This is a genomic window from Methylotenera sp. (assembly GCF_036401095.1).
Classification (GTDB): Bacteria; Pseudomonadota; Gammaproteobacteria; order Burkholderiales; family Methylophilaceae; genus Methylotenera.
In genome coordinates, this window is sequence record NZ_DASWWA010000024.1 from 1 (window position 1) to 57,671 (window position 57,671).

The 57,671-nt window shown below is 44.6% G+C and carries 57 protein-coding genes (1 of these 57 running past the window's edge); 35 read left to right on the plus strand and 22 right to left on the minus strand.

What is annotated here, in order from left to right; genetic code table 11:
- Positions 1 to 427: 427 nt before the first annotated feature.
- Complete coding sequence (locus tag VGD82_RS11800; RefSeq protein WP_331020583.1) at positions 428 to 1,129, plus strand: hypothetical protein; 702 nt, start codon at positions 428 to 430, stop codon at positions 1,127 to 1,129.
- Between the two features lie 393 nt (positions 1,130 to 1,522).
- Here VGD82_RS11800 and VGD82_RS11805 read toward each other — a convergent pair whose 3' ends face one another.
- Together VGD82_RS11805 and VGD82_RS11810 are read right to left on the minus strand one after the other, a co-directional pair.
- Positions 1,523 to 2,713 (minus strand): ammonium transporter, encoded by a 1,191-nt coding sequence (locus tag VGD82_RS11805; RefSeq protein WP_331020584.1) that lies wholly within the window; start codon positions 2,711 to 2,713, stop codon positions 1,523 to 1,525.
- A 179-nt stretch (positions 2,714 to 2,892) separates the two neighbouring features.
- Positions 2,893 to 3,567 (minus strand): hypothetical protein, encoded by a 675-nt coding sequence (locus VGD82_RS11810; protein ID WP_331020585.1) that lies wholly within the window; start codon positions 3,565 to 3,567, stop codon positions 2,893 to 2,895.
- A gap of 170 nt (positions 3,568 to 3,737) precedes the next feature.
- Here VGD82_RS11810 and VGD82_RS11815 point away from each other — a divergent pair, with 170 nt between their 5' ends.
- The 4 genes from VGD82_RS11815 (at position 3,738) to hslO (ending at position 7,153) form a co-directional block, all read left to right on the plus strand.
- Positions 3,738 to 4,907, plus strand: coding sequence for a PilT/PilU family type 4a pilus ATPase (locus tag VGD82_RS11815; RefSeq protein ID WP_331020586.1), 1,170 nt, complete (start codon positions 3,738 to 3,740; stop codon positions 4,905 to 4,907).
- A gap of 16 nt (positions 4,908 to 4,923) precedes the next feature.
- Positions 4,924 to 5,235, plus strand: a complete 312-nt coding sequence (locus tag VGD82_RS11820; RefSeq protein ID WP_331020587.1) for a DUF3301 domain-containing protein — start codon at positions 4,924 to 4,926, stop codon at positions 5,233 to 5,235.
- Between the two features lie 11 nt (positions 5,236 to 5,246).
- Positions 5,247 to 6,140, plus strand: a complete 894-nt coding sequence (gene gluQRS, locus VGD82_RS11825) for a tRNA glutamyl-Q(34) synthetase GluQRS (protein WP_331020588.1) — start codon at positions 5,247 to 5,249, stop codon at positions 6,138 to 6,140.
- 101 nt (positions 6,141 to 6,241) lie between these two features.
- Positions 6,242 to 7,153 (plus strand): Hsp33 family molecular chaperone HslO, encoded by a 912-nt coding sequence (hslO, locus tag VGD82_RS11830; protein WP_331020589.1) that lies wholly within the window; start codon positions 6,242 to 6,244, stop codon positions 7,151 to 7,153.
- A gap of 82 nt (positions 7,154 to 7,235) precedes the next feature.
- Here the strand turns inward: hslO and VGD82_RS11835 are convergent, their stop codons facing one another.
- Positions 7,236 to 7,775 carry a pilin gene (locus tag VGD82_RS11835; RefSeq protein ID WP_331020590.1) on the minus strand — a complete coding sequence of 180 codons (540 nt, stop codon included), beginning with the start codon at positions 7,773 to 7,775 and terminating at the stop codon, positions 7,236 to 7,238.
- A 25-nt stretch (positions 7,776 to 7,800) separates the two neighbouring features.
- Positions 7,801 to 8,592, minus strand: coding sequence for an RNA methyltransferase (locus VGD82_RS11840; RefSeq protein WP_331020591.1), 792 nt, complete (start codon positions 8,590 to 8,592; stop codon positions 7,801 to 7,803).
- A gap of 141 nt (positions 8,593 to 8,733) precedes the next feature.
- Here VGD82_RS11840 and aqpZ point away from each other — a divergent pair, with 141 nt between their 5' ends.
- The 4 genes from aqpZ (at position 8,734) to VGD82_RS11860 (ending at position 11,561) form a co-directional block, all read left to right on the plus strand.
- Positions 8,734 to 9,420, plus strand: coding sequence for an aquaporin Z (aqpZ, locus tag VGD82_RS11845; protein WP_331020592.1), 687 nt, complete (start codon positions 8,734 to 8,736; stop codon positions 9,418 to 9,420).
- A gap of 77 nt (positions 9,421 to 9,497) precedes the next feature.
- Positions 9,498 to 10,226 (plus strand): 16S rRNA pseudouridine(516) synthase, encoded by a 729-nt coding sequence (locus tag VGD82_RS11850; RefSeq protein WP_331020593.1) that lies wholly within the window; start codon positions 9,498 to 9,500, stop codon positions 10,224 to 10,226.
- Between the two features lie 73 nt (positions 10,227 to 10,299).
- Complete coding sequence (locus VGD82_RS11855) at positions 10,300 to 10,884, plus strand: DUF502 domain-containing protein (RefSeq protein WP_331020594.1); 585 nt, start codon at positions 10,300 to 10,302, stop codon at positions 10,882 to 10,884.
- A 92-nt stretch (positions 10,885 to 10,976) separates the two neighbouring features.
- Positions 10,977 to 11,561, plus strand: a complete 585-nt coding sequence (locus VGD82_RS11860; RefSeq protein WP_331020595.1) for a lipocalin family protein — start codon at positions 10,977 to 10,979, stop codon at positions 11,559 to 11,561.
- A gap of 14 nt (positions 11,562 to 11,575) precedes the next feature.
- Here the strand turns inward: VGD82_RS11860 and VGD82_RS11865 are convergent, their stop codons facing one another.
- Both VGD82_RS11865 and VGD82_RS11870 read right to left on the minus strand, forming a co-directional pair.
- Positions 11,576 to 12,442 (minus strand): TraB/GumN family protein, encoded by an 867-nt coding sequence (locus tag VGD82_RS11865; RefSeq protein ID WP_414684501.1) that lies wholly within the window; start codon positions 12,440 to 12,442, stop codon positions 11,576 to 11,578.
- 28 nt (positions 12,443 to 12,470) lie between these two features.
- Positions 12,471 to 14,621, minus strand: coding sequence for a YgiQ family radical SAM protein (locus tag VGD82_RS11870; RefSeq protein WP_331020597.1), 2,151 nt, complete (start codon positions 14,619 to 14,621; stop codon positions 12,471 to 12,473).
- 237 nt (positions 14,622 to 14,858) lie between these two features.
- On the opposite strand from VGD82_RS11870, the gene VGD82_RS11875 reads away from it, so the two are divergent.
- From VGD82_RS11875 to VGD82_RS11900, 6 genes are all read left to right on the plus strand, one after another.
- Positions 14,859 to 15,458, plus strand: coding sequence for an exopolysaccharide biosynthesis protein (locus tag VGD82_RS11875; protein WP_331020598.1), 600 nt, complete (start codon positions 14,859 to 14,861; stop codon positions 15,456 to 15,458).
- Between the two features lie 125 nt (positions 15,459 to 15,583).
- Entirely contained in the window at positions 15,584 to 16,096 is a 513-nt protein-coding gene (locus tag VGD82_RS11880) for a hypothetical protein (RefSeq protein WP_331020599.1), read from the plus strand.
- 86 nt (positions 16,097 to 16,182) lie between these two features.
- Positions 16,183 to 16,566: a TfoX/Sxy family protein gene (locus VGD82_RS11885; RefSeq protein ID WP_331020600.1), complete on the plus strand. Its 384-nt coding sequence runs from the start codon at positions 16,183 to 16,185 to the stop codon at positions 16,564 to 16,566.
- Positions 16,567 to 16,693: 127 nt separating this feature from the next.
- A complete protein-coding gene (locus VGD82_RS11890) occupies positions 16,694 to 17,188 on the plus strand; it encodes a GNAT family N-acetyltransferase (protein WP_331020601.1) in 495 nt (164 codons plus the stop codon).
- Positions 17,189 to 17,325: 137 nt separating this feature from the next.
- Positions 17,326 to 18,033 (plus strand): leucyl/phenylalanyl-tRNA--protein transferase, encoded by a 708-nt coding sequence (gene aat, locus VGD82_RS11895; RefSeq protein ID WP_331020602.1) that lies wholly within the window; start codon positions 17,326 to 17,328, stop codon positions 18,031 to 18,033.
- Positions 18,034 to 18,054: 21 nt separating this feature from the next.
- On the plus strand, positions 18,055 to 18,798 hold the full coding sequence (locus VGD82_RS11900; protein WP_331020603.1) for an arginyltransferase: 744 nt from the start codon (positions 18,055 to 18,057) through the stop codon (positions 18,796 to 18,798).
- Between the two features lie 67 nt (positions 18,799 to 18,865).
- Here VGD82_RS11900 and VGD82_RS11905 read toward each other — a convergent pair whose 3' ends face one another.
- The 3 genes from VGD82_RS11905 to VGD82_RS11915 are packed head-to-tail and all read right to left on the minus strand — an operon-like array spanning position 18,866 to position 23,378.
- A complete protein-coding gene (locus VGD82_RS11905) occupies positions 18,866 to 21,700 on the minus strand; it encodes a bifunctional diguanylate cyclase/phosphodiesterase (RefSeq protein ID WP_331020604.1) in 2,835 nt (944 codons plus the stop codon).
- A 15-nt stretch (positions 21,701 to 21,715) separates the two neighbouring features.
- Complete coding sequence (locus tag VGD82_RS11910) at positions 21,716 to 22,954, minus strand: porin (RefSeq protein ID WP_331020605.1); 1,239 nt, start codon at positions 22,952 to 22,954, stop codon at positions 21,716 to 21,718.
- Positions 22,926 to 23,378: a substrate-binding domain-containing protein gene (locus VGD82_RS11915; protein WP_331020606.1), complete on the minus strand. Its 453-nt coding sequence runs from the start codon at positions 23,376 to 23,378 to the stop codon at positions 22,926 to 22,928. Before VGD82_RS11915 ends, VGD82_RS11910 begins: the two co-directional genes overlap by 29 nt.
- Before the next feature lie 200 nt (positions 23,379 to 23,578).
- On the opposite strand from VGD82_RS11915, the gene VGD82_RS11920 reads away from it, so the two are divergent.
- The 8 genes from VGD82_RS11920 to VGD82_RS11955 all read left to right on the plus strand — a co-directional run bounded on the left by VGD82_RS11920 (position 23,579) and on the right by VGD82_RS11955 (position 31,479).
- Positions 23,579 to 24,445, plus strand: coding sequence for a prephenate dehydrogenase (locus VGD82_RS11920; RefSeq protein ID WP_331020607.1), 867 nt, complete (start codon positions 23,579 to 23,581; stop codon positions 24,443 to 24,445).
- Between the two features lie 20 nt (positions 24,446 to 24,465).
- Complete coding sequence (gene aroA / locus VGD82_RS11925; RefSeq protein WP_331020608.1) at positions 24,466 to 25,746, plus strand: 3-phosphoshikimate 1-carboxyvinyltransferase; 1,281 nt, start codon at positions 24,466 to 24,468, stop codon at positions 25,744 to 25,746.
- A 44-nt stretch (positions 25,747 to 25,790) separates the two neighbouring features.
- Positions 25,791 to 26,468 carry a (d)CMP kinase gene (gene cmk / locus VGD82_RS11930; RefSeq protein ID WP_331020609.1) on the plus strand — a complete coding sequence of 226 codons (678 nt, stop codon included), beginning with the start codon at positions 25,791 to 25,793 and terminating at the stop codon, positions 26,466 to 26,468.
- A gap of 315 nt (positions 26,469 to 26,783) precedes the next feature.
- Positions 26,784 to 28,286, plus strand: coding sequence for a 30S ribosomal protein S1 (gene rpsA / locus VGD82_RS11935; RefSeq protein WP_209308718.1), 1,503 nt, complete (start codon positions 26,784 to 26,786; stop codon positions 28,284 to 28,286).
- Positions 28,287 to 28,327: 41 nt separating this feature from the next.
- Positions 28,328 to 28,609, plus strand: coding sequence for an integration host factor subunit beta (locus VGD82_RS11940; RefSeq protein WP_015832458.1), 282 nt, complete (start codon positions 28,328 to 28,330; stop codon positions 28,607 to 28,609).
- A gap of 209 nt (positions 28,610 to 28,818) precedes the next feature.
- Entirely contained in the window at positions 28,819 to 29,991 is a 1,173-nt protein-coding gene (gene lapB, locus VGD82_RS11945; RefSeq protein WP_331020610.1) for a lipopolysaccharide assembly protein LapB, read from the plus strand.
- A 16-nt stretch (positions 29,992 to 30,007) separates the two neighbouring features.
- Positions 30,008 to 30,730, plus strand: a complete 723-nt coding sequence (gene pyrF / locus VGD82_RS11950) for an orotidine-5'-phosphate decarboxylase (protein ID WP_331020611.1) — start codon at positions 30,008 to 30,010, stop codon at positions 30,728 to 30,730.
- 116 nt (positions 30,731 to 30,846) lie between these two features.
- A complete protein-coding gene (locus tag VGD82_RS11955; protein ID WP_331020612.1) occupies positions 30,847 to 31,479 on the plus strand; it encodes a ComEA family DNA-binding protein in 633 nt (210 codons plus the stop codon).
- Between the two features lie 64 nt (positions 31,480 to 31,543).
- On the opposite strand, the gene VGD82_RS11960 is transcribed toward VGD82_RS11955, so the two are convergent.
- Together VGD82_RS11960 and metG are read right to left on the minus strand one after the other, a co-directional pair.
- Positions 31,544 to 31,996, minus strand: coding sequence for a glycine zipper domain-containing protein (locus tag VGD82_RS11960; protein ID WP_331020613.1), 453 nt, complete (start codon positions 31,994 to 31,996; stop codon positions 31,544 to 31,546).
- 129 nt (positions 31,997 to 32,125) lie between these two features.
- The gene (gene metG / locus VGD82_RS11965) at positions 32,126 to 34,198 is read right to left on the minus strand and encodes a methionine--tRNA ligase (RefSeq protein ID WP_331020614.1); all 2,073 of its coding nucleotides are present in this window, start codon (positions 34,196 to 34,198) and stop codon (positions 32,126 to 32,128) included.
- Positions 34,199 to 34,438: 240 nt separating this feature from the next.
- On the opposite strand from metG, the gene apbC reads away from it, so the two are divergent.
- Complete coding sequence (gene apbC / locus VGD82_RS11970) at positions 34,439 to 35,527, plus strand: iron-sulfur cluster carrier protein ApbC (RefSeq protein WP_331020615.1); 1,089 nt, start codon at positions 34,439 to 34,441, stop codon at positions 35,525 to 35,527.
- A gap of 105 nt (positions 35,528 to 35,632) precedes the next feature.
- Here apbC and pgl read toward each other — a convergent pair whose 3' ends face one another.
- Positions 35,633 to 36,355 carry a 6-phosphogluconolactonase gene (gene pgl, locus VGD82_RS11975; protein WP_331020616.1) on the minus strand — a complete coding sequence of 241 codons (723 nt, stop codon included), beginning with the start codon at positions 36,353 to 36,355 and terminating at the stop codon, positions 35,633 to 35,635.
- A gap of 156 nt (positions 36,356 to 36,511) precedes the next feature.
- Here pgl and zwf point away from each other — a divergent pair, with 156 nt between their 5' ends.
- The 3 genes from zwf to VGD82_RS11990 all read left to right on the plus strand — a co-directional run bounded on the left by zwf (position 36,512) and on the right by VGD82_RS11990 (position 41,142).
- The gene (gene zwf, locus VGD82_RS11980) at positions 36,512 to 38,017 is read left to right on the plus strand and encodes a glucose-6-phosphate dehydrogenase (RefSeq protein ID WP_331020617.1); all 1,506 of its coding nucleotides are present in this window, start codon (positions 36,512 to 36,514) and stop codon (positions 38,015 to 38,017) included.
- Between the two features lie 158 nt (positions 38,018 to 38,175).
- Positions 38,176 to 38,751 (plus strand): dCTP deaminase, encoded by a 576-nt coding sequence (gene dcd / locus VGD82_RS11985; protein WP_331020618.1) that lies wholly within the window; start codon positions 38,176 to 38,178, stop codon positions 38,749 to 38,751.
- Between the two features lie 150 nt (positions 38,752 to 38,901).
- Positions 38,902 to 41,142 (plus strand): arginine/lysine/ornithine decarboxylase, encoded by a 2,241-nt coding sequence (locus tag VGD82_RS11990; RefSeq protein WP_331020619.1) that lies wholly within the window; start codon positions 38,902 to 38,904, stop codon positions 41,140 to 41,142.
- A gap of 200 nt (positions 41,143 to 41,342) precedes the next feature.
- On the opposite strand, the gene VGD82_RS11995 is transcribed toward VGD82_RS11990, so the two are convergent.
- The 6 genes from VGD82_RS11995 to VGD82_RS12020 all read right to left on the minus strand — a co-directional run bounded on the left by VGD82_RS11995 (position 41,343) and on the right by VGD82_RS12020 (position 47,553).
- Positions 41,343 to 41,759: a hypothetical protein gene (locus tag VGD82_RS11995; RefSeq protein WP_331020620.1), complete on the minus strand. Its 417-nt coding sequence runs from the start codon at positions 41,757 to 41,759 to the stop codon at positions 41,343 to 41,345.
- Between the two features lie 312 nt (positions 41,760 to 42,071).
- Positions 42,072 to 42,554, minus strand: coding sequence for a dihydrofolate reductase (locus VGD82_RS12000; RefSeq protein ID WP_331020621.1), 483 nt, complete (start codon positions 42,552 to 42,554; stop codon positions 42,072 to 42,074).
- Positions 42,554 to 43,375 (minus strand): thymidylate synthase, encoded by an 822-nt coding sequence (locus VGD82_RS12005; RefSeq protein ID WP_331020622.1) that lies wholly within the window; start codon positions 43,373 to 43,375, stop codon positions 42,554 to 42,556. The genes VGD82_RS12000 and VGD82_RS12005 overlap by 1 nt, the downstream gene beginning before the upstream one ends.
- Before the next feature lie 143 nt (positions 43,376 to 43,518).
- Positions 43,519 to 44,946 (minus strand): threonine synthase, encoded by a 1,428-nt coding sequence (thrC, locus tag VGD82_RS12010; protein ID WP_331020623.1) that lies wholly within the window; start codon positions 44,944 to 44,946, stop codon positions 43,519 to 43,521.
- A 52-nt stretch (positions 44,947 to 44,998) separates the two neighbouring features.
- Entirely contained in the window at positions 44,999 to 46,309 is a 1,311-nt protein-coding gene (locus VGD82_RS12015; RefSeq protein ID WP_331020624.1) for a homoserine dehydrogenase, read from the minus strand.
- Positions 46,306 to 47,553, minus strand: coding sequence for a pyridoxal phosphate-dependent aminotransferase (locus VGD82_RS12020; RefSeq protein ID WP_294838891.1), 1,248 nt, complete (start codon positions 47,551 to 47,553; stop codon positions 46,306 to 46,308). The genes VGD82_RS12015 and VGD82_RS12020 overlap by 4 nt, the downstream gene beginning before the upstream one ends.
- A gap of 108 nt (positions 47,554 to 47,661) precedes the next feature.
- Here VGD82_RS12020 and VGD82_RS12025 point away from each other — a divergent pair, with 108 nt between their 5' ends.
- Positions 47,662 to 48,030: an Mth938-like domain-containing protein gene (locus VGD82_RS12025; protein ID WP_331020625.1), complete on the plus strand. Its 369-nt coding sequence runs from the start codon at positions 47,662 to 47,664 to the stop codon at positions 48,028 to 48,030.
- A 93-nt stretch (positions 48,031 to 48,123) separates the two neighbouring features.
- On the opposite strand, the gene VGD82_RS12030 is transcribed toward VGD82_RS12025, so the two are convergent.
- Positions 48,124 to 48,435, minus strand: a complete 312-nt coding sequence (locus VGD82_RS12030) for an ArsR/SmtB family transcription factor (RefSeq protein WP_331020626.1) — start codon at positions 48,433 to 48,435, stop codon at positions 48,124 to 48,126.
- Positions 48,436 to 48,529: 94 nt separating this feature from the next.
- Between VGD82_RS12030 and VGD82_RS12035 the strand changes: the two genes are divergently transcribed.
- Positions 48,530 to 49,636 carry an NADH:flavin oxidoreductase/NADH oxidase gene (locus VGD82_RS12035; RefSeq protein ID WP_331020627.1) on the plus strand — a complete coding sequence of 369 codons (1,107 nt, stop codon included), beginning with the start codon at positions 48,530 to 48,532 and terminating at the stop codon, positions 49,634 to 49,636.
- 114 nt (positions 49,637 to 49,750) lie between these two features.
- On the opposite strand, the gene VGD82_RS12040 is transcribed toward VGD82_RS12035, so the two are convergent.
- From VGD82_RS12040 to fabA, 3 genes are read right to left on the minus strand one after another with little or no spacing between them, the layout of a single operon-like run.
- Positions 49,751 to 50,299, minus strand: coding sequence for a DUF1439 domain-containing protein (locus tag VGD82_RS12040; protein WP_331020628.1), 549 nt, complete (start codon positions 50,297 to 50,299; stop codon positions 49,751 to 49,753).
- A 32-nt stretch (positions 50,300 to 50,331) separates the two neighbouring features.
- On the minus strand, positions 50,332 to 51,564 hold the full coding sequence (gene fabB, locus VGD82_RS12045) for a beta-ketoacyl-ACP synthase I (RefSeq protein WP_331020629.1): 1,233 nt from the start codon (positions 51,562 to 51,564) through the stop codon (positions 50,332 to 50,334).
- A gap of 56 nt (positions 51,565 to 51,620) precedes the next feature.
- A complete protein-coding gene (gene fabA / locus VGD82_RS12050) occupies positions 51,621 to 52,136 on the minus strand; it encodes a 3-hydroxyacyl-[acyl-carrier-protein] dehydratase FabA (protein ID WP_015832479.1) in 516 nt (171 codons plus the stop codon).
- Between the two features lie 283 nt (positions 52,137 to 52,419).
- Here fabA and VGD82_RS12055 point away from each other — a divergent pair, with 283 nt between their 5' ends.
- The 6 genes from VGD82_RS12055 to VGD82_RS12080 all read left to right on the plus strand — a co-directional run.
- Positions 52,420 to 53,436, plus strand: a complete 1,017-nt coding sequence (locus VGD82_RS12055; RefSeq protein ID WP_331020630.1) for a MoxR family ATPase — start codon at positions 52,420 to 52,422, stop codon at positions 53,434 to 53,436.
- 251 nt (positions 53,437 to 53,687) lie between these two features.
- Entirely contained in the window at positions 53,688 to 54,548 is an 861-nt protein-coding gene (locus tag VGD82_RS12060; protein WP_331020631.1) for a DUF58 domain-containing protein, read from the plus strand.
- A gap of 18 nt (positions 54,549 to 54,566) precedes the next feature.
- Complete coding sequence (locus tag VGD82_RS12065; protein WP_331020632.1) at positions 54,567 to 55,559, plus strand: hypothetical protein; 993 nt, start codon at positions 54,567 to 54,569, stop codon at positions 55,557 to 55,559.
- 2 nt (positions 55,560 to 55,561) lie between these two features.
- A complete protein-coding gene (locus tag VGD82_RS12070; RefSeq protein WP_331020633.1) occupies positions 55,562 to 56,551 on the plus strand; it encodes a vWA domain-containing protein in 990 nt (329 codons plus the stop codon).
- Positions 56,542 to 57,135: a hypothetical protein gene (locus VGD82_RS12075; RefSeq protein WP_331020634.1), complete on the plus strand. Its 594-nt coding sequence runs from the start codon at positions 56,542 to 56,544 to the stop codon at positions 57,133 to 57,135. The genes VGD82_RS12070 and VGD82_RS12075 overlap by 10 nt, the downstream gene beginning before the upstream one ends.
- A gap of 38 nt (positions 57,136 to 57,173) precedes the next feature.
- A protein-coding gene (locus VGD82_RS12080; RefSeq protein WP_331020635.1) for a VWA domain-containing protein crosses the window boundary here: on the plus strand, positions 57,174 to 57,671 show its start. Its footprint extends 504 nt past the window's final position; the window shows 498 of its 1,002 coding nt (coding positions 1-498); the start codon lies at positions 57,174 to 57,176; its stop codon lies beyond the right edge, outside the window.

The window sequence follows — 57,671 nt, forward strand, 5'->3', positions numbered from 1 at the left end:
TTCGACATATTCTCTCCGTGCATCCATGAATGAGACGAAACTATACGCTGTCGCAAAGTGCATGTCCTGACTGAGATTGCGCTTTCTATTTTACCTACGTTGAATCCTCGATTGAGGATACGAATGACCGGTTAGGGCCGAAAGCAGTCACTTATTAACAAGCATAAGCATGACTTACCATGCACTTTTAGTTGCAACCTATGAGGAAAAACTTGGAGCTTGTAGAACCACTTACATGTCCGCTTTGGAGTTGATCCAGTTGATACTGGAATTTTCGCAAACTTTTTCTATAAGCACTACCGAAAGCTCAGGAAGATTATTTTGCTACATGAGCTCTTTTGCGCTACTAGTTACACCTCTGGCGGACGCACAGTAAATACAATCCATACATGAGGCTGTAACCTAAAATAAATAAAACTAGAATAAAATGGCAACAATGAAAAAACTGTTACTTTTATTTATCCTGCTATACGCACAACCTGCATGGTCAGCTCGTCCTTTTGTTACCGATGATGCACGATTAACTAACGCAGCGAGCTGTCAGCTTGAAAGTTGGACTCGCATCTACCCAAACAGCACTGAGTTCTGGGCTTTGCCTGCGTGCAACCCTACAGGTAACTTTGAGGTGACTCTAGGTGCTGGCTTGTCTATGGCTAGTGATACAAAGGACACATCAGACTATGTGATACAAGCTAAGACTTTATTCAAAGCTCTTGAAACTAATGGATGGGGAATAGGCTTTGCAATTGGTAAGGTTTATCATCCGGCGGCAACTCCTAGCGCAAACCAACTCGGAAACACTTATGCGTATATTCCGTTCTCAGCATCCTTTAACGATGACAAAATAGTGATGCACCTCAATGCGGGCGTGCTGCATGACCATGCGTCCAACAAAGACAACATGACTTGGGGTGTCGGTGGTGAGTTCAAGGCTTCACCGAGGTTTACAGGGGTTTTAGAAGTATACGGAGACCATCAATCAAATCCCTTCACTCAAGCTGGCATAAGGATGTCTGTTATACCTGACCTGTTTCAAGTAGATGCTACCTTGGGGAGACAGCTCAATGGTGTGAGTGATATCCAGTGGATTTCATTTGGAGTTCGCATTACACCTGATAAGCTATTCTAAGACCTAGAGGGGGAGGTGCCACAAACTTTGCACGGAATTTTCCGACTCTACAGACCGAATTAAGAGACATTAAGGTTGTGACATAAAAGAGCTATAAATTTAAAGCAATGTAGAAACTGCGCAAAACTACACCTTGATACAAAATTTCATCATTAGTATCAACTCTTCTTAAAAGTACCAATCACATAAAATTTGAATTAGTTACCGACTTTACACTGCTTTGGTTACCAACTTTAATGTCAGAGAACAGTAGGTAAATGATTACCCTACAAAAAAGCCCTGATTTTTCAGGGCTTTTTAAATTATTTGTTAAGACAGACTTTAGTTCTATCGACAGACTTTATTACTCGCCGACAGACTTTATTAATTTATATCAATATAGTTCACAAAAGATTAATCATTGGTTGTAGACGGGATCTTATGAATGGTCAAATCTGCGCCATCATATTCCTCTTCTGCGGTCAGTCTGATACCAACTAATTGCTTAAGTGCGCCATACACAATAAAGCCGCCCACTAACGCAACAGTTACACCCACTGCCGTGCCAAGTAATTGCGATGTAAAGCTCACACCACCCATACCACCCAAGGCTTTCATCCCAAAAATGCCGGCAGCAACACCACCCCAAGCACCACATAAACCATGTAATGGCCACACACCTAGCACATCGTCAATTTTCCAGCGCTGCTGCGTCAAGGTAAATGTCAGCACAAATAATACGCCTGCAATCGCACCAGTGGCTAGTGCACCTAGCGGATGCATTACATCAGAGCCTGCACATACCGCAACCAAACCAGCTAAAGGGCCATTGTGTACAAAACCGGGGTCATTTTTACCCATGACCAAGGCAGCTAAAGTGCCACCTACCATCGCCATCAGTGAGTTCACTGCAACCAAGCCGCTGATACCCTGAACCGACTGTGCAGACATCACGTTAAAACCAAACCAGCCTACTGTCAGTATCCATGCACCCAGCGCAAGAAACGGAATATTTGAGGGTGGATACGCATGCAAACGGCCATCTTTACTATAACGGCCATTACGTGCGCCCAGTAAAATAACGGCAGCTAACGCAATCCAGCCACCCATCGCGTGTACAACTACTGAGCCTGCAAAATCATGAAATGACGCACCGGTCGCGATCTTTAGCCACTCTTGCAATCCATAGTGATTATTCCATGCAATACCCTCAAAAAACGGATATACAAAACCAACCAAGGTGAATGTAGCAATCATTTGCGGATTAAATTTCGCACGTTCTGCAATGCCACCAGAAATAATCGCTGGAATCGCAGCTGCGAATGTGAGCAAAAAGAAAAATTTAACTAAACCGAAACCATTTTTAGCCGCCAAAACTTCAGCACCACTAAAAAAATCTACGCCATACGCAATGCTGTAGCCAATAAAAAAGTATGCAATGGTAGAAACAGAGAAATCCACCATGATTTTAACAAGTGCATTTACCTGATTTTTATGTCTAACTGTACCGACCTCTAAAAAGGCAAAACCTGCGTGCATTGCAAGCACCATAATGGCGCCAAGCAATACAAATAAAACATCATTTGCTGAGACTAATGCTTCCATTTCAATCACCTATTAACATTTTAAGCCCCGCAAAATAAGCAAATATCACGCCAAAACATAACTTATTGTTTTATATAGACCTTGCATCATGAAGCATGAAAATATTGCACTAAAATTGTGCCATTGGCAGTGCGTTGCACTAAATATGTGCAAACAAACGTTAGGGATGTTTTTTAGAACTAGATTAATGCGTTGCCAGCACCTTCTTTAAGCACCATGCTGGCAGCATCTGGATTACCAGACCAAAAATGATAAAACTCACGCACCACCACTAAAAATAAACGGCGGCTATGTTTAATGCTAAACAAGGGTAAAGTCAGGTCTACCGCGGCGCGGTAAGCTTTGCTATCTTTTTCTGGCGCGGTACGCAGGCGAATTAATATAATTTTCGCCAACTTAACGCGCGTATCAACTAAGGCCTGCTCTGCACCTTCAAAACGCAGGGCTTGGGTATATGCTTTTAAAGGCCAGTTTTCAGCAGCCTCAAATTTCTCGGTTTCCAAGCTATCGGATAGTAATTTGAGCGTTGCTTGCACTGGACGCCAATCAATAGGCTTAACATCAAAGCCCGGGTTAATATTTAAAGCGGCAATCGCTTTAAAATCCTTCATCCAGAATGGGTAAAACTCACGCGCAGCGGTAAGGCTATCATGCCATGCATCTACCGGAACCGAGTCCATCACAGTTTCTATAATATCGCGATAGATTTCACCGTTAGACACTTGCCCCACTAGTTTCTGAGCTAAAAGGTCTAAAAACAACGAACGTCTATGCAGCACGTCACTGTTTGCGCCTTTAACCTGCAACAACTTTAAATAAGCATCGATGGCTTCTTTTTCACGTATTTCATTCATGCGGTGATGACTCTTATCAATAATCCTATGAAACAATAGCTGACGATGCGAATGTTCGCTTACAATTAAATTAAGTACAATAATTGCCGGCAACAATCTTGAAAGTGACGACTTGTTAATTATGGATTAACTCGTGCCATATTGTAACCCCAATAGATAAGGTTTCTTGAATGACAAACGAACAAGCACTCAATTACATGCATAATCTTTTACGAGGCATGCTTGATAAAAAGGCATCGGATTTATTCATTTCGGCTGATTTTCCTCCCGCCATGAAAATTGATGGAAAAATGACACCAGTCACCCAGCAGAAACTGACCGGTGAACATACCAAAGCCTTTGCTGATGCACTAATGAATGAAAAACAACGTACAGAATTTGCAACAGAAAAAGAGTGCAACTTCGCTATCTGGCCTAAAAGCATTGGGCGCTTTCGCGTGAATGTATTTATACAGCAAGAAAAAGTGGGAATGGTTCTACGTACTATTACTACGGAAATTCCTAAATTTAACGACTTAGGCTTACCAGAGACCCTGCAAGACGTGATGCTCACCAAACGCGGGCTGGTCATTCTAGTAGGAGGTACGGGTTCTGGGAAATCAACCACCTTAGCGGCGCTGATTGATTACCGCAATGAGAATACTTTTGGACACATCATTACAGTGGAAGACCCTGTAGAGTATGTACACCAAAGTAAAAACTGTTTAGTGACGCATCGAGAAGTAGGCCGAGACACTAACGGATGGTTTAACGCCCTTAAAAACACATTACGCCAGGCGCCTGATGTGATTTTAATTGGCGAAATTCGCGATAGAGAAACCATGGAGTTTGCGCTGGCGTTTGCAGAAACCGGCCACCTTTGCATGGCAACCTTACACGCAAACAGCGCCAACCAAGCAATTGACCGCATTATTAACTTCTTCCCGGAAGAGCGTCATGCGCAATTACATATGGATTTATCGCTCAACCTGAAAGCGTTTATCTCGCAACGCCTGGTTTCCAAAAAAGGCGGCGGCCGCTGTGCTGCGATTGAAATCCTGCTCAACTCACCACTGATCTCTGACCTGATTTTAAAAGGTGAGACCAGCATGATTAAAGAGGTGATGGCTAAATCTACCGAGCTAGGCATGCAAACATTTGATCAAGCCCTCTTTAATTTATGCGAAGAAGGCCGCATAACTGAAGATGATGCCCTGCGTAATGCTGACTCTATCAATGAGTTGCGTTTACGCTTTAAATTGCACGGTAAAAACGCAGGCAGCGCAAAAAGCTCATCCAGCTTTGATAACTTATCGCTGCATGAAGATGAGCCCGATGAATCCGAACTAGATCCTTTATAAAAATGAGTATGCATTAATGGAAATGATTTTAATTATTATCCTGTTAGCCATCGGCTGGTTTTGGATAGACAGTTTAAACAAGCGTGAACGCGCAATTCTGCTGGGTAGCGAGCTTTCAGCAAGATTTAACCTGCAACTGCTAGATGAATCTGTCGCCTGCAGCAGAATATGGCTAGGACGGAATCGCCGTGGCCACGTGCAGTTTTTACGTACTTACGAGTTTGATGTAAGCGCCAGCGGCAATGACCGCCTGCACTGCCAACTCATGCTATTAGGTAATCAGCTAGGCTATTGGCATATTCCGCCATACCTGCAACCTGTTAACTAAACTCCATCAGCATGTACGTCGGCCGCTTTGCCCCCTCGCCCACAGGCCCCTTGCACTTTGGTTCACTGGTGGCAGCTGTTGCCAGTTTTTGTGAGGCCAAAACCAAGCAAGGGAAATGGCTAGTACGCATGGAGGATTTAGACAAGCCGCGCGAAATCAAAGGTGCGGCAGATACGATTTTGCATCAACTGGAAGCGTTTGGATTTGAGTGGGATGATACAGTCGCCTACCAAAGCCAGCGCAGCGCACTGTATGCTGATGCACTCAATCAGCTCAATCACAAACAGCTGATCTACCCATGCACCTGCACCCGCAAGGAAGTTGCTGACTCCAGCACGGCTTTCGGTATTGATGGGCGTATCTATCCAAAAACCTGCTTATACCACCCCATCAAATCTGACACTGCGATAGCCTGGCGCATCAAGACCGACAACAGTGCAGTTAGCTTTCATGACGACATTCAACAGCTTATTCAACAAAACATAGGCCAAGATGTTGGTGACTTTATCTTAAAGCGTGCAGATGGCTTATTTGCTTACCAGTTGGCAGTAGTGGTGGATGACGCAGTACAAGGCATCACACACATCGTGCGCGGCGCAGATTTGTTAGACTCCACCCCCCGCCAGATATACCTACAGCAACAGTTAGGATTTTCCACTCCACAATATGCACACGTGCCGGTTGCCGCCAATGCCAACGGCGAAAAACTAAGTAAGCAGACACTAGCAAAGCCCATAGACACAGCTACTACCAGCCAGCTACTCTATGATGCCTTATGCTTTTTAGGCCAGCAACCGCCCAGCAGCAGCAAAAACGCACCATTAAATACACTATGGCAATGGGCGCTTGAACATTGGGCTATTTCTACAATCCCTCAAACTAAGCAAATTATTATCGCCAGCTAACGCCTTTTTGCGTTTATTCACTCCCTGTTGGCAATGATGGTGACCATTAAAAACTGCATGCAAATATTTTGAATGCGGCATGCTAATGTTAAAATACAGGGATGAATAAATTACCAGACACCCTACAACGCTTTGTTTTTGAAAACACGCCTATACGCGGCAACCTTGTTAACCTGACAAATACACTACAACTGGCGCTGAATAAGCAGCATTTACCTGCTGGCCTAAAACGTGCACTTGGCGAGTTAATGGCTGCCAGCGCTTTGCTGACCGCGACCCTTAAGATGAGTGGCTCGCTTGTATTGCAGATTCAAAGTAAAGGCGCATTAAAATTACTGGTAGTAGAGTGCAACTCAGAGTTTGGCATTCGCGCCACCGCCAAGTGGAAAGGAGAAGTGTCTGACGAACAGAGCTTATTCGACCTCATTTCCCACGGGCAATTTATGATCACGCTAGACCCTAAAGATGGTCGTCAGGCTTATCAAGGTATCGTTTCGCTTGAGGGCGACAGCATCAGCACAATATTAGAAAACTATATGCTGCGTTCAGAGCAAATTGACACCAGAATCTGGCTACATTGCGATGGCAACGCCGCGGCTGGTATGCTGTTACAAAAGCTGCCAGACACTCTGAATCAGGTAACAAAAACCGAAGACCTCAGCACTCAGGATTTAGATGCATGGAACCGTATCGGGCATTTAGCCAGCACGATTACAGACGATGAACTACTTAACCTGCCAACAGAAACCATACTCACACGCTTATTTCATGAAGAAGATGTACGTTTGTTTGAGGCAAGCAATACTAAGTTTTACTGCAGCTGCTCACGTGAAAGTGTTTCCGGCATGTTGCGCATGTTAGGCAACGATGAAATTAGCAGCATCATTGAAGAGCAAGGTAAGATTGAAGTGAACTGCGATTTTTGTAATGCGCACTACAGCTTTGATAAAGTAGACGCAACGCAATTAATGGTGAGTGAAGTCACCACAAAAGCGCATCCAGAAGTGCATTAAACTTCGACCGGACTATACGCGGTAGTTACGGCTACCGCATTATTATTGCACAATCCTCTTTCGTGATAGATACCTAGCCGCATTACCTACATAAGCGTGGCAAATATTCATCCGGTATATTCGTTTTATTTTCACCCTTTACCGTCATATTGTCTGGGGCTTTTGCGTTTCCGCACACCCATGCCACAGGTACAACTTTAGACTCTTCAATCACCGCCGGCCTTAGGCTTAGTACTTTGTCTTTAATTTTTGGATGCGCTTTATTGCCAAAGGTCATATGAATAGCACCATTTTCAATTTGCGTATCGGTAATAAAGTTGCTCACTACTTTATTGCTGCTTGGCAAATCAGCAGCAGCATTATCAGGCAACATTACTTGAGAGAGTGACCATGCGGTGGCAATTGGTGCCTTGGCAATGTCGGCTAACGGCAAAGCAGCAGTAATTTGCTCTTTAATGATGCGACTCATGCTAGATGGAATTGCCACCATCGCCAAAATACCCATAATCACAACGATTGCCATCATTTCTATCAAGCTAAAACCACGCTGTGCCGATTGAGCAGAGTGCTGGAATGTTTGATTTTGGGCTGTTTGATCATTAGTTACTGGGTATCTGCGCATCAATCTATCCTTAATTTTCCAACGTTTACTTCAATGATGCCTGACGCATGCGTTCAAACAAACAAACGGCAGCTGCGGCACCAGCATTGAGAGATTCCACCGAGCCCAGTGCAGTATTTGCCATGGGGATTGTAATCCGCTTGGTTGCTGCAGCCATGGTTTGGTGACGCAGGCCCGCCCCTTCATTACCAATTACAAAAGCGGTGGGTTGTGATAGATCTTGCATATACAGCGAATCACCTTGCATAGCGGTAGCATAACTACTACCCTCAAACTCCTGCAAAGCTTTAATTAAATCCACACGCTCCACAATCGGCAATACAAACTGTGCACCCTGCCCGCCACGCAACGCCTTAGGCGACCATGCGTCAGTACAGCTAGTGCTTAAGTAAACCACATCAACGCCAGATGCTGCTGCTGTGCGCAGCATGCTACCGATATTGCCGGGGTCTTGTATGTCTTCTAACATCAATACAAATGCAGGTTGCTCAGGCACAGGTAATTGCGGTATTTTCACTAAAGCCAAAATACCAGTAGCATTCGTCACCGGGGTAAGCTCTGCGAACATCAACGTAGGCAGCATGATGGTTGGAATATCCGCTAAAGCCTGTATCAAACCAGTGGCCTCTACGCTACTTTTACCCTCTGGGATAATGATTAAATCCGGCTCACCGAAAGTGTCTATATATGACTCGATCAAATGCACGCCGTCTAACAGGGTTTTGCCCTCAGCCCTGCGCTCTCGCGCATTATCTGCAAATTTCTTGAGTTGCTTAAAAACCGGGTTGTCGCGGGAGATGATGTGCTTAAAAGACATATAACAGTGGTGTATAAATTAAAGGCCTAGTTTAACCCAAACTCGCTTGTAGTCACATCATGATTGCAGTAAATTAGCGATGCAATTGATATAAATGAAGTCCATGTAGATTCTAATAATCATTATAAGATTGGAGTAATTATGTCATTATCAAAACGTGCGCTTGCTGAGCTGATCGGCACCTTCTGGTTAGTGTTGGGCGGCTGTGGCAGTGCTGTACTCGCTGCCGGCATCCCAAATTTAGGTTTAGGTTATTTAGGGGTTTCTTTCGCATTTGGCTTAACTGTGGTGACTATGGCTTACGCTATCGGCCACATTTCAGGCTGCCACCTCAACCCCGCAGTTTCGATTGGCCTAGCGGCAGGTGGCCGCTTTAGCGCTAAAGAACTCCCTCACTATATTATTGCGCAGGTATTAGGCGCTATTTTAGCCGCCGTGCTGATTCGTACCATTGCCAGCGGCATGGAGGGTTATGCAGGCGGGTTAGCATCCAACGGGTTTGCAGAACACTCACCGCATGGCTACAGCATGATGGCAGGTTTAATCACAGAAATCGTGATGACCGCGATGTTCTTATTTATCATCATGGGCGCTACAGACAAACGCGCACCTGCAGGTTTAGCGCCTTTGGCCATCGGCTTTACATTGGTGCTTATCCATTTAATCAGCATCCCGGTCACCAACACCTCAGTTAACCCGGCACGTAGCACCGGCCCAGCCCTGATTGAAGGTGGCATTGCACTACAACAGCTATGGCTATTTTGGCTTGCCCCGATTGTGGGTGCAGTAATTGGTGCCTTTGCTTACAAAACCATCAGTGAAGACTAAGCTATAATTAAGTGCAATATGACAATGCCCGCACTGAAACATGCGGGCGTTTTTATTTGTGCCTTATAATACGAGCTATGGCTAAAAAACTTTCTATCGAACGCATATTACACAACCAAGGCTTTGGCGCACGCAAGCTATGCCGCATTCTTGTTATTAACGAAGAAGTGACAGTCAATGGGGAGCTATGTGACGACCCTGATGCCACTTTTGAGCTGGAGAACCTGCATTACACCATTAAAGGTGAAGCATGGGACTATCGTGAAAAGTCTTACCTCATGATGCATAAACCTGGCAATTACGAGTGCTCGCACAAAACTCAGCACCACCCAACTATTTATAGCCTGTTACCACACCCACTGGTCGAGCGCGGCGTGCAATGCATAGGCAGGCTGGATGAAGATACTACCGGGCTGATTTTAATTTCTGACGATGGGCAGTTCATTCACCGCATGAGCTCACCTAAACACAAAGTGCCAAAAGTATATGAGGTTACTTGTAAACATGCCGTCAGCGATGAGCAAATCGCCCATATTTTAAAAGGTGTACAACTGATTGATGAAGATGCGCCAATTGCGGCCCTCGCCTGTACCAAAATCAGCGACCATGTGATTCACATGACGCTGGCCGAAGGCAAGTATCATCAAGTTAAACGCATGGTTGCCGCGATTAGCAATCGTGTGGAAGCATTAAAACGCATTAAAATCGGACGTTTGGAGTTGCCACAAGACTTAAAACTAGGCGAGTGGCGCTGGCTAAGTGAAGCTGACCTTAATGCTTTAAAGGCAGAAAATCAGAACCAGTAATCTATACATTGTGAGCAATTACGCAGCACCCGCAATCAACAGCACCTTACATGCCATTTAGAACGGAAGCCCCATGAAACGCATTTACCAATATTTCTTTCGAGGCCTGCTTACAGCGTTGCCATTAGGGCTTACAGTGTATTTGCTATATACGTTTTTAACATGGGCAGAACACATCGCCATGTGGTGGGTGCGCCCTATCATAGGTGACTTCTACATCCCCGGCTTGGGCCTAATATTGGGTTTAGGCGGCATCGTGCTGTTAGGCTACCTTGTCTCCCACAAATACATATACAAAGTTCTCTCACTCATTGAGTTTCCATTTACAAACCTGCCGGTTGTAAAAAGCATCTATTCGTCATTAAAGAGCTTTGCTGATTACTTTGCTCCGCATAAAAAAGGCAGTTCACAACAGGCTGTGACCTTAAAGGTTCCGGGACACCCGCTTGAAATAGTTGGCTTAATCACCAGAAAAAATACTGATGGCCTACCAGATGGGTTTATTCAGGGCGACCGCGTTGCTGTGTATTTACCTATGGGCTATATGATTGGTGGCTACACTGTTTTTGTACCGCGTGACTGGTTAACACCGATTGATATGTCGGTCGAAGAAGTGATGAGTGCATCACTATTTGCGTGGATGTCTAAACCAGACTAATGTCAGTCAATGATTTAAATAGCTGACCATAGAATTTTTAAACCACTCAACAGTCAGATAGCTAACTATAAAAAAGATTAACCTTGCTCACCATGACACAGCTCGACACTCGCTACTTATTTATATCCATCTGCTTGCTGCTCTCTTCATGCATGGGCGTGCCTGACAAGGTGAAAGTGATAGAAAGCTTTGATGCAAACCAGTACCTAGGCACATGGTATGAAATTGCGCGGCTGGATCACAGCTTTGAGCGTGGCCTAGACAACGTAACAGCCACCTATAGCATGCGTGATGATGGCGGGATTAAAGTGATTAACCGTGGATTTAATACAGAGAAAAAAACATGGAAAGAAGCAGAGGGTAAAGCTTACTTTATAGACCCGGCCAACGCAGATAAAACACGTACAGGCAAACTGAAAGTATCGTTCTTTGGTCCGTTTTACGGCGCGTACAATATTATTGAACTGGATAAACCGTATTACAACTACGTCATGATTTGCGGCCCGGATAAATCTTACTTCTGGATACTTTCTCGTACGCCTCAATTATCATACCCAATTAAGCAGCACTTAATTGCGCAGGCCAAAGAGCTTGGCTTTGCTACAGACAAACTCATCTACGTGAACCAATCGCCAGAAGTGGTCAATTACGAGGCTGGGCGCCACGTCACACATTAGGCGCCAGTTTCACTTTACTTCACAACAGTCAGTTTATATCCAGCTTGTTTAAGGCTAGCAATCAGACCAGTTGACCCAGCCAAGTGTGAAGCACCCACGACTACAAATACGCTTTTATCTTGCGCTTTAGCCAGCACGCGCTGCATCATCAAGGCATTGCGCTCATCTAACAGCTTAACGCGCATTTTTTCCCAAAGCGGCGTAGGCAACATGCTCCCGGTAATTTGTGCATTCAGCGCAGCAAGTTTATTAGCATCGCCCTTTAAATAAGCTTTGATTAACCGCTCGTAATCGCGCACCTTAGCTTGATGACTACGCTTTAACACTTGGCGTAAAAAAGCCAACTGCTCATCGGGAGTCAGGCCATCCATCACGGCAAAATGCTCCGCCGCAGATTCTATGCCCTGCACTTCCTTACCATTGTCTTCAGCAAGGCGCATCAGCAAATTATCTTGCGCGTATGGGGTGAGTGGTCTTGGAGAATCAAATACAACCGCCAGCAACCACGGTTTAGTTCGTAGCGCGGTTTCTCGATGCATCACATGAAAATCAGCTAAGGCATAAAACTGCTCAAGCTCTTTAGGGCTCAAGCTTGTCTTAAGATCAGTATCCTGCGACTGCAATATGCGTGGATCTTGCGGCGCATCAGCCTCCATCATAAAAGCATCAACAGATTTTAAAGCCGCCAGCACGCGGGGAGAAAAGTCTGTTACTCGGTTGTCATCAGTATGAATCGACCCAAACAGATAAATCGGATGTGAAGTTTTAGACTCTGCTTTCCAAAACAGGCCTTGCTCAGCAAAAGCTGGAGTACTGAGCAAGACGAATAGCACCAGAGGGATGAGGGCTTTGTTTAAATTAGACATCAATGAACTTAACATCATCTTGCCCTCATACCAAATACTTACGTTAAGAGTACTTACGCTTTTTCTCTGTAGTGCGTCTAGGTCGTACAGTGCGCTCTAATTGCTCACCACGCACCGTGGTCACCGGTTTAGTTGAGAGCGGCTGCCAAGCAGGAATCAAACAATGCTTGCCACTACCAATTAAGTCGTCACGCCCCATTTTCTTCAATGCTTCACGTAGCATCGGCCAATTGTTTGGGTCATGATAGCGGATAAACGCTTTATGCAATTTACGCACATTACCCGCTTTAGGAATAGGCACCTCATCCGAGTCTGCCGTCACTTTACGTAATGGATTTTTGCCCGAGTGATACATCGCTGTCGCCATCGCCATTGGCGTAGGAGTAAAGGTTTGGACTTGATCCAATTTAAAGTCGTACTTCTTCAACCATAATGCAAGGTTCAGCATATCTAGATCAGTTGTGCCAGGGTGCGCTGCAATAAAGTATGGAATCAAATACTGCTTCTTACCCGCCTCTGCACTGAACTTCTCAAACATGGCTTTAAATTCGTCGTAAGCACCCATGCCTGGTTTCATCATTTTGCTCAGCACATTTTCTTCTGAGTGCTCTGGCGCAATTTTCAGATAGCCACCCACATGGTGCTGCACCAGCTCTTTAACATACTCAGGCGACTTCACCGCTAGGTCATAACGCAAGCCAGAACCAATGAGAATTTTCTTCACGCCTTTAATCGCACGTGCTTTACGGTACAGTTGAATCAACGCGCTATGGTCGGTATTCAAGTTCTCGCAAACGCTTGGGTAAACGCAGCTGAGCTTGCGGCAATTTTTCTCAATAGATTCAGACTTACATGCAATACGATACATATTGGCAGTAGGCCCGCCCAAATCTGAAATCACGCCGGTAAAGCCATCCACTTTATCGCGGATTTCTTCAACCTCTTTCAAGATAGAAGCCTCAGAACGGCTTTGAATAATGCGGCCTTCATGCTCGGTAATACTGCAGAAAGTACAGCCACCAAAGCAGCCGCGCATAATGTTTACGCTGAAACGTATCATTTCCCAAGCTGGGATTTTGGCATCTTTATAAGCTGGGTGCGGCTTACGTGCATACGGCATGTCGTACACATAATCCATTTCTTTAGTGGTAAGCGGGATTGGTGGCGGGTTGAGCCACACTTCTCTATCGCCATGCTTTTGTACCAAAGCGCGCGCATTACCCGGGTTAGCCTCCAAGTGCAATACTCTTGAAGCATGCGCATACAGCACTGGGTCATTCGCCACCTCTTCAAACGCAGGCAAACGTACCACTTGCTTAGTTCTATCTGCTTTAGGCGCTTTTAACCTAAGGTTAGGCACAATCTCAATGGCTTTAATACCGTCCGGCAACTCGGTTTTTTTAGCCTCGTCCGTTGCGCAACTGGCGTCAGATTTACCCATTTTCATTTCATATGGGTCTACCGGTTTATCTACAGCACCTGGACGGTCCAACTTGGTGCTTTCAATCTCACTCCAACCTTCTGGAATATTCTTACGTAAAAAGGCGGTGCCGCGGATATCTTGAATATCAGCAACTTTCTCGCCTTTAGCAATTCTGTGGCTAAGCTCAACCAATGCGCGCTCTGCGTTGCCGTACAATAAAATATCGGCCTTAGAATCTACTAAAATGCTACGGCGCACTTTATCTGACCAATAGTCATAATGCGCAATACGGCGCAAGCTCGCCTCAATACTACCCACCACTAATGGCACGTCGGAATAAGCCTCACGGCAGCGCTGGCTATATACCAACACCGCGCGGTCTGGGCGTCTGTTAGGTGCAGCATCAGGCGTATAAGCGTCATCACTACGGATTTTTCTATCCGCAGTATAGCGATTCACCATACTATCCATATTGCCAGCAGTAACCCCAAAATAAAGGTTAGGTTTGCCCAGCACTTTAAATGCGTTGGCATTTTGCCAATCCGGCTGCGCAATAATACCGACTCTAAAACCCTGAGCCTCTAATAGGCGGCCCACCAACGCCATACCAAAACTGGGGTGATCGATATACGCATCCCCGGTCACCAAAATAATGTCACAACTATCCCAGCCAAGGGCGTCCATTTCGGCACGTGACATCGGTAAAATTGGCGCAGGCCCAAACCGCTTCGCCCAATAAGGGCGATAGCTAGGAATAGGCTTTGCTAACATTGTTGAGTATTGTTCCAAGGTATCTGCTATAAATCGATAAAAGTGCGCGCATTTTACGCGCTAATCATATGATTAAGAAGCTTTTTTATAGTTCAATTACACCAAAACTAAAACTAGGCAAGTTAAATGCAGTATTTTTGGTAACAGTCACCCGCAATATTGCATACAATACAGGCATAAACCGCCCATGAGAACCTACTAAAAACTATGTGTGACTACGCAAATTTAGTAAAAACTTTGCATCAATTTGCAGAAAAATCCAGAGACAAACCACTCGCCGTGGGCGAAGCGTTAGACACGTTAGACGAAGCTGGCTACGCCTTTATCTGCATCATCTTGGTTTTACCGTTTTTACAGCCCATCCCGTTAGGCCCATTCACAGTGCTGGGTGGCGTCGCCTTTGCCACGCTGGGCTGGCAATTACTACATGGCCACGAATCACCGGTATTGCCCAAACAAATACTAGCCATTGAATTTAGTGAAAGCACGTGGAAAATGCTAGCCAAGGTCTGCCTGGAGATTTTGGGCTTATGCAGAAAAATCAGCAAACCACGCTACCCCTTTATTGCAGCAGGCATACGCGGCCAAAAAATGGGCGGCTTTATCCTGCTGGCAGCCGGCGGGTTAATGGCAATCCCGTTTGGTGTATTACCATTCAATAATTTTTTACCTGGCCTAGCCATCTTGTTTTATTGCATAGGCGAGCTCGAAGATGACGGCTTAATGTACCTGATTGCTTTATTCTGGCTGGTCGTCACCACCATCTATTTCAGCGCATTCTTCTTTGCACTTTGGTACTTTGGCGAAAAGGCGTTAGCGTTTTATAAAATACTTTAAAAGTGTGAATGCACCTGATACTCATGTGCACAATTAGTACGGAAAATATTAAGTGGCAAATATACCTTGGGTATTTGTAAGTTATTAATTAATAATTTAATATCGGAATCAGAAGGAGCAACAACATGAGCAATAGCAATCCGTTGGCCTCACTTCAAAAAGCACTAAGTGGCGGCAAAACACAAAAGGTTCTCCGCTTCCTCATGTGTCTGCTCGGAGGAACACCTTACATAGGCGGGGCAATTGGAGCCAGTGCTACTGCATGGTCTGAAGCCGAGCAAACTAAAGTTAACTCACTAATCCAAGATGCTCTAAGAGTTCAAGATGAACGAATCAATGAGGTTGATAAAAAGCTTGTCGATGTATCAGGGAAGCAATGGGTTGTTGCCTACGTCAAATTCAAACCAAAATCTTTTCAATTTGTTGACTCATCAAACGTATCCTCATTGACTGATAATGGGCACTTAGATTTCACCATTAATTTTATGAGCGCATTGACCTCTAAGTTTGCACTTCAGTACTTCGGAAGTGGCGAGGTCAAGCTTGAGAGCGTGGAGGAAACAAGAACCTCCGTAAGGATACGGCTTCTTGAACCACTTCCTGAAGTAGTCACGTTTTTGTTTTTCAACCTTGATTAGAGTTGCGGTGCCCAACCCTTTGATCAAATGGATCGTTCTTTTCGCGTTCCGTCTATAGATACCTCCTTACCTAACGTTAGACCTCTATGCACACCCAAGCCTCACCAGACGAATTTGCACAACATTTGACCGATGTCTTTCGACTGTTCGGACCAATCTCTTTGCGCCGCATGTTCTCTGGCTATGGTATTTATCACGATGGAATCATGTTCGGTTTAATTTCTCAGGACACACTGTACTTGAAGGCCGATGCAAAGAACTCTGCTGATTTTAAGGATCAAGGGCTTAACCAGTTCGAGTATGTTCGACAGGGAAAAATCATTGGGCTATCCTACTATCAGGCTCCAGAAATCGTACTGGAGGACGCCAATGAAGCTGCACTCTGGGCACGTCGCTCATTTGAAGCCGCGCTACGTGCTAACGCATCAAAAGCAAAGACTGTTCGAAGCCGCCATAAACAAGAAATCTAACCATCATTGAAGCGGAACGCCTAACGGCACCCATTAACTCAAACGTTAGCCAGATTAAATCATGAAAGTCCTACCACTTGAACTAAGTTTCGCTTGTGAAGCTGATGCTAAAGAAATTACAGCCCTCGTGAACAGGGCTTATCGGCCTTCCGCACAGGAGACTGGTTGGACACATGAAGCAAACCTCATAGCTGGTGAAAGAATATCTACCGAACAAGTACTTTCCCTATTTCACGAACAATCTACGATTTTGCTCTTGCGTCTTGGGCAAGAGATCGTAGCGTGTGTGCATGTGCAAGGTGGACAGTCCGGCACTTACATTGGCATGCTAGCGACAAACCCAACAATGCAAACGCAAGGTATTGGTAAGCAAATGTTACTACATGCAGAGGCGTATGCCATTGAACACTACAACGCTTCGGTACTCAAAGTGTCGGTTCTATCTTTACGGCCAGAACTATTGGCTTTCTATGAACGACGCGGCTATGCTCTTACCGGGCAGGTAGAGGAATATCCATTGTCTGCCGGTGTCGGCCAGCCTATGGTCACTGGCATTCAGGTTTTATCTTTGGAAAAGAGGGTCCGCAAACCTAGCATTCAAGCAAGCATCGTAAAAATGTAGCCTAAACAGCTTCATCAATCTGCGTGATTACTTTATATTCAAAACTTACATTTAATTAACGCTTCTAAGATGATAATGCGCAACATGGTGCATTATCAGCACAATACGGCAAGAGCCAGCAAATCAAGACTAAGTTTATGAGCCACGGTTATTATCAACTTCCTAATGGTCGGGTTGCCAGTATAGATGGTGAGTGTGACTTTCCACCTTTAACTGAAGCCCTTAACGAGCCTAATGGATTAATCGCGATTGGCGGCGACCTCTCGCTGCCACGCCTATTAGCGGCTTATCATCAAGGTATTTTCCCCTGGTTTAGCGAGGATGAGCCTATTTTATGGTGGAGCCCTAACCCACGCATGGTGCTTTTTCCTAGTGAATTAAAAATATCCAATTCACTACAAAAAACGCTCAAGAAAAAAACATTTGAGGTAAGGTTCAACACGCAATTTCGTGCAGTCATTACGGATTGCAGCAACACCCCACGCGGCGAACAAGCCGGCACTTGGATTACACAGGATATTATTGATGCTTACTGCAGGCTGCATGAAGCCGGATTTGCGATTTCAGCTGAGTCTTATTTTGAGGGTGAGTTGGTTGGCGGCTGTTACGGGGTGCACATAGGCCGCATGTTTTATGGTGAGAGTATGTTTCACCACAAAACAGATGCTTCCAAGGTTGCATTTGTGAGTTTGGTGCAGCACCTAACAGCGCTAGGCATTGGCCTGATTGACTGCCAGATGAAAACAGCGCATCTAGTTAGCCTTGGCGCAAGAGAAATTGACCGTGCGGAATTTGCATCGCAATTATCTACATTAACCCAGAGCAGTCCAAGCAACACAGAGTAAAAATAGGGTTATACTTTTACCATGAGTTTACCTAGCGATACACCGCTGCACAAACTGCAGTTTTACGTCACCACTGGCTACACCTGCGGCTACCTGCCTAACCGAATGGCACAAAGCCTGATTGCCGCGCCGCAGCACCTGGTGGATGCAAACGTATACAGTGGCTTGATTCAACAAGGCTTCAGACGTAGCGGAAAGTTCTCCTACAGGCCGCATTGCGAAAACTGCCAAGAGTGCGTGCCGGTAAGAGTTGTTTTAGAAAAATTCAGCCCTAACCGCAGCCAAAAACGTGCGTTTAAACAGCACCAAAACCTCATCACCACAATACTGCCAGTAGGCTATCATGAAGAACATTATGCGCTCTATGCGAGCTATCAGCGCGCACGCCATAGTGATGACAAAACTGCAGATCAAATGGAAACTGACTCAGACTCGCAAGAAAATGATGTTGAGCAGTATCAGAGTTTTTTATGCCAATCTAACGTAGAAAGCGTTCTCGTTGAGTTTAGAGAAGGCGAGCAGCTAAAAATGGTCAGTGTTATCGATATTGTGCGTGATGGTATATCTGCCGTTTACACTTTTTACGATACCAGCGACAGTACAAGCAGCTATGGCACCTACAACGTTTTATGGCAGTCATTATGGGCGCAAACTTTAGGCTTACCCTACCTGTATTTAGGGTACTGGATTAAAGACAGCAGAAAAATGGCTTATAAGCAAAATTACAAACCGCTGGAAAAACTGATAGATGGTGAGTGGCGTTAAATCTCTGCTAAATACCCAATACCACTAAGAAGTCAATTGGTTGCTACTACATACAGCATAACAACACTTACACTACTTCATTTGCCGGCTTACCAATAAAGTAGCCTTGTGCGTAATCAACACCATAGCTTCTTAGTAGCGTGAGGCAGCGCTGATCACCTACAAATTCTGCCACCGTGCGCTTACCAAAGCCGCGAGCTACCTCGGTTAGTGCCCTTACAAATATTTGGTCATCTGTACTATCGGCAAGATTGCGGATAAAAGAACCGTCAATCTTCACATAGTCCACAGGGAAGTGCTTCACGTAGTAAAAAGACGAAAAGCCAACACCAAAATCATCTAATGAGAAAGCGCAGCCTAAAGCGCGTATCGTTTCAATAAATGCTTGTGCTGTTGCAAAGTCAGCCACAGCCGCAGTTTCTGTAATTTCAAAAATAATATGTGAAGGCAATTCTGGGTGTTGCAAAAATAGGCTTTGCAGTAGTGTCAGCATGTTTTCATCGTTCATACTGTGCCCAGAAAGATTAATGGCTACTTTACGATCTTTACCTTCAGCCAACAATTCTGCCCAGCGTTTGATGACAGTGCGCACAACGTAATGATCTATTTGTTTGATTAACCCTGAGCGTTCGGCAAACTCAATAAACTCGCCCGGCGGCACCATTACCCCGTTTTCATCCACCATGCGTACCAGTGCTTCGTAGTGACTAATTACATTTTGATGAATATCCAGAATAGGCTGATACTGCATGATAAAGCTTTGATCACGCAGCGCCTGTTTAATACGGTCTTCCCACAGCACTTTCTGCTCAAGCTTTTGCTGCAAATGTTCACCTTCAGAAAACACGTGCATACGTGCGCTACCGGTTAATTTAGCCTGATACATGGCAATATCAGCATTAGCCAGTAAGCGCTTAGCATCATGGTTATTAGCACTCACTGCCACAATACCAATACTCGCCGTGATATGGTGGTCGCCCGCCAGCCCAGGATACTTAATTTCTCCCAACTGACGGTTAATCTCTTCAGCAAGCTTGATTGCCCTTGGCAAATCACAATCTCGCATCAAGATACCCATCTCATCACCACCTAGCCGCGCCAGAATGTCCTGTGTACCGCAGATATTGGACAAGATGTCCGCCACTGTGCGCAACACCATATCGCCAGCCGTATGCCCTGAAATATCGTTAATGTACTTAAATCCATCCAAATCCAGATAAAGCAAAGCATCGCAGGCGTCAGTTCCATCCAGCCTCACGACTGCAGCTTCTATTTCCTGCATAAAGCGCTGGCGATTGATTAAACCGGTAAGCTGATCATGCTCTGCCAGATACAGACTCTTCTCCTCACTTCTTTTACGTAGAGTAATATCAACCCCTACCGAGAGAATCTGTACCTGCTCTCCATCCATACGGGAGTGATGCCATGCTATTTCGCGCTTCACATCATGGTTACATAGCACGGCACACTCGTGATAATGATAGTCAATGCTGTTTGAAATAATGCCCTGATACACTTGATGCAACTGCCCACGTGCGTCTGGCTTCTCAAATGCATTGATTAGAGATTTACCTTGTAAACTGCGCTCGTCCCAGCCTAGTAAGTGTTCACCATAATGATTGATACTAGTTACTTTTCCATCCTCGTCCTGCGTCACAATTACTACTTGGGCTGTATCTAAAATGCGCTCCGAAAATGCATTCGCCTGCGTGATACGGCCTAACATATCTAAAATTTCAGATTGATGCAGGCTCGCATCTTTTTCAAGTGATTGCAGGCGGTCGGTCAGCTCTAGCGCAGCTTCTGCCAGCTGATCCACCTCGTCAACCAGTACTGGATTTTTACGTATTTTAATTTGGGCACGTACCGCTTCAAACTGCCGCTGGCCTAAAAACGGAATTGCTTTAACTGCATCAGTAATACGTTTTAATGGGTTATTCAGTAAAAGATAAATCGCTAGCAACATGAAAACTGCAAAAATAAAGCCAAACTTTAAGCGCTGCAATGTAGATTCATGGGTCTCCAGCACTTGTGTGGTTACATTCTCAATCACCACCACCATGGCTGGCACATTGACTAATTTATGCTCAATCGGGAAAAACACCACATCGTAATATTTATCAGCAAATTCCAAGCGTTGCCAAACATGCTTACCCTTATCCACTGCAATACTTTCTAACTGCTGTAACAAAGGTAAATTGGCATTGGCATTGGATAGCCCAGCAATACGCAAACCTAGCTTGGGCAAAGCATTTTGGTATTGACCTGCTTGACTTTGCAGAACAAAACCAACATCAGCGCCAGAAAAACGGTTAAACGATAAGATTAGATCGGCCATTGAGGATGCGACCACGACCGCACCACTCACCTTGCCATTAGTGAGCATAGGCGTTGTGGCATACTGCAGGCAGACTTCAGTGCAATCTATCCATGTGAGGCTGGACTCTTGCCGAATCGCCTCGGCAACTTGCTGCGCTTCCAATGCATTTTGCTGCCGTAAACCTGCCCATTCCGCCAGCATATGCTGATGCTGGTCGTAAATACGGATTGACTCTAAACCATAATCCAACTGTAAAGAAGCCAGCGCAGAGCTTACACGAGGCCCCAACCATTTGGAATTAGTAGTACCCTTTGTTGCCAGCGTAGCGTCCACACTCACCATGGTTGCCACTAATGAAGAAACTTGCGAAGTTTTTAACGAGAAGTCTGCCAGCATAGCCTTAAACTGCAAGAGGTAGCGCGCATGCACAACATCACGCTCATGCTTCAAACGTTCTGCTTGACTGAGATAAGCCCAACTAATCAACAACAAGGTCAGCGTCACGAAAGCCAGGCCTAACAAAGCCATAATCTTCCATTTAAGGCTAAAGAATATATCTGGATTTTTTCTTAGTGACATCATGATTCAGGCTGAGCTTTAAAAGCGATAAGAAGCAAGCAAAATCAACATATCCCAGTTTTTTTCCAGTGCGGCAGGATTTGAGTTTTCTAGTGGAGATAGCCAGCCAGCACCATTGATTCGATGGGCCTCGGCACGTAAGCTAAAACTTTCGTTCACGTCATAACGTACACCAGCTGACCAATCTTTACTATATTGCATAAAGTCCGGTAGCCCTGTCGTCGCTTGCCATTCCCTTCCATGTCGGTCTGAACGGTCTCTATAAAAAGCATCATAGCGAGTGAAAACCTCCCACTTGGAGGCTGGGCGGTAGGCCGCTTGCACATAAAAGCCATCTGCACTTGTTTTACTATCCATGAGCGGACCAAACCCTTTAAACTCAAGAAACTCCAGTAAGTACTCGGCAGTCAGGCTCCATTTTTCAGCATTATATTGTGCTGATAACAGGTAAGGCACCAAGTGAATATCGCCACTAGACAAATAGTCAGTAGCTTTTCTGTCGTATTCTAATTTGACGTTGGCTGCTGTAAATCCAAGCCGCCACTGACCGTTATTACTATCAAATGAGAAGTTCACTAACTGCGTCAATTTAGAGTCTAATCGACCTGGCATATCCTTACCTAAGAAGGTGGCCTCGGTCGATTTGCCATCTGCCTGTGGGTAGCCCAAGTAATATTTGATGCCAAAATTACCATAGTCAGAAACCGCGTTATGATAAAGCGATAAACCATCTGCTGACTTTTGCAAGCGGCGCGTCACATCAAAATAAATAGGCTGCGGCAAAATAGCGGAATCACGGGTAAAAGCAACATCACCAGTTTCAGCATAAAGCCCATAAGGCACTCTCACCCTACCCACACGTACGCCAGAACTACCCCAATCACCAGCAGCTACGGTCCAATCAACAAAGGCATGCCCAACCCGCAGCTCGCCATTATCGTTTTCACCTGCTTTGCGCGAAATCAACTGTGTTGAGAACTGCAACTGAGGTAACGCACGATAGGTGGCATTTAAACCAACCTCACGAAAATCATAGCTAATATCATCGCGGCTTTTACCCAAAAAATTGTTGCCTGTAGTATTCACCATCCCCTGTGTAATAAAGCCATGTAGCTGCAGTTTGCCATCATGCATATCAACCGCACCTGCTGCGCTGGACACCAACACAGAAAACGCGAGCATCCATCTCGCCAATAATGGCTTGGTGCAAGATGGGCCAAGGCAAGGTCTATTGCGATATTTGAAGTATGCGTACATCTTGGTTCACCTCTTGCAACAACAGATAACCTACGCTACCAGGCGTAGCTTTCACTTTCGCGAGCATTTCTTGTGTAGATGATACTTGCTCAGGATACTGCCCTAACCCTGCAAATACCTGTCGGTCCCAAGCCCGCCTGAGCTGTCGTGGGAAAAACTTCAACACTTCTTTGCTAAAAACTTCATGTGTGGGATTTGAATCTGAAAAAACATAGACCTTTACTGGTGTGCCATCACTCCACTTTGTCTGGTTCATCACAAAAATAGCGCGCAGTGTATTGGCGCTGATGGCACCTGGGTTAAATGATGAGGAAGCAATGACAGCGACTTTTGAGCCAGCATTAGCATCAACGCTGGCAGCAAGCGCTGGTGGGGAAAAGAAGATTACAATTTGTATAAATATTATTAGCTGCCAAATTCTCATTATTATTTACTTTGTGCAGAATATTTCTACCAATTATTACTGAGATATTTAAATAACGCCACAAAAAAATCACGAATCAAACTTAATGATTTCAAGCATTTCTCCGTGGCAGCAAAAACAAAAAATAGCACCATGATTCTGGGCAATTACAACAATGATACAATTGCGATTATTAATTGTCGTAAATTACCTTAAAAAAATTGAAAAAAATCGTTATCTTTGGTGTGGGCCTTATTGGCGGCTCGGTTGCACTCGCTTTAAAAAAAGCAGGGAGTGCGGCACAAATTACAGGAGTGGGTCGTTCCACTGAGAGTTTACAATCCGCACTGGATTTAGGGGTGATAGACGTTGCCTGCAACGACGTCAGTCAAGCAGTACACAATGCCGATATCGTGCTAGTAGCCGCACCAGTAGCACAAACAGCAAGCATCCTCACTGCCATCAAACCAGCTTTAGCAGCAAACACAGTAATTACCGACGCAGGCAGCACTAAAAGTGATGTACTTGCCTGCGCACAGGAAATATTAGGCGAGCAATTTAGTCAGTTTGTGGGCGGCCATCCAATTGCAGGCGCGGAGAAAAGTGGCGTCACTGCCGCCACTACTGATTTGTATCGCAATAAAAATGTGGTGCTAACACCAACCGAGGCAACCAACGCCGATGCAGTGCAACGTGTGCGCGAGTTATGGCAACATTGTGGCGCCAACGTCACCGAGATGCCAGCAGCAACGCATGACAGTATTTTTGCCGCAGTCAGCCATCTGCCACATTTACTGGCATTTGCACTGGTAGACGATATTGCATCACGCCAAAATGCAGAGCAGTTATTTGGTTTTGCCGCCAGCGGCTTTAGAGACTTTACTCGTATTGCCGGCAGCCACCCCGAAATGTGGCGCGATATCAGCCTAGCTAATAGAACTGCCCTGCTGAATGAAATCACGGCATACCAAGATGAACTATCGCGATTAAAACAAATGCTGGAACTCAGTGACGGCGATGCACTACATGCGCTGTTCGATCGCGCCAGTACTGCGCGTAACAACTGGGCAAAGCTTAAAGAGCAATAATCTACAATAAAGAATTAATTATGGAACAACTCACACTGGCCGCAGGCCATCAGGCACAGGGCACGCTTACCCTACCCGGCTCAAAAAGCATTTCTAATCGCACACTGTTACTTGCAGCGCTCGCTAATGGCACTACAGAAATCCGTGATGTACTGGCGTCAGACGACACCTCCCGCATGCTTGAAGCGCTAGAGACCTTAGGCGTAAAGCTAGAAAACTTTGCTGATAACGCATGGCGTGTAACTGGCTGTGGCGGCAATTTCCCAAATAAAGAAGCTAATTTATTTTTAGGTAATGCGGGCACCGCTTTCAGGCCGCTCACTGCCGCCTTAGCCTTAGTCGGCGGCAACTATGAACTGTCTGGGGTTGCACGCATGCATGAGCGCCCAATTGGCGATTTGGTCGATGCGTTAAAACAGGCCGGTGCTGATATCCAATATTTAGGTAACGATAGCTACCCACCGCTAAAAATTGCTGCTCCTAAAATAGACTTATCTAAACCGATTAAAATTCGCGGTGACGTTTCCAGTCAGTTTCTTACTGCGTTGCTGATGGCATTGCCACTAACCAAACAGCAAGCCACAATTGAGGTGGTGGGAGAGTTAATCTCCAAGCCATATATTGAAATTACGCTCAATCTAATGGCAAAGTTTGGCGTGCAAGTAACACGTAACGGCTGGCAAAGCTTCACCATTCCAGCCAACTGCAATTACATTGCCCCACAAGAAATTTTTGTAGAGGGTGATGCCTCCAGTGCCTCATACTTCTTGGCTGCAGGTGCCATCGCAGGTAATGTTACAGTTGCCGGCCTGGGTAAAGACAGTATTCAGGGTGACGTACGCTTTGCAGATGCACTAGCGCTGATGGGCGGCAATATCAGCTATGGCGATAACCATATCACGGCAACTAAGGCAGCTAATATCAATACTATCGATATTGACTGCAACCATATTCCGGATGCTGCGATGACACTTGCAATTGTGGCTTTATTTGCAAAAGGTACTAGCACTTTACGTAACATCGCCAGTTGGCGAGTAAAAGAGACTGACCGTATCGCCGCTATGGCAACTGAGCTACGCAAGGTAGGCGCGGTTGTTGAAGAAGGTGCAGACTACATTACCATTACACCACCGACAGCCTTAGTGCCAAACGCAGTAATTGACACCTATGATGACCACCGCATGGCTATGTGCTTTTCACTGGTCAGCTTAGGCGACGTACCTATCATTATTAATGATCCAAACTGTGTAGCTAAAACCTTCCCTAACTATTTCACTGAGTTTAAAAAACTGGTGTCATAACCCCGCTATACCGATAGTTACAAACAATACGATAAATTTTACAAATGAATAATATGCAAGAGCATCCAATCCCAGTCATTGCAATCGATGGCCCTTCTGCCTCCGGTAAAGGTACAGTGGCACAATTGGTTGCCGACAAACTAGGCTTTGCCTATCTGGATTCCGGCGCACTCTACCGCCTTGTTGCGTTCGCAGCGTATCAAAACAACATCGCTTGGGATAACGCTGACGCAGTAGCTGAATGCGCAAAATCCTTACAAATCAAATTTATACATGACCAAGTGTTATTAAACGGACAAGATATCTCCAATGAGATTCGCACCGAGCTCATGGGCAAAGGCGCATCGCAAGTTGCTGTACATGCACCGGTGAGAGCGGCCTTAGTCGATTTACAACACAGTTTTTTACAGGCTCCGGGCTTGGTTGCCGATGGCCGTGACATGGGTACAGTCATTTTCCCATCTGCACCGCTTAAAATATTTCTTACAGCATCAACTGAAATTAGAGCAGAACGCCGCTACAAGCAACTGTTAGGCAAAAACCAAGCTGCAAACTATGAAAACATCCTGCAAGACCTACAAGAGCGCGATGCCAGAGACAAAGGCCGTGCAAGTGCGCCATTAGTAATGGCTGAACATGCTATCTTGCTAGAAACTGACAACTTAAGCATTGCGGACGCAGTTAGCACCGTGCTAGATGCTTTTAAAAAGTGTAACAACTAAGTTCACACTCATATATAAAGCAAGGCCTTAGGCTGTATCACTGAAAAATTTAAACGACAGCTATTGCGAAATAAAATCAAGATTACATTGCAAGCTATTGATTTCACCAAAAATAGTGCTTAAAAACTATTTTTATACGAAAAAAGTATAAAAAATATTAGTAAAAATTCATTAATAGTCTTTTATTTTTCAATGTTTTAGTTATAATTCCATCTTTGGGCTGCATAAGCTCGGTATCGTCCTACCCATCATCACCGATGCGTAGCTTTTTAACTACCCCACTGCTAGGTGGGATATTTTAGGTAATTTTAATTAATGGCTTCTACTTCTAATTCTACTGCTTCATCTATGGAATCTTTTGCTGCGCTTTTTGAAGAAAGCTTAGCTCGCCAAGAAATGCGTTCTGGCGAAGTGATCACTGCTGAAGTTGTTTCTGTTGATAATGATCATGTGATCGTTAACGCAGGTCTTAAATCTGAAAGCGTAATCAACGCTGATGAATTCCGTAATGCTCAAGGCGAACTTGAAGTTCAAGTGGGCGACTTTGTTAAAGTAGCAATTGAGAAGCTAGAAGACGGCTTCGGTTCAACTGTACTTTCACGCGAAAAAGCTAAACGCATGGAAACATGGTTGGATCTTGAAGATGCAATGAACGAAGGCCGCATCATCAAAGGTTTCGTAAGCGGTAAAGTTAAAGGCGGTTTACGCGTTTCTGTAAACGGCATCATGGCATTCTTGCCAGGTTCATTAGTTGACGTACGTCCAGTTAAAGACACTACTCCATTCGAAAACAAAGAGTGTGATTTGAAAGTGATCAAACTAGACCGTAAACGTAACAACATCGTTGTTTCACGCCGTGCTGTAATGGAAGTTTCTGCTGGTGCTGACCGCGAAGCTTTACTAGGTACATTGGCTGAAGGTGCTGTTGTTAAAGGTATCGTTAAAAATATTACTGACTACGGCGCGTTCGTAGACTTAGGTGGCATCGATGGCTTGCTACACATCACTGACTTGGCATGGCGTCGTGTAAAACACCCATCAGAAGTATTAACAGTGGGTGAAGAAGTTGAAGCTAAAGTATTGAAATTCGATCAAGAGAAAAACCGTGTTTCACTAGGTATCAAACAATTAGGCGACGACCCATGGGTTGCATTAACACGCCGTTACCCAGTAAGCACACGCTTGTTCGGTAAAGTTTCTAACTTGACTGACTACGGTGCATTCGTTGAAATCGAACCAGGTATCGAAGGTTTAGTTCACGTTTCAGAAATGGACTGGACAAACAAAAATATTCACCCAGGCAAAATCGCTCAATTAGGCGACGAAGTTGAAGTAATGATCCTTGAAATCGACGAAGCACGTCGTCGTTTATCATTAGGTATGAAACAATGCCAAGCTAACCCTTGGGATGACTTCTCTGCAACTCACGCTAAAGGCGACAAAGTTTCAGGCCAAATCAAATCAATCACAGACTTCGGTGTGTTCATTGGCTTGCCAGGCGGCATTGATGGTTTAGTTCACTTATCTGATTTGTCATGGGCACAATCAGGTGAAGAAGCAATTCGTAACTTTAAAAAAGGTGACGAATTACAAGCTGTGATCTTAGCAATTGATGTTGAAAAAGAGCGCATTTCTTTAGGCGTAAAACAATTAACTGCTGACCCTTCAGGTGCTACTTCTGAAGAGAAATCAGATGCTAAACCTAAAGCTAAATCTGCTAAATCAAAAGAACCTGCTCAATTGCCAGATGATGGCGCGGCTGCTGGTACTACTAACCTTGGTGCACTATTAAAAGCCAAGTTAGACAGCAAGAAATAATTAGCCCGTTATTTAGTATCAAGAAAAAAAGGCATATAAGCATGACAAAATCTGAGCTAATCACGCTGCTTGCAGAACGTTTTCCGCAATTAGTGATGAAAGATGCAGAGCTTTCAGTGAAGGCAATATTAGACGCTATGTCTGATAACCTCGCGACAGGCGAACGCATTGAAATAAGAGGCTTTGGCAGCTTTAGCTTGAATTACCGTCCACCGCGTTTGGGTCGCAACCCAAAAACCGGCAGCAAGGTTGAGGTACCTGAGAAACATGTACCTCACTTTAAAGCGGGTAAAGAACTACGTGAACGTGTGGATTTAAGCTAGCATTTGCTTTTAAGTTCCAGTCTAAACGGCAACCATTTGGTTGCCGTTTTTTTATGGTGCCATTTCTTATAATGCCATAGTCAAATAAGGTAAAATGATAACAAGCTTGGGTTATCTACCTTAGTCAGGTTAGGTATCGCATTACCTTAACCTTGCACACACTCAGCACCTAAGCGCACAATCTTAATCAATTAATAAAGTAGAATAAAATGGAATTTGAGTTCTGGTGGCTATTAGCATTACCTTTATTCTTTAGCTTAGGCTGGATAGCCGCGCGTGTAGACCTTAAACAGCTTTTAGCTGAATCAACCGCCCTGCCTGCCGCCTATTTCAAAGGCCTGAATTTCCTGATCACCAATCAGCACGATAAAGCGATTGAGGCTTTTTCAGAGGCGGTACAAGCCAATACAGACTCGTTAGAGCTACATTTCGCCTTAGGCAGCCTGTTTAGAAGGCGTGGTGAGGTGGATCGAGCCATTCACTTACACCTGAACTTGCTTACCAAAAAAGAACTTGAACCACAGCAAAAACTTGCCGTTACCGCAGAGCTTGCGCAAGATTATCTAAAAGCAGGCCTATTTGACCGCGCTGAAGAACTGTTTGAGACTTTAGATGATGACCGCTACCGTCAGCCAGCATTACGAGCATTACTGGAAATCTATGTACGTGAACGCGAGTGGGAGCGTGCGATTAAAGCAGCCACCGAGTTGGAGCGCCTTTCAGGTGTGCCGTTCCGTGTTGAGATCTCACACTACTATTGCGAAATGGCAGTTAAATCCAAACTTGCTAACGATACTCATAGTGCAAGGTTTGAGTTAGACCTAGCACTAAGTGCCAATAAAAACTGCGTGCGCGCCAATGTATTACTTGGCGACTTAGAAGCAGAGTCTGGTGAGCATAAAGCTGCCATCTCTACTTGGAAGCGCGTAGAGTTCCAAAAACCTGAATACTTGGGCTTAATCGCGCCAAAATTACTCGCTAGTTACCGCTGTTTAAATGCAACTGCTGAGGGACTTGCCTTACTCAACACTTATTTACAGACATATCAGCTCAACTCATTGCTCAATGTACTCTATGAGGCAACCTTAACAGAAGAAGGCGCTGAAAGCGCAGCTAAACTAGCTCGCACAGAGCTCATTAAAAAACCTAGCCTCAACACACTAGACTTGTTACTGCAGGCACGCGCGATTGTAGAAACCAATCAACCCAAACATAGCAACCTGCAAGACACTCAGTTAATGCAGCAAGCCGTGCGTCATGCAATTGGCAACAAAACTGCCTACCATTGTGAACAATGCGGCTTTAAAGCTAAATACCACCACTGGCAATGCCCGGCTTGTAACGCATGGGAAGCACTTCCATCAGAACCTACTGCAGTTTAATTAAACGATACATACTATGACCACCTCATTACAAACCACTCAACAAGTTGACCCAAAAATCATCGTTGCGCTTGATTATGCAGACAGCACAAGCGCGCTAAAACTAGTAGAGCAGTTAGACCCTGCTCTCTGCCGCTTAAAGGTAGGCAAAGAACTATTCACCAGTGCCGGCCCACAGTTTGTTGAAAGCTTAACGCGCTCGAATTTTGGCGTATTTTTAGATTTAAAATTTCACGACATCCCTAACACTGTCGCTAAGGCCTGTTCTGCGGCTAGCAACTTGGGTGTTTGGATGCTTAATGTGCACGCAAGCGGCGGCCCCGAGATGATGCAGGCAGCAAAGCAGGCAGTTGACGCCAGCACAACCAAGCCGCTCCTGATTGCAGTTACCGTGCTTACCAGCATGAACCAGCAAACCTTGAATCAAATTGGTATCCAAACAGATATCGCCACCCATGTGTTGAACTTGGCAACGCTCACTAAACAAGCGGGTCTGGATGGTGTAGTTTGTTCAGCATTAGAAGCTGAAATATTACGTTCTAAATTAGGTCAGGACTTCTGCTTAGTCACCCCAGGAATTCGCCCTGCCAATGTCAACAAAGATGACCAGTCGCGCGTTGTCACTCCTGCAGATGCATTAAGCATGGGGTCTAGCTATCTAGTGATTGGCAGACCGATCACGCAGGCAGTGAACCCGCTAAAAGCATTGGAAGCGATTCATGCTGAGTGTGTGTCTTAACCTATCGTTGTATCGAGCTTGTTTGATATTGACTGTTTAAGCTATGATGGGCATCGCATTGTTTAATTTTTAAAACAATATTAATGAATAGTCTGAGAACCTAACGGAGAATTAAAATGAAAAAAATGTTACTAGCATTATTTGTTTTCTTAAGCTTTAGTATCAGTGCGCTAGCCGCGGTAAATATCAACACCGCAACCCAAGCCGAACTAGAATCTCTCAACGGTATTGGCCCAGTAAAAGCACAAGCAATTATTGATTACCGTAAAAAGAATGGTAATTTCAAATCAGTAGATGATCTCGAAAAGGTGGATGGTGTTGGTGCAGCTACGCTACAAAGTGTGCGTAAAGACGTATCAATCAGCGGCAAATCAACAGCCGTAGTTGACGCTAAAGCAAACGACAGCAAACCAGCCAAAGCACCTAAAGCAGTAGGTACCGAAAAAGCGGCGACCGCAGGCAAAACTGCCGAAACAAAAGAAGTAAAAGCAACTACTGAGAAAAAATCTGCTAAAGCAGATAAACCAGCTAAAGAGACTAAAGCTGCAAAAGAGGCTCAAGCCGTAGGCACAGAAAAAGCGGCTAGCTCAGGCAAAACTGCCGAAACAAAAGAAACAAAACCAGCAAAAGAAGAGAAACCTGCTAAAGCTGATAAGAAAGCAACTGACAAAAAAGACACAGCAACCGAAAGCAAAACTAAGAAATCAACAAAGGCTGACAAAAAAGCTGCTGCTGATAAAAAAGAATAGTTTTCAAACAACAATAAAAAAGCCGCTAATAGCGGCTTTTTTATTGGCTATCAGAGCTAATTAATTAGTCATCATGGCCGTGATGTTTATGTTTGTAGTGGCCTTTACCATGTTTGTGCTTACGTTTGTAATCACCACCACCGGTTCTAGGTGATGGCTCATCAATCACTTTACCTACCACGGCACCACCAGCGCCACCAGCAGCTGCGCCTACTACAGCACCAGCAGTACTGCCGCTTACTTGACGGCCAACATAAGCACCACCGGCACCACCAGCTGCACCGCCAATTACTGCGCCAGCCTGGCCTTTACCTTTAGTGGTTACTGCACCACCAAGACCACCGCCAACAGCACCACCAACAATCTCACCCGTGCTACCGCCAACCACGCTACCAATTGCAGTGCCTGCGGCAGCGCCTAAGCCACCACCAATTGCAGTTTTGGCATTGCTATCTGCAGCCATAGATTGCCCTGAGAGCAGCAACATTGCTAACAACGTAGCATTAATATATTTCATTTAAGACCCTTTCTTAAGTTAGATAAACTTGTACGATTTTAAATACACAAGCCTAAACTACATTTACAACAATCAAATTATTCTAACTTTCCAGTAGATTACACTTAGGAAAATAAGTTTAATAAATCTTTACTTAACACGCATGCCAGCTTGCGCGCCACTATCCGGGCTTAGTATATATGGGCCGCCACGCTCGTCACTAGCAGCTAACACCATACCTTCGCTCATGCCAAACTTCATTTTACGTGGCGCCAAGTTAGCTACCATCACAGTCAAACGACCCACTAAACTTGCAGGATCATAAGCGGATTTAATACCAGCAAACACTTGGCGTGGCTTATCCTCACCAATATCGAGACTAAGTTTAAGCAGTTTTTCTGCGCCTTCTACATGTTCTGCATTCACGATTTTAGCAATGCGCAAATCCACCTTAGTAAAATCATCAATACTGATATATTCTGCTTCTGAAGCTTCCGCACTGGCGGCTTGTTGATGCTCTGCATGGCGCTGTTGAGAATGTGGCGCTGGCGTTGGTGTCGCTTGCAGATTCTCTTTATTCGCTTCGGTCATCGCTTCAATTTGTTTACCTTCGACACGGGTAATCAAATGCTCATAAGCGTTAATACGATGTTGTGGTGATAAAGAGCTAGCAACCGCATCCCAGCTCAACGGTGCAATATTTAAGAACTGCTCAATCTCGCCAGCCAGTTTAGGCAACACTGGTTTCAAATACAGGGTTAATAAACGGAACATTTCCAAAGCATCGGAGCACACTTCTTGTAAAACTGCATCTTGGCCTTCTTGCTTTGCCATCACCCACGGCGCTTTTTCCGCCACGAAGCCATTGGCAACATCAGCCAAACGCATAATTTCACGTAATGCTTTACCGTATTCACGCTCTGCATAACTTTCCGCAATCGCACTGGCAGAAGCTTTGATTTCTGACACAACAGCATTATTGGCAGATGGGTTTAATTGCCCTGCGAAACGCTTATTAATAAAACCAGCGGTTCTGCTGGCGATATTAATGTATTTACCCACCAAATCACTATTCACGCGCGCTACAAAATCTTCTAAATTCAGGTCGATGTCTTCCATCGTGCTGTTTAACTTAGCCGCATAGTAATAACGTAGATACTCAGGATTTTTAATATGGTCTAAATAGCTGCGCGCGGTAATAAAGGTACCACGTGACTTACTCATTTTCTCGCCATTCACAGTTAAGAAACCATGCGCAAAAATTTGGGTAGGCTTGCGGTGCTCGGAGAACTCTAATGTCGCTGGCCAGAATAAGGCATGGAAATACAAAATATCTTTACCGATAAAGTGATAAAGCTCAGTCTGGCTATCCTTCTTCCAGTACTCGTCAAAATCCAAACCCTTATCCGCGCATAGCTTTTTAAAGCTAGCCATATAGCCGATTGGCGCATCTAACCACACATAGAAATACTTACCTGGTGCATCTGGGATTTCAAAACCAAAGTATGGCGCATCGCGTGAAATATCCCAATCGTTGAGACCATTTTCAAACCACTCGCCCATCTTATTGGCAGCCTCGCCTTGCAATGTGCCTGAGCGCGTCCAATCTTTTAAGAACTGTTCGCATTCAGATAATTTAAAGAAATAATGTTCAGTCTCTTTACGCACTGGTGCAGCGCCAGACACTGCAGAATAAGCATTAATCAACTCGGTTGGGTTATAGGTTGCACCACACACTTCACAACTATCGCCATATTGGTCTTTAGCATGGCACTTAGGACACTCGCCTTTAATAAAGCGGTCTGGTAGGAACATGTTTTTGACCGGGTCATAAAACTGTTCGATAGTTTTGGTTGCAATCTTGCCCGCTGCTTTTAGTTTTTTATAGATACTTTGCGAGAGCTCTCTATTCTCAGGCGCGTTCGTAGAATAGTAGTTATCAAACTGCACCAAGAATTCTGAAAAGTCTGCTGAATGCTCTTTATGCACATTGGCAATCAATGTTTCAGGTGTAATACCTTCTTTTTCAGCGCGCAACATAATAGGCGTACCGTGCGTGTCATCTGCACATACGTAATGCACATGGTGACCTTGCATTTTATGAAAACGTACCCAAATATCAGTTTGGATATACTCCACTAAGTGGCCTAAATGAATACTGCCGTTAGCGTACGGCAGTGCTGAGGTAACTAGAATTTTACGAGGATTGTTTGCTGTTGCCATGAGATAAATGAATCTATTGAGCTAAAAACCACATTCTAACAAATGCGGCATGGTTCACACAGTAATGATTAATTTTTTATAAGCATGCATACGAAATTAACCAATAGTTGGCATGCAGTTTATGCAAAAATTTGATGTAAAACATACAAGGCCACACACAATCAGTTAAAATAACCGATGAATTTACTCAAGTTATAACCACTTGTAGCTCTACCCAATAATAAATCAGGAATTTACGACATGGCAATTTCAGAACTACTCATTCAAAGCACCTTAAAGCTATGTATAGACCCGAACACGGGCAAAGACTTTGTGAGCAGTAAATCAGCACGAAACATTAAGGTAGACGGCAATGACGTGAGCTTAGATATCGTACTAGGTTACCCTGCAAAATCTTTGCTGGCAGCCATACAAAACCATGTAGCACAAGCATTGTTAGCGATTGAAGGCATAGGTCGCGTTGCTGTAAATGTCAGCAGCAAAATCGTCGCGCATAAAGCGCAGCAAGGTGTGAGCTTGCTGCCAAACGTTAAAAACATTATTGCAGTAGCTTCAGGTAAAGGCGGCGTAGGTAAATCAACCACATCTGTTAACTTGGCGTTAGCGTTAGCCGCAGAAGGCGCAAGCGTTGGCTTGCTGGATGCAGATATTTACGGCCCAAGCCAACCGCAAATGCTAGGCATTAGCGGCCGACCAGAAAGCCTGGACGGTAAAAGCATGGAGCCAATGGAAGCACACGGCATACAGGCCATGTCTATTGGCTTTTTAATCGATACAGACACCCCAATGGTGTGGCGTGGCCCGATGGTGACCGGCGCGTTAGAGCAACTACTACGCGATACTAAATGGCGCGACCTAGACTACCTAGTGATTGACCTACCACCGGGCACTGGTGACATTCAGCTGACATTGTCACAAAAAATTCCTGTTACTGGCGCGATTATCGTTACCACACCGCAAGACATTGCACTACTGGATGCACGTAAAGGCCTCAAAATGTTTGAGAAAGTCAGCATCCCTATTTTAGGCATTGTTGAAAACATGAGCACACACATCTGCTCTAACTGTGGTCACGAAGAGCATATCTTCGGTGCTGGTGGTGGTGAGTTGATGGCAAAAGACTACAACGTAGATCTATTAGGCGCATTACCACTGGATATTGATATCCGTATGCAAGCTGATAGCGGCAAGCCAACGGTGATTGCAAATCCTGATTCTAAAGTGGCCAATATCTACAAAGAAATTGCACGTAAAGCAGCAATTAAGATTGCCAATGCAAGTTTAGATCACAGCGGAAAATTCCCTAATATCGTAATCCAAAATACATAACGATAATTTCAACAAACTTTAAGCGAATACTTGAAGTGTTTTAAATCTTAAAGGGTAGCGTGCGCTACCCTTTAGTTTTTTAGCTGTATGTGTAGATAGATTGAATTAAAACTCAACACCAAAGCTGTATACATCCACACCACATGCTGGTGCAATAAGAGTTGCCGGGATCGCAACGCCATTCAACCAGTTATTCACTGCATCCTGCTTACCAGCACCAGTCACCAAGAAAATCACGCCATTTGTATTATCAAGACGGTTTTGGCTAATGGTCACGCGCTCAGAAGGTGGTTTTGGTGAGTTAAACACAGGCACCGCATCTGCGCTATTATCAACGGCTTGATTTGGGAACAAGCTAGCGGTGTGACCATCTTCGCCCAAGCCTAAAATCACCAAGTCGAACGTGCGTACGCCAGCCAAGGTTTGTGCATAGGCTTTCGCGCCTTCAATATTACCCAACTCAGCAGGGATATCATGAATCTGATTTTGTGGAATCGCCACATGGTTTAACCATGCATCGCGCGCCATTTTGCTATTGCGGTCTACGTGGTCTACAGGCAAGCAGCGGTCATCATTATGGTAAACATGCCAATTAGCCCAGTCTGCATTTTCTTTAGCAAGTAATTGATACACGCTTTTTGGCGTACTGCCACCAGCTAGCACAATTAAAAAGCTACCGTGTTTTTGAATCGCCTCATCTGCAGCCTGCAGAATACGTTTTAATGTCGCCTGATTGATTTCATCTTGCGAATTAAACCGGTACCAACGTGTATGCTGATTATTAGCCAAAGTAAGAGATTTAACTTCAAGTGTTTGTGTGGTTTGCATAAAACAGTGCTGCCTTTTTCGGTATAATTACGTTAATTCATTTAAAGGCGCTATTTTAACCTGAGTGATTCATAAAGTTGCGAAATTATGAATCAATCTAGCGAATGTAAAATAGCCGCAGTATTTACAAAAACCTATTTAAGAAAGTTTGAAATAATGGCAAAAAAAATAGATCCTTGTACCTTGGTGCTGTTTGGCGCGAGCGGTAACCTATCTCGCATCAAACTAATGCCTGGTTTGTTTCGCCTAGATGCAGCTGGTCGCCTACCAGAACACATGGTGATTCTTTCAGTTGGCCGCGGTGAAGTAAGTCGCGAAGACTGGCAAGCCGATGTTAAAGGTATGTTGGATGCCAAATTCAAAAACGGTTACGACCAAAAAGTGTTCGAGCGTTTTATCGCACGTAACCACTACCACTCAAACCCACCAACAGACCCAGATGCAATGAACAAACTGCGCGAAAGATTGGCAGATGAGTCTGTATACCCACAAAACCTGGCTTACTTCTTATCAGTACGCCCTACTGACTTTGCACCGATTGTTGCACAACTGGCAGGACTTGGCTTGGTTGATGAAAGCAAATACTGGCGCCGTGTGTTGATTGAGAAACCATTTGGTACAGACTTGCCAAGCGCACAAGCATTGCAAGCTGAGCTGACTAAATACCTAAAAGAAAGCCAAATCTACCGTATTGACCATTACTTAGGTAAATCTGCATTGCAAAACGTAATGCTAACGCGCTTTGCTAACGCAATGTTCGAGCCGCTATGGAATAACGAACACATCGATCACGTACAAATCACCAACAACGAAACGCTAGGCGTTGGCGATCGCACCACATTCTACGATGCAACTGGCGCCCTACGCGACATGGTACAAAGTCACTTGCTACAAACGCTAGCACTGGTTGCGATGGAAAAACCATCAGACCTTAGCCCAGAAAGCATTCGTGCTGAGAAAATCAAGTTGCTAGAGTCTATTCGCCCGATTCCTGTGAGCGAGCTAAACAAACACGCTTTCCGCGCCCAATACAAAGCTGGCCGCGTAACGGCTGGTGATGGCCATGGTGAGAACGTAACCGGCTACTTGGAAGAGCTAGCACGTGACGGCGTAACAGAAAGCGTCACCGAAACTTATGCCGCACTCAAATTGTTCATCGATAACCCACGCTGGAAAGGCGTGCCATTCTACGTGCGTACTGCTAAACGCATGCACGAAGGCAACACTGCTATTTCTATCCGCTTCAAAAAAGCGCCGATGCAATTGGTAGAAGGCCAACACCAAAACTGGTTAACACTGAACATCCAGCCACGTGAATGTATCAAAATGGAAATCGAATCTAAGATTCCAGGTCTAGACGTTGCAACGCGCACATTAAGCATTGATGCACCACAACGCCAACAAGGTGATGAGACTATCGATTCTTACGAATCTTTAATGCTTAACCTGATGGAAGGTGACCCATCACTTTACCTACACATCAGTGAAGTGGAAGCACAATGGCGCTTGGTTGACCCTGTGGTAAAAGCTTGGATGGCTGATAAATCACCAGTACATCAGTACCCAGCTGGCAGCCGTGACCCACAAGAGTCTAGCGTGATTTTTGAATCTGAAGATCAGTTCTGGCGCTACAGCATTGAGTTAGGTGGCGACAAGCACTAAGCTGCAATTTCATCTATAAAAGCGTTTTAAGAAGCCTCACAACTTATTCAATAAGTGTGGGGCTTTTTTCCGCCTTAAAACTTATAATTTTTCATTGTAATTCAGCGGTTAGGCCTTATAATTCGATTCACTTTAAACCTCTATAAATTTAAACACTTATGAGCATTAAATCAGACAAATGGATTCGCCGTATGGCAGAACAACACGGCATGATAGAGCCATTTGAGCCTAATCAAGTCAAAATGAATGCGGCGGGCGAACGCATGGTGTCTTATGGCACATCTAGCTATGGCTACGACATTCGCTGCTCAAGAGAATTTAAGTTATTTACCAACCTCAACAGCACTATTGTGGATCCAAAAAACTTTGATCCAAATTCATTTGTTGAAGTAAACGCAGACTACTGCATTATTCCACCAAACTCATTTGCGCTGGCACGTACAGTGGAGTACTTCCGTATCCCACGCAACGTGCTTACCGTATGCCTAGGTAAATCCACCTACGCACGCTGCGGCATTATCGTGAACGTAACCCCATTTGAACCAGAGTGGGAAGGCTATGTCACATTAGAGTTCAGCAATACCACACCGTTACCAGCTAAGATTTACGCAAATGAAGGTTGCGCGCAAGTGCTGTTCTTCGAGGCCGACGCAGACGATATTTGCGAAACCAGCTACAAAGACCGTGGCGGTAAGTACCAAGGTCAAGTTGGCGTGACTTTACCAAAAATCTAACACTAGCGCTTTTAGGCATCGGCTTTCAAACACCTGGCGAGAAGCAGCTAACCTAAGCGTATTACAAAGATAGATGTAAGAGTAAGCGACTGCGCCACAGTAAAGAACGTGTGCAAAATCGCCCTCACCATATAATTTAAAGGCATTTGAATGAAATTTCGTTTCCCTGTCATTATCATCGACGAAGACTTCCGCTCAGAAAACTCATCAGGCTTAGGTATTCGCGTACTGGCTAAAGCTATTGAAGAAGAAGGCACAGAAGTGCTGGGTGTTACCAGCTATGGCGACCTTACTTCATTTGCACAACAGCAAAGCCGTGCCTCAGCCTTCATTCTATCGATTGATGATGAAGAGTTTATCGAAGAAAAACCAGAAGCGATTGAGCAACTGCGCAAGTTTGTAGCAGAAATACGCCACCGCAACGAAGAAATTCCTATTTTCCTGCACGGTGAAACACGCACCTCACGCCACATCCCGAACGATGTACTACGCGAACTGCATGGCTTTATTCACATGAATGAAGATACGCCAGAGTTTGTAGCACGCTTGATTATCCGTGAAGCTAAAGCCTATTTAGACAGCCTGCCACCGCCTTTCTTTAAAGCGTTGACGCATTATGCGGCTGATGGCTCTTACTCATGGCACTGCCCTGGCCACTCAGGTGGTGTAGCGTTTTTGAAATCACCGGTTGGGCAAATGTTCCACCAGTTCTTTGGCGAGAACATGCTGCGTGCAGACGTTTGTAACGCGGTAGATGAGCTTGGTCAACTACTTGATCATACAGGCCCGGTAGCGGCTTCTGAGCGTAATGCAGCACGTATTTACAATTGCGATCACTTGTACTTTGTGACCAACGGTACTTCTACCTCCAACAAAATGGTGTGGAACTCTACCGTAGCGCCAGGTGACGTGGTGGTGGTAGACCGTAACTGCCATAAATCAGTATTGCACTCCATTATTATGACAGGCGCAATCCCGGTATTCCTGATGCCTACGCGTAACCATTTCGGCATTATCGGCCCAATCCCAAAAAGTGAATTCTCTTGGGAAAATATTCAGAAAAAAATTGACCGCAACCCGTTTGCAACCGACAAAACAGTGAAACCGCGTGTACTTACTATCACGCAATCAACCTATGACGGCGTGCTATACAACGTAGAAGAAATCAAAGAAATGCTGGATGGCAAGATAGACACCCTGCACTTTGACGAAGCTTGGTTGCCACACGCTACATTCCATGACTTCTATGGTGATTACCACGCGATTGGCGCAGATCGCCCGCGTTGTAAAGAGTCTATGGTGTTTTCAACACAATCAACCCACAAACTGCTAGCAGGCTTATCACAAGCCTCGCAGATTCTGGTGCAAGATGCAGAAAACAATCAACTGGACCGTGACGTATTCAACGAAGCATACCTCATGCACACCTCTACCAGCCCACAGTATTCAATTGTGGCGAGTATTGACGTTGCTGCAGCCATGATGGAAGCACCAGGCGGCACCGCATTGGTAGAAGAATCTATTATGGAAGCTCTGGATTTCCGCCGCGCCATGCGTAAGGTGGATGAAGAATGGGGCACCGATTGGTGGTTCAAGGTTTGGGGTCCAAACGACCTTTCAGAAGAAGGCATTGAAGAGCGCGATGCATGGATGCTAAAAGCCAACGAAGGCTGGCACGGTTTTGGTAACCTGGCAGAAGGCTTTAACATGCTGGACCCGATCAAAGCCACTATCATCACCCCGGGCTTGGATATTCATGGTGACTTCTCTGACGAGTTCGGCATCCCTGCTGCAATCGTTACTAAGTACCTTGCTGAACACGGCGTGATTGTTGAAAAAACCGGTTTGTACTCGTTCTTTATCATGTTCACCATCGGCATTACCAAAGGCCGCTGGAACACTATGGTAGCTGCGTTACAACAGTTCAAAGACGATTACGACAAAAACCAGCCATTATGGAAAGTTTTGCCTGAGTTCGTACAAAAAAATCCACGTTACGAGCGCCTAGGTCTACGCGACTTATGTGCACAGATTCACGGTGTATATAAAGCCAACGACGTGGCACGCTTGACGACAGAAATGTACCTGTCAGACATGGTACCGGCGATGAAGCCAACTGATGCATTTGCAAAAATGGCGCATCGCAAGATTGACCGTGTGGCGATTGATGAGCTTGAAGGCCGCATTACTGCAGTGTTGCTAACACCTTACCCACCAGGCATTCCGCTATTGATTCCAGGCGAGCGCTTTAACAAAATCATTGTGAATTACCTGAAGTTCGCACGTGAGTTTAACGAACGCTTCCCAGGCTTTGAAACCGACGTGCACGGCTTAGTGAAACAAGTGATTGATGGTAAAGCGACTTACTACGTAGATTGCGTAGCGCAGTAACAAGCCCCTGCGCCACAAACAACTGACAGTGAAAGGTAAGCGCTTCCAGTATGCCGTGCTCAGTAACACATACGGAGCACGGCAAGCGAGTGCGCCCTACGCGGCTGCGGGTGAGCTGCGAGCCTGATGGGTTGTAGGCATTCAAGAAATTTAAAATAGCTTGTTGGGTAGTCATTGAAAATCTCCAAATTAGCAGATAATTATTGATCAAACTCAACTGTCACGATGTAGGCACTTCGTTTGTAAGGCCAGCTCTTAGCATCAAGAATGTCTTTAATCAATTGAATAATTTCTTCTTTACGAATTTGTAAATCTAGTGGAATTGTTAACTGTTTAATTTTCAACAGCAAATTTTGACCTGTTGAAAAATCACCACTATATTCAGGCTCACATTGGAAATTAATTACTTCTCCGTTCCAACTCAATACATACCACTCTGTACGAGGCACGCCTTGGTGTGCCCCTCCACCGTGTCTAGTCATCACAAGGAATATATTTCTTTCAAATTCAACCGTCCATTTATAGAGAGTTGGTTTTGAACCATCTCTATTAGTCTCAACTGGAAAAGTAAATTTGTCTTTTTGTTCTTCTGGAATAATTTCGTTTAGGAATGCCATTTTCCTCTCCAAATAATTTCTATAATGTAGCAGCCCACGTAGGGCACACTCGCTTACAGTGCGCCGCATCTGCATAATAATTGGTTATTTTTTGGTAAGGCTTCAGGCAACTGACAATAGAGGACTCGTTCAGAGCTGGAGTGGGGGTAAGTGCTGGGATAGTTGCCAAAGGTTAGTCTAAGCACTGGTTTCATCTGTAGTGCCCCCCATTTCTGTATCTGAAAGATATTCAATAAGGAAAGCCTGATTAAGTGCACATGAGGTGGCGATTAATCAGAGTAAAAACTCTAGCTCTACTGCTTAAGAAGTTGATTACTTGCGTACATGAGTAGCATAACTAAAGTTCAAACCTTTTTCAGAGGTATGTGCTTCACGTTCAGTTTCTTGCCATTCGGTAGAAACTAATTTGGGGAAAAACGCATCGCCTGTTACGTCCAGCTCAATTTCAGTGATATATAGCTTATGTGCGAGCTTAAGGCCGGCTTGATACAGCTCTGCGCCACCAATTAAGAATACTTCATCATCGTTTTCACATAAGGCGATAGCGGCTTCTAGTGAATTAGCAACCAGCGCGCCCTCTACCTTGTAGTTTTCATTACGCGTCACTATGACGGTTGTGCGGCCTGGCAGCAGGCGACCAAGCGAATCGTAGGTCTTGCGACCCATAATGATATGATGCCCCATGGTTAGGGCTTTAAAACGCTTTAAATCCTCAGGCAGGTGCCAAGGCAAGGTGTTGTTGACACCGATAACACCATCATGCGCAACTGCAACAATTATTGATAACTGCGTCATTAAACAGCCACCAAACCTTTAATTGCTGGATGCGGGTCGTAGCCTTCTAATGTGAAGTCTTCAAATTTAAAACCGAAGATATCTTTTACTTCAGGGTTGATGCGCATGGTTGGCAATGGGCGCGGATCACGCTTTAGCTGCTCGTGCATTTGCTCAAAATGATTCGAATAGATGTGCGCATCACCTAGGGTATGCACAAAGTCACCTAACCTCAAATTACATACCTGTGCCACCATCATGGTAAGCAAAGCATATGAGGCAATATTGAACGGCACGCCAAGGAAGATATCAGCACTGCGCTGATAAAGCTGGCAGCTTAGTTTTGAGCGTTGGTCAGCGTCATCTGGTGCGGCCGGAGCTACATAAAACTGGAAGAATGCATGACAAGGCGGTAGTTTCATCTGGTCAACATCCGCTACGTTCCATGCTGATACGATTAAACGGCGTGAATCCGGGTTGTTCTTAATCGCATTCACCACCTGCGTAATCTGGTCGATATGTGTACCATCAGGCTTAGTCCAGTTGCGCCATTGGTAGCCGTATACAGGGCCTAGGTTGCCATTTTCATCTGCCCATTCATCCCAGATGCGTACGCCATTTTCTTTTAAATATGCAATATTGGTGCTGCCTTGCAAGAACCATAGCAGCTCATGAATGATAGATTTTAAATGTACTTTTTTAGTGGTAAGTAAGGGGAAGCCCTCTGCCAAATTAAAGCGCATTTGGTAGCCAAATACAGAAACTGTACCGGTGCCGGTGCGGTCTTCTTTTTTGTTGCCATGGTTGAGCACGTGTTGCACTAAGTCTATGTATTGTTTCATTCTTAACTTACCACCCAAGCTATCGTCATGTTTGTCCCAATTAAAAACTTATTACTTTTATTGCCTTCAGCCGTATGGCGATTTAAGGCATTAGCTCATTAAACAAATAACCACATTCATACATGCTGAATGTGGCCATTTATTTAAGTGTTGTTAGCGATAAAGGTTTTGATGTCTGCTGCACTAGCATCCATCACAGTAAATTTCTGCGGTAAAGACTCAATACCATTTAATGCTGCTGGACGCTCAGGAGCGTGACCTAAGGATTCAACGATTGCATCTTCAAACTTTGCCGGCAATGCAGTCTCTAACACCACCATTGGTGTGTTTGCATCTAAATGCTCCAACGCAACTTTTAAGCCGTCTGCGGTATGCGTGTCAATCACCACATCGTATTTAGCTTGAGTGTCGCGTATGGTTTGCATACGATGCGCATGATTACTGCTGCCAGATACAAAGCCATAATCCGCAATTTTTGCGAAATAGCCGTCCGCATTCAAATCAAAGCTGTTACCAGCATCAACTTTAGCCCACAGTGCACGTGTTTTATCGCTATCACGACCAACTAAGTCAAACACAAAGCGCTCAAAGTTAGAGGCTTTGCTGATGTCCATTGAAGGGCTGGAGGTATGGTAGGTTTTCGCTGAACCACGTGGGCTATATACGCCAGTTTTGAAGAACTCGTCTAATACATCGTTCTCATTGGTTGCTACAACGAGCTTATCAACCGGCAAGCCCATCATGCGTGCAATGTGCCCCGCACATACGTTACCAAAGTTGCCAGATGGTACAGAGAAGCTAACTTTTTGGCTGTTATTCTCAGTTACAGCAAAGTAGCCTTTAAAGTAATAAACAACCTGCGCCACAATGCGGCCCCAGTTAATAGAGTTTACTGCGCCAATTTTATATTCAGACTTAAACGTAGCATCGTTAGATACAGCCTTCACCATATCCTGGCAATCATCAAATACACCATTCACTGCAATATTGTAGATATTGTCATCTTGCAGGCTGAACATTTGCGCAGTTTGGAAACGGCTCATTTTCTTATGCGGTGACAGCATAAATACACGAATGCCTTTTTTACCGCGCATCGCGTATTCAGCAGCAGAACCAGTGTCACCAGAAGTTGCACCTAAAATATTGGTGGTTTTGCCTTCTTTCGTCAGCACATATTCAAACAAGTTGCCTAGCAACTGCATAGCCATATCTTTAAATGCTAATGTAGGGCCATTAGAGAGGCTTAGCAGGTATAGGTTATCTTCTAGCTTTAAAGTTGGCGTAATGTCAGCAGCATTCTGCCCAGTGCGGGTAAATGCATACACATCAGCGCGGTAAGTTTTATCAATAATCGCTTTTAAGTCTGCGGCAGGAATATCATCTACAAAGCGTGACAAGATGGCGAACGCCAAGTCTACATAAGACAAACCACGCATCGCGGTTAAATCAGCATCTGTGAATTGCGGATAGGTTTCTGGCAGATACAAACCACCGTCTGGCGCTAAACCACCCAATAAAATTTGGCTAAAACTTAAAGCAGGCGATTGCCCGCGTGTTGATATGTATTTCATTTAATCTCTCATACGTCCGCCACCCAGCTTGTGATGGATGACGGCTTAGTCATTATTTTGCAAGTTCTTCCATACGAATACGCACGACTTTAGCTGTGATTGCTTCAAGTGCTTCGATAGCGGCAATCGCTGCATTCATATTTTTCTCCACGGTGATATGCGTCAAAATCACGATATCCGCTTCGGTTTCCTTCTCATCCGGCTCTTTTTGCAGCATTGCATCGATTGAGATACTGCGGTCACCTAAGATTTTAGTCACATCAGCCAATACGCCAGGTTTGTCGCTCGCGCGTAAACGCAGATAATAAGCGCTTTGTACTTCATCAATAGGTAAAATTGCCAAGTCTTGCACTTGCTCTGGCTGGAACGCTAGGTAAGGCACACGCTGCGCGCTTGTTGCATCGATTAAACGTGCAACATCCATCAAATCTGCCACCACAGCACTTGCTGTTGGCTCTGCACCCGCACCAGCACCGTAGTATAGCGTTGGACCAACTGCATCGCCCTTCACTACTACCGCGTTCATGGCGCCATTCACGTTAGCTACTAAGCGTTTCTCTGGAATTAAAGTCGGGTGTACACGTAGCTCAACACCATTATCGTTACGCTTAGTAATACCAAGCAACTTCACGCGGTAGCCTAATTCTTCAGCGTACTTAATATCTACCTGCTCTAATTTGGTAATGCCTTCCGTATAAGCCTGCTCAAACTTCATCGGCATGCCAAAAGCGATTGCAGACATAATGGTCAATTTGTGCGCGGCATCAATACCTTCTACGTCAAAAGTCGGGTCAGCTTCGGCATAACCTAAACGCTGCGCTTCACCTAATACGTCGGCAAAGTTCAGGCCTTTTTCACGCATCTCGGTTAGGATAAAGTTAGTGGTGCCATTGATAATACCAGCCACCCACTCAACACGGTTGGCGCCCAAACCTTCACGCAAGGCTTTAATAATCGGGATGCCACCGGCAACCGCCGCTTCAAAAGCCACAATCACGTTGTTTACTTTTGCTGCTGCAAAAATCTCATTACCGTGCAAAGCAATCAGTGCCTTATTTGCTGTCACTACATGTTTTTTATTGGCAATCGCTTTTAACACGAGCTCGCGGCTTAATGTGTAGCCGCCAATCAACTCAACAACAACATCTACCGCTGGGTTATTTACCACAGCAAATGCATCATCAGTCACATCTGCATCCACAGCCAGTGCTTTTGCATTGGCTAAACTTCGATCTGCAACTTGCACTACATTAATTGCCACACCGGTACGGCGTGTAATTTCAGATGCATTGCGTTTTAAAACTGTATAAGTACCACCACCTACTGTGCCTAAGCCCAATATCCCAACATTTAACTGTTTCAAGCTTTTGCTCCATCTAATTTTGATTCATGCTTTTTTCTGTAATTTTCTAAGAACCTAGCAATACGTTTAATCGCCTCAGTCAAGTCATCCACATTTGGTAAGAACACCACGCGGAAATGATCTGGTGTTTTCCAATTAAAACCAGTACCTTGCACTAGTAACACTTTTTCTTCCAACAACAAATCGAGGATAAACTTTTGGTCATCTTCAATCGGATACACTTTTGGGTCTAACTTCGGAAACAGATACATTGCAGCCTGCGGCTTAGTACAGGTTACACCTGGAATTGCAGTAAGCAGTTCATAAGCAATATCACGCTGTTTGCATAAGCGTCCATCCGGCGCGACTAAATCTTCAATACTTTGGTAGCCACCTAATGCGGTTTGAATCGCTAACTGGCCTGGCACATTGGCACACAAACGCATAGAGGCAAGCATATTCAAGCCTTCAATGTAGTCTAACGCGTGCTTTTTCTCGCCACTGAGAATCATCCAGCCGGCGCGGTAGCCGCAAGTACGGTAGTTTTTTGATAAACCGTTGAAGGTCACGAACAGCACATCATCAGCCAGTGAAGCAATCGAGGTATGCTCATTGCCATCGTATAAAACTTTATCGTAAATTTCGTCGGCAAAAATCACCAAGCCGTGACGACGAGCAATATCAACGATGCCTTCCAAAATTTCTTGTGAGTAGAGCGCGCCCGTCGGGTTATTGGGGTTAATCACTACAATACCGCGCGTATTGGCAGTAATTTTAGATTCGATATCTTTAAGATTTGGCATCCAGCCAGATTCTTCGTCACACAGGTAGTGACGTGCGGTACCGCCAGCCAAGGTAACTGCTGCTGTCCATAGTGGATAATCCGGCATTGGCACCAGCACTTGGTCGCCGTTGTTCAATAAACCTTGCATCGACATCACGATAAGCTCAGACACACCATTACCGATAAAAATATCGTCAACCGTTACGCCTTTGATATGCTTACTTTGTGTGTAATGCATAATAGATTTACGTGGCTCAAACAGGCCTTTACTATCCGTGTAGCCACCCGCTTTGGCCATGTTACGAATCACATCTTGCTGGATTTCTTCAGGCACTTCGAACCCGAACGCCGCAGGATTGCCAATATTAAGCTTGATGATATGATGGCCGTCTTCTTCCATCTCGCGTGCACGCTGTAACACAGGGCCGCGAATGTCGTAGCAGACATTGTTAAGTTTATTAGATTTATGTAAAGGCTGCATAATGCGTGAATTCGTGCTTAAAAAAGCTTATTAGTGAAAGGCATTAGTTTACATTAGAATGAGGCTTTGATTCAATTAAGCCTCAGAGATTAAAGGCAAAAATCCGCAATGAAGTTACATTTAACCACCGCTGAAAATAACAACCTGATCACAGGCTATGGCGAAAGCTATATAGAGATCAACAAACAGCGCTACGCGCAAAACTTAATTGTTATGCCGCAGACTATAGTGGTGGATTGGCATGCGAAAAATGTTAGCGCTTTGAATAATGATCATTTTCAAGAGTTAATCAAATTAAAGCCTGAAGTTGTGTTGCTAGGCACTGGTAAAACGCATGTGTTTTTACACCCGAAGAACCACCAAATACTGACCGAACATGGCATTTCACTTGAGTGCATGACTACAGCTGCCGCCTGCCGTACCTATAACATCCTAATGAGTGAGGGCAGATTAGTGGCTGCTGCGCTAATCCTGTAACACAATCTACACACCCACAACCCTAACACTCAAACAGTAATAGCCAGCACCTTAACGCCCTCTGACAGCGCTAACTATTTAGCTCTTTTACAGCTAGCTCTTGGTAGCTGCCTTAATGACTGCATTTAAAACACCCGGATACTTACTTTCCACTTCTTCCAGCCTTAAAGAGTTCATGTGCTCGGTTCCTTCTATCAAGGTCTCAACCAGGCCGGCACTGCGAAGAATTTTGAAATGATGCGACATGCTGGATTTAGGGCGATTCAGATTAATTTCACCGCACGTCAGCTTCCTACCCGCTTGCGCAAGCAGCATAATAATCTCTAGGCGCGTTGGGTCAGACAGGGCATACATAATGTCCGTTAACTCGACCTGCTCTATCGTAGGATGTTTGATTTGTCGCATGTATTTAATTTAACACATCTCTTTACATTATTCTATAGTTCTATTATATTCGAACAATAGAATTAATTATTGAATCTCAACATTAAGGATCATCATGAATAATTTATTTTCGCCCTACCAACTGAAGGGTGTTACTTTAAAAAACAGAATCGCCATCCCACCTATGTGCCAATACATGGCAGATAATGGCCTAGCGAACGATTGGCACAAAGTGCATTATGCAAGTCTGGCACGTGGTGGCAGCGCATTGGTAATAGTAGAAGCAACCGCCGTATCACCCGAGGGCCGAATAACACCCCACTGCCTAGGTATTTGGAATGATGAGCAAGCTGACCAGTTACGTGAAATTGCAGCCGCAATCAAAGCAGCAGGTGCTGTTCCCGGCATTCAGATTGCGCATGCAGGACGTAAAGCTAGCGCGAATATTCCATGGGAAGGCGATGACCATATACCTGCTGACAACCCAGACGCATGGCCGACCATAGCGCCATCAGCAATCCCATTTGGCGGTGAACTTGGTCGCGTACCATCTGAAATGACGCTAGCCGATATCAAGCGGGTACAAAATGACTTTGTGCTAGCAGCACAACGTGCGCGTGATGCAGGGTTTGAATGGCTGGAACTACACCTTGCACATGGCTATATGGGCCAAAGTTTCTTTTCCCCACACTCAAATCAGAGAACAGATGAATACGGCGGAAGCTATGAAAACCGGGCCAGATTCAGCAATGAAATGCTTACAGCAGTAAGAGATGTTTGGCCAGAAAACTTACCATTGACCGCCCGATTTGGCGTTTTGGAATATGACAATAGAGATGAAGAGACACTAAGCGAATCAATTCGATTAGTGAATGAATGGAAGAAAATTGGGCTGGATATGCTGAGCGTCAGTGTTGGTTTCACCATACCAGAAACCAACATTCCATGGGGGCCTGCATTTTTGGCTCCAGTTGCTGAACGTGTGCGCAATGAAACGCAATTGCCAGTTTCATCGGCATGGGGATTTGGTGCACCTAAGCTTGCTGATCAGGCAGTACGCAATGAACAGTTGGACTTAGTAATGATAGGACGTGCTCACTTAGAAAATCCAAACTGGTCATATCAGGCAGCAAAAGAACTGGAGATGGAACAACCGGCTTGGGTTCTACCTCCACCATATGCGCACTGGTTATCAAGATACAGAAGCCCAACTGCTGAGTAAATTAATTTATAAGCTGGGTTGGGTGCAATCAGCAGGTTGTACCCACTCAAGTGTTTATTATCTGAATATACTTAACAGTGGCACTGGCGTGAGTATCAACCATTAGCACATCACTTACTGAGCTGGACTTAAGGTAACCTCTAGGCCACGATCTGTTACTTTCATGTCTTTTGGGTAATATTGCGTAGCACCCACCTTGAGCGAGTCGGGCTTGACCGTATAAAGTGTAAGGCCATTTAAAAGCTGACTGCCAACCATTTTAGCGATGCCTCCCATGGCATCGCCGTATTTGGGATCAACACCATCAATCACAAAATCATCTACTGCAACCTCATTCAGAATTACCGAGTTTGTGGTGGAATCTAATTGCAGATTACCTGATATTCCCAGCTTGCCTGCCATCTTTTTGCCATTTAACTGATTCAATAACTGTGTATCAAACTTTGTATGCATACGGCCTGTTGCATGGTCAAACTTCACATTGGCATTGCTTAAACTAAGATCAAAGACTTTAAGCAAAGAGATAGGAATCAGCAGCTTTTCATTTAGCTTGGATTGGATTTGCTGCTCGGAGATATAAACGGTGTGATTGGAGAAACCTGCGCAGCCAAACAGGAAGAAGATAGGAAATATGAGACCTAACAACTTAGCTTTGATACTCATACTTCCTCACCCCAATAACAACTAAAAACGCATTACAGATTTTTCGTAGACAACGTCAATGTTGCGTTAGTGCCGCCAAAACCAAAACTATTGGATAGTGCTGTTTCAATTTTAACGTTTTCAATAGCTTTGCGAACGATATTTAAACCCTCTGCTGCTGGATCTAACGTTTCAATATTGGCAGAGGCTGCAATAAAGTTATTTTCCATCATCAGCAAGGTATAAATCGCTTCATTCACACCAGCTGCACCTAAAGCGTGGCCAGATAAAGACTTAGTGGAAGCAATTGCTGGATTTTGGTTTAAACCATTTTCACCAAACACTTCACGAATTGCCTCCAGTTCTTTCACGTCACCTACAGGAGTACTTGTACCATGTGTATTGATGTAATCAATTTTAGCATCAACACCCTCTAGCGCCAGGCGCATACAACGTATAGCGCCCTCGCCACTTGGTGCAACCATGTCGTAACCGTCAGAGGTAGCACCATAACCTACGACTTCTGCATAGATTTTTGCGCCACGCGCCTTGGCATGCTCATACTCTTCTAACACGACAATACCGCCGCCGCCAGAAATCACAAAGCCATCACGGTCAGCATCATAAGTACGAGATGCTTTATCAGGTGTGTCATTATATTTACTGCTTAATGCACCCATGGCATCAAACATAAACGACAACGTCCAGTGCTCTTCTTCTGCACCACCAGCAAAAATAATATCTTGCTTACCCAGCTGAATTTGCTCAACGCCAGCACCAATGCAATGTGCGCTGGTAGAACAAGCTGAGCTAATGCCGTAATTAATACCTTTGATTTTTGCACCGGTAGCAAGACATGCAGATACACCGCTCGCCATTGCTTTTGTCACCATATATGGACCTACGCGGCGCACACCTTTTTCACGCAGTGTATCTACACCTTCTAAAATGCTTTCATGTGATGCACCACCTGCACCTACGATTAGACCCGTACGTACATTAGATACCATGTCTTCAGGTAACTTCGAATCTGCAATAGCCTCTTGCATGGCAAGCCATGCATAAGCATGGCCTTTGGCCATAAAGCGCATCAACTTACGATCAATCAGTTCTTCTACTTTAAGATTCTTGATAGATCCTGCTACATGTGAGCGTAAACCCATGGCAGCATACTCTGGTTGATAAGTGATACCTGACTGACCAGACTTTAGGCTCGCCAATACTTCTGCTTTATTGTTGCCTAAGCTGGAAACAATTCCAAACCCCGTAATAACGACACGACGCATTTCGTGCTCCTTAAAAACTTTTTTATTCTACTTAAAAACTAAAAATAATCTGAAAACTAGAAATTATCTGTACGCGTGAACAAGCCTACGCGTAAATCTGTTGCTACATAAATTTCACGGCCATCAATTTGCATGGTTGCATCGGCAATACCCATCACTAGCTTACGCATAATCACGCGTTTTAAATCAATGGTGTAAGTTGCTTTTTTAGCAGTTGGCAACACTTGGCCGGTGAACTTAACCTCACCTGCACCTAATGCACGGCCACGGCCTGGGCCGCCCATCCAACCTAAATAAAAGCCCACAAGTTGCCACATGGCATCTAAACCTAAACAGCCTGGCATGACTGGATCACCGGTAAAGTGGCAATCAAAAAACCATAAATTAGGCGTGATATCCAGTTCAGCAATAATTTGACCATTACCATACTTACCACCCTCTTCAGTAATGGAAACAATACGATCAAACATCAACATTGGCGGCAATGGCAATTGCGCATTACCCTCACCAAACATTTCACCGCGACCACATTTGAGTAATTCTTCTTTTGTGAAACTATTCTGTCTTTGCATAATTTTGTCTTTGTAAATGAGTTTTTTAAACGACTATTTGCACCCGACCAAGGAGCCATTCATCTAGCCACTTGATTTAACTTTCGCTATTTTCGCTGGAAAACCATTTTTACGAAAGCGATATTCACTTTTTATTGCTACTTTTATTCACTTTTTAATGTTTTCAATTCATATTTAGGATATATTTTAATAAAGGGGTATACAGATCTGTTTACCCCTGCAATAAAAACGTTTACCATGTGTTTAAGTTCTCACAACCATTTAAAAAATACAGGAATTCTCAATGAGTGATGTTCAACTAGCTGATTGGCGCAACCATGCGCTTACCTTAGAGTCTGAAGTCAATAAAGTTGTGGTTGGCCAACAAACGCCAATTAGACTGATTACCACTTCAATTTTTGCCCGTGGTCACGTATTGCTTGAAGGTGATGTGGGTGTAGGTAAGACCACACTGTTACGTGCTTTTACACGCGGTATTGGTGGTGGCTACCAGCGTATTGAAGGCACTATTGACTTAATGCCTAACGACTTGGTTTACCATACTTACTTAGGTGAAGACGGCAAACCGCATGTGAGCCCAGGCCCATTGCTGATGTCAGGTGAAAATCTTTCTGTATTCTTCTTTAACGAAATCAACCGCGCCCGCCCGCAGGTGCACTCTTTGTTACTGCGCGTGATGGCCGAGCGTAGCTTATCTGCTTTCAATACCGAGCATTACTTTCCACACATGATTGTGTTTGCTGACCGTAACCAAGTAGAAAAAGAAGAAACTTTTGAGATTCCATCTGCTGCACGTGACCGTTTTATGATGGAAATTCCAATTGTGGTACCAAATGACGATGCCATCATGGAAGCTTTAGTCTTTGACACCAAATTCCATAATGTAGACGCACTGGTCGACACTGTAAAACCTGATGTACTCCAATTTGACGAACTCAATGCATTCTCTAGTGTGATTCAAAACAACATTGAAGCAAGCGACACGCTTAAGAGATATGCCTTAAACCTTTGGAAAGCAACTAAAGCCCCGCTGGATTACGGTGTAAAAGTTTCTGGCGTAGATATGAACCGCCTAGTACTGTCGGGCGCCAGCCCACGCGGCATGAGTATGATGCTACGTGCAGCACGTGTAAACGCATGGCTAAACAACCGTAATGCAGTGTTGCCAGATGATATTCATGCAGTGTTTCACTCCACGATTGCGCATCGTTTGGTATTCAGCCCAGTGTATGAAATGCGCCGCACTGAAATTGCGCGTGAAATGCTCTCCGGCATTGTGAATGCAGTTGCTGCACCATAACTACAGCTACGCTAGCAGGTGAACATTGCGTTATAGCAATCCAGCTATATTTTAAGACTGCATTATCAAATCAGAGAAAAGGAAAGACGAACTAAGTCGGTGAGCGGAATTAAGCACAAAACGCCCAGAGCGCACGAGCTAATACACGCACAAGTTGTGTAGCGAGCTTAGCCAGCGCAAACACTTAGCTTGTGTTTCCTTAAAAATGGTGTTGAAAACAACCCAACCATTGGATTCTATGTTGGATTTTTATGATTGAAAATATTAAATCTTTTGACTATCACATTAGCTGGAGATCGCGCGGTCGCCATCCGGGTAGGCACGCCAGTACGCAACGGGGCATGGGCATGGAGTTTCGTGGGCATACCACTTTGCTATCTTATCCTGACCCGCGCCGTATCGATATTCGCCAAACTATACGCGACCCACTGGAGCAAGTGTACGTTCGCCTGTTCAATCAAAAAAGCGCCACGCCGGTGTATGTCATCTGCGATTTATCCGGCAGTATGAACTTTGGTGCTAAAAAGAGAAAAATCAAATTAGCTGCAGAAATTGCAGAGTCAATTGCACAATCCGCCAGTGAACATCATGACCCGTTTGGTTTTATCGGTTTTGATGAAAAAGTACGTGAAGACTGGATTAGCACAACTTCTTTCAAATCTCACCATGCAATTACTATGGCAGAGTCTTTAAAGGACTTCCACCCTGCCCAAGTCAATTGCAACGGCATTACTGAGGTTTACCGCTATTTGCCACGTGAACGTTCTTTAGTGTTTTTGATTTCAGACTTCCATATGCCTAACAGTTTGCTTGAGGGCGCATTATCTAACCTGTTGCGCCATCATATTGTGCCGATGGTGTTATGGGATTCTGCTGAATATAGAAACCTGCCAGAATTTGGCTTAGTCAATGTTGATGATGCGGAAACCGGAGAAAAGCGTACCTTATTTTTGCGCAAAGAATTGCGCGAAAAAATCGTACAGTCCTTCGAAAGTAGACGCAACGAAATATATGAGCTCTTTATGCGTTTCGACATGCCACCTTTTTATGTTGAAGGTGAGTTTGATGCAGACTCGCTGACAGAATACTTTCACCAATTTGTAGCCGCTTAAATCACTTAAAAAATAATCATGACAAAATATTTTAGAGACCTACTACTCGCCGCCATCCTAAGCATCGCCTCGCAACAGGCGCTGGCGATTGATAGTCAATCACTCCCAGATGTTGATGAAGGCGTGGTAAGTATCAGCACTGTAGACCCATTTAAACGTGTGGGATATACCGTTGGTGATGTGATTGAGCGAGAGGTAACACTCACGATTAAAGCCCCGTATAAACTGATAGAAACTTCATTACCGATAGTAGGCTACGAGAAACGTTACAGAGGTAAAGTGATTGGTATTGAGTTAAAAGAGATACAGCACAGCAAAATTGAGCATAAAGACTATACAACGCACCAATTGAAGCTTGCTTATCAGGTATTCACTAATAGCGTTGTAGCTAAAAATGCCGCATTGGGTCCTGAATATTTGCATTTAGTGAACACTAAAGACAAAAAGCAGTTGGTCAAATACCGCGTGCCTAGCTTAGATATTGCAGTTTCACCTATCGCAATTTTTGGCCAGGTTAAAGTAGAAAACAACATGAGTACGTTTCTTGAGCCTTTACTGCTAAAAAATGATCAAGAAAAAACCAGACTAAAACTCGCCATTGCTGTGCTGGCACTAAGCCTGCTTGCATTACTTTACATCTTTGGTAAGCACGCATGGCTACCACGCATGGGAGGAAACTTTGCCAAAACTTACCGTGCAATTAAAAAGCTGCCACACAATGATGAAGGGCTAAAACAAGCAGTTGCTGCAGTACACCACGCTTTTAACCAGACTGCGAAGGTCAGTGTTTTTAACGGCAACGTAGATGAGTTCCTCGCACACAACCCAAACTTTCTGCATATCAAAGATGAAATATCGCAGTTTTTTGGTTTATCACGCCAAGTGTATTTTGAGCCTAGCGCCGTACACAGTGTAGGTAACAACCCTAGGCTATGGCTATTGAAATTCACCAAGCAATGCCGCGACTGCGAACGAGGCTTAATTCCAACCACTAACAAGGCTGGAGTCTAACCATGGCTTTTTCTCATCCATGGGTCTTATGGCTGCTGCCTTTAGCATTTTTACCTTTGCTACTTCAACGCGCGCATGCCAAGCACTATTCTTGGGTAGACATGCTACCTGCAGACCCTCTATCCAATCTGATTGGTCTAATTTTAAAAATATTAGCGGTATTAACCCTGATTTTTATCATATTAGGTTTAGCCGCGCCGCATACCACCGAGCAGAAAGTGGAGCGTATTGGTGTTGGTGCACAAATCGCGCTGGTACTAGACCGTAGCGCCAGTATGGACGACCCTTTCTCCGGCACCACAGATCACAATGGCAATACTACAGTAGGTGAAACTAAGTCCGTGGCGGCAGCTAGGCTCATTACCGAATTTGTGAAGTCGCGTCAGCAAGATATGTTTGGAATGATTACCTTTAGTAATTCTGCCATGTATGTGCTGCCACTTAGTGAAAATAAAAAAGCGGTGATTGCAGCAGTGCAGGCCACTGCCGGCAACGCGCTGTTTCAAACCAATATTGGCAGCGGCTTAACTAGTAGCGCTGGTCTGTTTGATAAAGTCACCGACTCAGGTTCACGTGCTGTTATCTTGCTCTCCGACGGTGCCGGGCGAGTAGATGCCGATACACAGCAAAAAATCCGAGACTGGTTTCAACGCTTAAACATTAGCTTATATTGGATTGTTTTGCGCCAGCCTGGTGGACTGAGTATCTTTGACCCGAACTTTGTTCCGGTAGAAGACCAGCCCCTGCCTGCCCAAATTGAGCTGCATGAGTATTTCCAGACATTTAAGACGCCATTTAAGGCTTATGAGGCTGAAGATCCTAAGTCACTGCAACTAGCCATGAATGACATTAATAATCGTGAGAAAAAACCGATTAAATACGTGGAAAAAGTACCGGGGCGAGAGTACACAAATATTTGCTTTATGATTGCCACAATCATGATTGCACTACTACTGGGCGTTAAAAGAATAGAGGTAACGACATGGCATTAAACATTAAAACAACCATAGCCAACTTGATTTCATTTAAAAGATTGACCCACTTTTTTAATGTAAAAGTGCTGTCATGGCTATTCATCATCACGGCATTGCTAGCCAGCATTGCCTGCATTTACTACTTTAACCGCATTCAGCAGATTGAGGCATTTAATACCGCAATCAGCACTGGCAAACAGCCAAAAACAGACTTACAAAGCTTTGAAGCTAAGTTTTCAACTGCTTATTGGCTGGCAAAGAATGAACGATACAAAGAGGCAACCTTGCTCTTTAATAAAGCACTAAATGGCGCAACCATAGAGCAAAAAGCTGCGATTCAATATAACTTAGGTAATATCTTTTTTAGACGCGGACTAGCAATCGCCGGTACCAACATGACAGTACATGATGAAGCCGAATACCTGCTCAACCAAGCTAAAAAGGCTTATCAGCTTTCTTTAAGACAAGACAACAGCAACTGGAGAGCAAGACATAATTTAGACCGCTTGCTGACTATGTTGCCAGAAAACCCTACGCCAGGCGCAGGTGAAGGCGATTCACCAGGCTTGATTATGGGTAACATTCCAGTAGGCTTGCCTTAACGCTAAGACTGAATAACTTAGAGACTGATTGATTCATTATGCATCCAATTTATAATTATTTACGTCACCGCAAAGATGTAGGTCTGTTGCTCGCTGCCTTTTTACTGTTGGTCATCGCATTGTTTAATCCGAAGATTCCAATCAAGCGCAACATCTACAGCTATTTATTTGCTGTAGATATTTCACAAAGTATGAATGTGGTGGATAAAACACTTAATGGCAAACCAGTTTCACGCTTAGTCTACACACAAGATACTTTGCACAAACTCGTTAGTGAATTGCCATGCGGTACTAATATCAGCATTGGTTTATTTGCAGGCGTCAGCGTTGCCGCGCTCTATACCCCAATCGAGGTTTGCGAGAACTTTGACGCGATCAACGACACCATCGACCATTTTGACTGGCGTAACGGCTGGTCAGGCAATAGCAGGATTAGAGCCAGCATGCCGGTATTAGCTAAAACCATTCGCTCGTTCCCTGCCCCTGCCCAAGTGGTATTTTTTACAGATGGTGAAGAAGCACCTAAACTGCATATT

Coding starts and splice junctions, on each gene's coding strand:
- VGD82_RS11800 (WP_331020583.1), top strand. CDS start 428: ATGGCAACAATGAAAAAACTGTTACTTTTATTTATCCTGCTATACGCA.
- VGD82_RS11805 (WP_331020584.1), bottom strand. CDS start 2,713: ATGGAAGCATTAGTCTCAGCAAATGATGTTTTATTTGTATTGCTTGGC.
- VGD82_RS11810 (WP_331020585.1), bottom strand. CDS start 3,567: ATGAATGAAATACGTGAAAAAGAAGCCATCGATGCTTATTTAAAGTTG.
- VGD82_RS11815 (WP_331020586.1), top strand. CDS start 3,738: ATGACAAACGAACAAGCACTCAATTACATGCATAATCTTTTACGAGGC.
- VGD82_RS11820 (WP_331020587.1), top strand. CDS start 4,924: ATGGAAATGATTTTAATTATTATCCTGTTAGCCATCGGCTGGTTTTGG.
- gluQRS (WP_331020588.1), top strand. CDS start 5,247: ATGTACGTCGGCCGCTTTGCCCCCTCGCCCACAGGCCCCTTGCACTTT.
- hslO (WP_331020589.1), top strand. CDS start 6,242: ATGAATAAATTACCAGACACCCTACAACGCTTTGTTTTTGAAAACACG.
- VGD82_RS11835 (WP_331020590.1), bottom strand. CDS start 7,775: ATGCGCAGATACCCAGTAACTAATGATCAAACAGCCCAAAATCAAACA.
- VGD82_RS11840 (WP_331020591.1), bottom strand. CDS start 8,592: ATGTCTTTTAAGCACATCATCTCCCGCGACAACCCGGTTTTTAAGCAA.
- aqpZ (WP_331020592.1), top strand. CDS start 8,734: ATGTCATTATCAAAACGTGCGCTTGCTGAGCTGATCGGCACCTTCTGG.
- VGD82_RS11850 (WP_331020593.1), top strand. CDS start 9,498: ATGGCTAAAAAACTTTCTATCGAACGCATATTACACAACCAAGGCTTT.
- VGD82_RS11855 (WP_331020594.1), top strand. CDS start 10,300: ATGAAACGCATTTACCAATATTTCTTTCGAGGCCTGCTTACAGCGTTG.
- VGD82_RS11860 (WP_331020595.1), top strand. CDS start 10,977: ATGACACAGCTCGACACTCGCTACTTATTTATATCCATCTGCTTGCTG.
- VGD82_RS11865 (WP_414684501.1), bottom strand. CDS start 12,442: ATGTTAAGTTCATTGATGTCTAATTTAAACAAAGCCCTCATCCCTCTG.
- VGD82_RS11870 (WP_331020597.1), bottom strand. CDS start 14,621: ATGTTAGCAAAGCCTATTCCTAGCTATCGCCCTTATTGGGCGAAGCGG.
- VGD82_RS11880 (WP_331020599.1), top strand. CDS start 15,584: ATGAGCAATAGCAATCCGTTGGCCTCACTTCAAAAAGCACTAAGTGGC.
- VGD82_RS11885 (WP_331020600.1), top strand. CDS start 16,183: ATGCACACCCAAGCCTCACCAGACGAATTTGCACAACATTTGACCGAT.
- aat (WP_331020602.1), top strand. CDS start 17,326: ATGAGCCACGGTTATTATCAACTTCCTAATGGTCGGGTTGCCAGTATA.
- VGD82_RS11900 (WP_331020603.1), top strand. CDS start 18,055: ATGAGTTTACCTAGCGATACACCGCTGCACAAACTGCAGTTTTACGTC.
- VGD82_RS11905 (WP_331020604.1), bottom strand. CDS start 21,700: ATGATGTCACTAAGAAAAAATCCAGATATATTCTTTAGCCTTAAATGG.
- VGD82_RS11910 (WP_331020605.1), bottom strand. CDS start 22,954: ATGTACGCATACTTCAAATATCGCAATAGACCTTGCCTTGGCCCATCT.
- VGD82_RS11915 (WP_331020606.1), bottom strand. CDS start 23,378: ATGAGAATTTGGCAGCTAATAATATTTATACAAATTGTAATCTTCTTT.
- aroA (WP_331020608.1), top strand. CDS start 24,466: ATGGAACAACTCACACTGGCCGCAGGCCATCAGGCACAGGGCACGCTT.
- cmk (WP_331020609.1), top strand. CDS start 25,791: ATGAATAATATGCAAGAGCATCCAATCCCAGTCATTGCAATCGATGGC.
- rpsA (WP_209308718.1), top strand. CDS start 26,784: ATGGCTTCTACTTCTAATTCTACTGCTTCATCTATGGAATCTTTTGCT.
- VGD82_RS11940 (WP_015832458.1), top strand. CDS start 28,328: ATGACAAAATCTGAGCTAATCACGCTGCTTGCAGAACGTTTTCCGCAA.
- lapB (WP_331020610.1), top strand. CDS start 28,819: ATGGAATTTGAGTTCTGGTGGCTATTAGCATTACCTTTATTCTTTAGC.
- pyrF (WP_331020611.1), top strand. CDS start 30,008: ATGACCACCTCATTACAAACCACTCAACAAGTTGACCCAAAAATCATC.
- VGD82_RS11955 (WP_331020612.1), top strand. CDS start 30,847: ATGAAAAAAATGTTACTAGCATTATTTGTTTTCTTAAGCTTTAGTATC.
- VGD82_RS11960 (WP_331020613.1), bottom strand. CDS start 31,996: ATGAAATATATTAATGCTACGTTGTTAGCAATGTTGCTGCTCTCAGGG.
- metG (WP_331020614.1), bottom strand. CDS start 34,198: ATGGCAACAGCAAACAATCCTCGTAAAATTCTAGTTACCTCAGCACTG.
- apbC (WP_331020615.1), top strand. CDS start 34,439: ATGGCAATTTCAGAACTACTCATTCAAAGCACCTTAAAGCTATGTATA.
- pgl (WP_331020616.1), bottom strand. CDS start 36,355: ATGCAAACCACACAAACACTTGAAGTTAAATCTCTTACTTTGGCTAAT.
- zwf (WP_331020617.1), top strand. CDS start 36,512: ATGGCAAAAAAAATAGATCCTTGTACCTTGGTGCTGTTTGGCGCGAGC.
- dcd (WP_331020618.1), top strand. CDS start 38,176: ATGAGCATTAAATCAGACAAATGGATTCGCCGTATGGCAGAACAACAC.
- VGD82_RS11990 (WP_331020619.1), top strand. CDS start 38,902: ATGAAATTTCGTTTCCCTGTCATTATCATCGACGAAGACTTCCGCTCA.
- VGD82_RS11995 (WP_331020620.1), bottom strand. CDS start 41,759: ATGGCATTCCTAAACGAAATTATTCCAGAAGAACAAAAAGACAAATTT.
- VGD82_RS12000 (WP_331020621.1), bottom strand. CDS start 42,554: ATGACGCAGTTATCAATAATTGTTGCAGTTGCGCATGATGGTGTTATC.
- VGD82_RS12005 (WP_331020622.1), bottom strand. CDS start 43,375: ATGAAACAATACATAGACTTAGTGCAACACGTGCTCAACCATGGCAAC.
- thrC (WP_331020623.1), bottom strand. CDS start 44,946: ATGAAATACATATCAACACGCGGGCAATCGCCTGCTTTAAGTTTTAGC.
- VGD82_RS12020 (WP_294838891.1), bottom strand. CDS start 47,553: ATGCAGCCTTTACATAAATCTAATAAACTTAACAATGTCTGCTACGAC.
- VGD82_RS12025 (WP_331020625.1), top strand. CDS start 47,662: ATGAAGTTACATTTAACCACCGCTGAAAATAACAACCTGATCACAGGC.
- VGD82_RS12030 (WP_331020626.1), bottom strand. CDS start 48,435: ATGCGACAAATCAAACATCCTACGATAGAGCAGGTCGAGTTAACGGAC.
- VGD82_RS12035 (WP_331020627.1), top strand. CDS start 48,530: ATGAATAATTTATTTTCGCCCTACCAACTGAAGGGTGTTACTTTAAAA.
- VGD82_RS12040 (WP_331020628.1), bottom strand. CDS start 50,299: ATGAGTATCAAAGCTAAGTTGTTAGGTCTCATATTTCCTATCTTCTTC.
- fabB (WP_331020629.1), bottom strand. CDS start 51,564: ATGCGTCGTGTCGTTATTACGGGGTTTGGAATTGTTTCCAGCTTAGGC.
- fabA (WP_015832479.1), bottom strand. CDS start 52,136: ATGCAAAGACAGAATAGTTTCACAAAAGAAGAATTACTCAAATGTGGT.
- VGD82_RS12055 (WP_331020630.1), top strand. CDS start 52,420: ATGAGTGATGTTCAACTAGCTGATTGGCGCAACCATGCGCTTACCTTA.
- VGD82_RS12060 (WP_331020631.1), top strand. CDS start 53,688: ATGATTGAAAATATTAAATCTTTTGACTATCACATTAGCTGGAGATCG.
- VGD82_RS12065 (WP_331020632.1), top strand. CDS start 54,567: ATGACAAAATATTTTAGAGACCTACTACTCGCCGCCATCCTAAGCATC.
- VGD82_RS12070 (WP_331020633.1), top strand. CDS start 55,562: ATGGCTTTTTCTCATCCATGGGTCTTATGGCTGCTGCCTTTAGCATTT.
- VGD82_RS12075 (WP_331020634.1), top strand. CDS start 56,542: ATGGCATTAAACATTAAAACAACCATAGCCAACTTGATTTCATTTAAA.